The following is a 54,865-nucleotide window of genomic DNA, read 5'->3' as shown; positions in this document are numbered from 1 at the left end:
GGTGCGTCAACATTGAGCTGGATCTGGTCGTCCCAGTACGAGCGGTTGTCCGACTCGTAACGCGTGCGTCCCCCCTTCAGGCTCAGGGTTGGCCAGTGCTGGGACTTCGCCGTTTCAACGCCATACTGGGCCGAACGTTCCATGTTCTGCGCGGCCATTACCGCCGGTATTAACGAATAATCAATGCGGTTGAGCGAATCCGGCTCAACGGCAAGGTTTGCGGGTACCGGCGAATAATTATCCGCCTGCATTCCGGTTAATACCGCGAGCCTTGCGCGGGCGCTGTTCAACGCGGCGTTATACTGCGCCACCGTCGCCTGCATGCCGGCAATGCGCGTGCGGGTCTGGAGCTCATCGGAGGTGGAACTCACGCCCGCATCGGCGCGCAGTTTTGCCAGCTGCTCCACGTTTTTCAGTGCCTGAACGTTCTCTTTTGCCGCCTGTAACAGATCGGAATAACGTTTGACCTCCACGTAGCCGAGCGCCGTTTTTTCCGCCACGTCAGAAAGCGTGCTCATCAGCTGGTAGCGGTAGCTATCGCGCCGGGCGGAAGACTGGCTGATGCTGTTGTTGGTCTTGCCAAAATCGTATATCAGCTGGGTCAGGCTCAGCCCCCAGGCCGCAGAATTCTTCAGCGAACCGCTGGAATCGGTGGTCTGGCTATGCCCCGTACTTCCGTTTAAGGCTATTTGCGGCATCCAGCCGCTGCGCGCCTCGTCTATTTGCGCCTGACCAATACCTAACTGCGCGGCCTGCTGGCTTATTGACGGATCGCGATCGATAGCGAAAAGAATACTTTCTTTTAAGGTCATCGTTGCCAACGGGGCAATACCCACCGGGCCACTATTGGCGTAAGCCGTATTTATGGCTAATGAAATTAATGCCAGCGTTGCTATAAATTGTCTTAAAACAGGCTTGCGTAATATCGTCATTTTATCTCCCTGACTCTGAGTGACACTCAAGCAATTACCCAAAAAGAGGTACAGATAATTAGACAAATATCTTATTTAGCTTCCTCGCTGAATTTCAGGTAAAACTCCCCATACCCATTTCCGATGGAGATGAGATCCGCCTTTGTCTTATTAAATTTAAGAATTTACTTATTTCTTAAGTTGATTCGCAGCATAACAAAATGTGGTATAGGCCACTACACCCACAATGTTAATGAGGTGTTACATATAAGAAAAAACATGGGGTTTCTGGACAAAACTCTGAAAGTAGTCTTTCAGATGAAACATCAAAACCCCCTGTAATTTAAGGAAAATTCTTAATCATCTCTGCGCACATTTTTGCGTTAATTTCTGAGCGGGTCAGACACAAAGATTTTCAAAGAAGTGTCAATTTAAGTAATAGCCGCCATCTTGTTGAAACATAATCCCAATAAAAAATATTAATTCGAAATAACATGCTTTATTTTAATTAAATATCAGAATGTAAAACCAATCAGTGGTAGTGCCATGGTTACTTAATCCAAATTGTTGATTAAAACATAATAGTAACACTGTGGTTAACATTCAGAACGGCTTAATGATATCTGCTTAATATAATTTCAATAATCAAACATCTTCCTGGTTTACGATGCCCCTTCCCTCTGCGCCAAAATGCTGTATTATGCGAACTATTGCGACATTTTGCAGGATTACTGCCATGCACAAAACCGCACGTCAACGCTATGTCCTTGATATTCTCAGTGAACAAGGTCAAGCCAGCATCACCGAACTGGCAGATAAACTGCAGGTTTCAGCGGATACTATTCGTCGGGATCTAACCGATCTGGAACATCAGGGCCTTGCCCAGAAGAATCACGGCGGGGCTATTGCGCTAAATCTCTCGGCCATGAATCGTCAGGGCCGCAATACCCTGCTGCCGGAAACCAAGCAGCGCCTGGGGAAACAGGTTGCGCAGGCGGTTCCGCCGGGTTCCACCCTGTTTCTGGATGCCGGCAGTACGGTGATGGCCGTCGCCACTTTTCTACAGGGGCCTCACACCGTGATCACTACCTCGCTGGATATCGCCCAGCATTTTAGCGACCGGGAAGACATTGAGCTTATTCTGCTCGGCGGAAAATGGGACCAGAAGCAGCGCCTGTTTGCCGGCAGCGCCACGTTGTCCCTGCTGTCTCGCTATCGGGCAGATATCGCCATTCTCGGGGCGTGCGCCCTTCATGCCGAACTCGGTTTGAGTGCCGGTAAAGAAGCGGATGCCGAGGTGAAACGCGCGATGCTCGCCGCAAGCCATGCGCACTGGATTGTTGCCGATCACCTGAAGGTTAACCGCTGCGAGCCGTATCTGGTCTCCGGGCTAACCGATATTCATCAACTTTTTTTAGATCGTCCCTGGCCTGAGCTTGGGGACCCTGGCGCATTACGGGTCACGGTGTGCGCGCAATAACGTGGAGAAGGTCATGAGTCAAGTTCAAACAATCAACATTGCGCTGATCGGGTATGGTTTTGTCGGTAAAACCTTCCATGCCCCGCTGATCCAGTCCGTGGACGGGCTTAAGCTGGCGGTGGTCTCTTCTCGTGATGAAGAGAAGGTGAAGCGCGATCTTCCGGATGTGCAGGTGGTAGCCACGCCCGAGGAAGCCATTCAACATCCTGATGTCGACCTGGTGGTCATTGCCTCCCCTAACGCCACCCACGCGCCGCTGGCGACGCTGGCCCTGAACGCGGGAAAACACGTGGTCGTGGATAAGCCTTTCACCCTGGACATGCAGGAAGCCCGCGAACTGATTGCCCTGGCGGAAGAAAAGCAGCTTATGCTCTCCGTTTTCCACAACCGCCGCTGGGACAGCGATTTCCTCGGCATTAAGCAAATTATTGAGCAAGGCACGGTCGGCAAGGTTAAGCATCTGGAGTCGCATATTGACCGCTTCCGCCCGGAAGTGCGCGTGCGCTGGCGCGAGCAGAACGTGCCCGGCAGCGGCCTGTGGTTTGACCTGGGCCCTCACCTGATCGACCAGACGCTTCAGCTGTTTGGCCTGCCAGAGTCTGTCCAAGGGAATATCGCGACGCTGCGCGACGGCGCAGAGGTTAACGACTGGGCGCACGTGCTCCTCAATTACCCGGATCGTAAGGTGGTTCTGCACGCCAGCATGCTGGTCGCTGGCGGTACGGCGCGCTTTACCGTCCACGGGGACAAAGGCAGCGTGGTGAAAGCCAGAATCGACCAGCAGGAAGCGCAGCTGCTTGCTGGCGTGCTTCCCGGCAGCGACGCCTGGGGAAAAGACGACGACAGCATGGTGTTCTTTGGGGCTGACGGCGAACCGCAGACGATTGCCACCCCGAAGGGCGATCAGCGGCAGTACTACATTAACGTGCGGGATGCGGTGCTCGGGAAGATCGCCAATCCCGTTCATCCTGTCGAGGCGTTAGCGGTCATGGCCGTGCTGGAAGCGGCGGTGAAATCGTCAGAGACGGGGTCAACGCAGACGCTGGCGTTAACTGATGAAGAGCGTGCGCTGCTGGGTTAAAAACAATCCGGGTGGCGCAGCGCCACCCGGCAAGAGTTAAAGACTACTGACGCTTTTTCGGCATCATGCGCAAAAGGGTATTATCTTTCCAGAAATAGTGGTGCATCAGCGCCGCAAAGGCGTGCAGACCAATCACGAAATAGCCCAGGTTTGCCAGCGTAACGTGCCACTCCTTCAGCACATCCACCAGGTCAAAATTCCCCTCCGCCGCGTGAGGCATCGCCAGACCAAAGGCGAACCAGTCGTTTCCGCGGTTATACATCATCACGATGCCAATCAGCGGCAGCGCAATAAACAGCAGATAGACGATCAGATGCCCAAGGTGGGACATCCCGGTGATCATCGCTTTGGGCTTAGGCTGAATGGGCGGTGCGGGAAACTTGAGGCGGATCAGCAATCGCGCCACCATCAGCACCAGAACCGAGATCCCGCAGGAGACGTGGATCATATTAATAAGCGGGCGGTCGGTACGCGGGAAAAAGCCTCTGAATTCCATCGCGCAGTAGGCGACGACGATTAACAAAAACACCAGCCAGTGAATCGTGATTTGCAGGCTTGTATACTTAGTGCGCATGGGATTTCCTGAAAAAAAACAGTCACCGCGCCAACATAATCTCCTTTCCTTAAAAATTCATTAACTTTTCTGTATGGTTTTTCAAATACTTCCCCTCGCATGAAGCATCTTCAATTGCCGCCCTGTCCGTGATGGTCTAAGCCTGGATGAGTTCAAACTGTCGTATCGACACGTTCACAGGAGAACACCATGAGTAAAATTGGCATTAACGGATTTGGACGCATTGGACGCCTTGTGCTGCGCCGCCTTCTTGAAACCCAGGACAGCAATACCGTCGTCGCCATCAACGACCTCACCTCCCCGAAAGTCCTGGCCTACCTGCTCAGGCATGATTCCAACTACGGTGGCTTCCCCTGGAGCGTGGATTTCACCGAGGATGCGCTAATTGTCGACGGTAAAACCATTGCGGTGTACGCCGAAAAAGAGGCAAAGCACATTCCGTGGAAAGCCGCGGGCGTGGATATCGTCGTGGAGTGCACCGGCTTTTATACCTCTGAAGAGAAATCGCGGGCGCACCTGGACGCCGGCGCGAAGAAAGTGCTGATCTCGGCGCCCGCGGGTGAGATGAAGACCATCGTCTACAGCGTGAATGACGATACCATTGACGCCAGCGATACCATTATTTCCGTCGCGTCCTGCACCACCAACTGCCTCGCCCCGCTGGCAAAAGCCCTGAACGACGCGTTTGAAATTAAAGTGGGCACCATGACCACCATTCATGCCTACACCGGCACCCAGGCGCTGGTGGATGGCCCGCGCGGGAAAGATCTGCGCGCCTCGCGGGCGGCGGCTGAAAATATTATTCCGCATACCACCGGTGCGGCGAAAGCCATCGGCCTGGTGATCCCCGCGCTCAGCGGCAAACTGAAGGGCCACGCCCAGCGCGTGCCGGTGAAAACCGGATCGGTAACCGAGCTGGTCGCGATTCTGGGTAAAAAGGTGACGGTCGAGGAGATCAACGCCGCGCTGAAAAAGGCGACCCAGGGGAATAAATCGTTCGGGTATACCGATGACGAGATTGTCTCTTCAGATGTGATTGGCTCGCACTATGGCTCGGTATTCGACGCCACGCAGACGGAGGTCTCTGAAGCGGGAGATCTACAGCTGGTGAAAGCCGTAGCGTGGTATGACAACGAGTATGGTTTTGTGACCCAGCTGGTGCGCACGCTGGATAAGTTTGCGGCGCTGTGACTTCCCCCACTCACCCCTCACCCTAACCCTCTCCCCAAAGGGGCGAGGGGATTTTTCCGTGCCTAAATTATTTTACGTGCGCTCTTCAGGACCGGGTCCTGTTGTAACTGTCTCCATGCGGCGGTGACAGCCTCTGGGAACTCAACGTGGGCGATATAATCACGCCCGGCCGGGCCATAGCCGTTAACGTCATCATACAGCCGCGGCAGCTCCCCCAGAACCAGCGAAAGGTAGCGATCAACGGGCCACAGCCCGGCGTTGCCCCCGCTAAACTCCACGCCATCTTTTCCGTTTTGCAGCATCGGCGTAAACCCGGGATGGCTTATCCACTGCGGCGACGCGGGCTCGTCACGGCAAACGCGGGCAAAGGTTGCCATCGTGCGGCGCTGCATCGTCGGGTCCTGCACCACCAGCACGCGCCCGCTTGTCAGCTGACGCTCTTTCAGCATTTCCCAGCTAAAACGCGCGTTTTCACCGCAGTTGGTGGAGCGATCTTCAACCCACACGCGCGCCCCGGGGATCTGCCAGAACTCCCGCGCAACGTCGGCAAGAATGCTTGCTTCTGCCCGCCCCGCGACCGGTAGAGCGTGGTAACGCGGGTGATTGCGGATCGCTTCATATAAAAACGGGGTCGAATGGCCGATGCCGCCGCTGATCAAAAGCGGCACGTCATTCTGAGAGGCAATACGGCAGGCCGCGTCAATGGTCGGGATCGCCGCGTTGCCAGCCAGGATCACCGCATCAATCGCCGGAGCCTGACGGGTTGCGCTCAGGTCGTCCTGCGCCAGCCATGCGCCGACAGTATTGATGGCCGCCAGCGTGGCATCCGCCAGAAGGGGAAAATGGGGCTGAACCATGGTCAACTCCTCACGTTGTTGAATCGCCGAATTTATCGTTTTTCTGAAATAACCAGAAACATCCTAAAATCATCAGGTTGCACCTGCCTATTATGCTTTTGATTTCCAGCCATACAAAACATTGTATTGTACAGGCGTCATGAAAAAGCACCCAACGCTGCTAATTTAACCGTGATCTGACCAGTTTCAGACCGCCCGCGCTTGCCAAATACAACATCCAACCCTAAGTTGCTTAACAATTTCACAACCTTTTTCATCTTCACGGGTTGCACCTGAAGCGCGCCAGGTGGCACCTCATACATCATCAACGTGGCGGGGTTTCAGGTCATGACAGAACATGAAAGTACGACGACGGTATTACGAAAAAATAAGAAGGTATTAATCGCCAGCCTTACCGGGAGCGCCATTGAATGGTTTGACTATTTCCTCTACGGTACGGCGGCCGCGCTGGTCTTTAATAAGATCTTTTTCCCGATGGTCGATCCGGTGATCGGACTCATTCTCTCGTATCTCTCTTTCTCATTAACCTTTTTTATACGTCCCATTGGCGGGGTACTTTTCGCGCACATCGGCGACCGCATTGGTCGTAAAAAAACCCTTGTACTGACCCTCTCTTTGATGGGAGGTGCAACCGTTATGATTGGCCTGCTGCCCACGTATGAGATGATTGGCCTGTGGGCGCCCGCTCTGCTGATCCTGATGCGTATCATTCAGGGGATGGGCATAGGCGGTGAATGGGGCGGCGCGCTGCTGCTGGCCTACGAATACGCGCCCGAAAAACGCAAAGGGTTCTTCGGCAGCATTCCACAGGCGGGCGTGACCATCGGCATGCTGATGGCGACCTTTATCGTTTCGCTGATGACTATGTTCAGCGAGGAGGATTTTCTCTCCTGGGGCTGGCGTATCCCGTTCCTGCTGAGCTCGGTTCTGGTGTTGCTCGGCCTGTGGATCCGAAAAGATATCGATGAAACGCCTGATTTTCAGAAGGTCAAAGCGTCCGGCCAGGTGGCTAAGGCTCCCCTGCGCGATACGCTGAAGCATCACTGGCGTGAAGTGCTGATCGCCGCCGGCCTCAAGGTCGTGGAAACCGCGCCGTTCTATATTTTCTCTACGTTTGTGGTGAGCTATGCCACCAGCACGCTAACCTATCAAAAATCGCAGGCGCTGGAGGCCGTGACGCTGGGAGCCCTGGTGGCCACGATAATGATTCCGTTAATGGGGCTGCTCTCGGATAAAATTGGCCGTCAGCGCATGTATGCCACGAGCGTCTTTATCCTGGGCTTGTTTATCGTGCCATGGTTTATGTTGCTCAATACCGGTACAACCTGGGGCATTGTGCTCGCGACGGTCATCGCCTTTGGCGTACTGTGGGCGCCGGTCACCGCGGTACTCGGTACGCTGTGCTCTGAAATCTTTAGCGCAAACGTGCGTTACACCGGCATTACGCTCGGCTATCAGCTGGGTGCCGCGCTGGCCGGCGGTACCGCCCCGCTGATTGCCACCGGCCTGCTGGCAAAATATGACGGCGACTGGGTTCCGGTGGCCTGGTATCTTGCCGTCACGGTAGCCATCTCCTTAATCGCGATTTTCTGCGCCAGCCGCGTTAAGCGTGCAACTCTCGTCCAGGCGCAGCCCGAACGTCTCTGACCTTTCCCGGCCCGTCCCGCGGGCCGCTCTTTTTCCTTAAATTTTTCTTCTACATTTGATTAACATGCGCAAATCATATTCACTTGAATTATCATTTGCGGCAGACGTAGAATCCCTAGCCTGCTAATTATTCAATCATTTCTAAGGTAATGACGTTATGCGCCTGCCCGAACGCGACCCTTATGCTCCTCGCGAGTGGCAGCCACATGAGAAACCCGCCCTGCTGGGTTCGCCTTCCACCCCCGAGCACAGTACGCCAAAACGCGTCGCCTACGGCGTCGTTGGGCTGCTGGTGTGCCTGACGGGGGCACTGGGCAATGCGGTGGTCACCGCCAACCTGCAAAACCTGCAGGGGACCTTCGGGGCCTGGTCGACCGAAATCGCCTGGCTGCCCGCGGTCTATGTGATGACCAACATCTCCATCAACCTGCTGCTGGTCAAATTCCGTCAACAGTACGGCCTGCGCGCCTTCACGGAAGGTTTTCTGGTGCTGTACGTGCTGGTCACCTTTTTCCACCTGTTCGTTAACGACCTCAGCTCCGCGCTGATGGTGCGCGCCGCGCACGGGATGGTGGCCGCCGCGCTCAGCTCGCTGGGGATTTACTACCAGATACAGGCCTGGCCTGCGAAGCACCGCCTGAAGGCGCTCACCATCGGGATTACCGGATCGTCGCTCGCTATTCCGCTGGCGCGCCTGTTTTCCACTGAGCTTCTCCAGCTTGACGAGTGGCGCGGGCTCTATTTCTTTGAACTGGGGCTGGCGCTAATCTCCCTGGCCTGCGTAATCGCCTTAAAGCTGCCGCCGGGCGACCGGCGCAAGGTCTTTGAGAAGAAAGACTTTATCACCTTCTTTTTACTGGCCCCCGGGATGGCCCTGCTCTGCGCCGTGCTCTCGTTAGGCCGTCTTGAATGGTGGTTCGAGGCGCCGTGGATCGGCTGGTCGCTGGCGCTATCGCTGGTGCTGATTGTGGCTGCCATCGTGTTTGAACATAACCGCGACAACCCGCTGCTGAATACCCGCTGGCTGTCGAGCGGCAGCATCGTCCGCCTGGGGCTGATTATGCTGCTGATCCGCATCGTGCTGGCGGAGCAAAACACCGGCGTCATCGGCTGGCTACAGTACGTGGGGTTACAGAATGAGCAGATGACCCATCTGGCGTGGTCCATTTTCGCCGGGATCGTCTGCGGGATCGTCACCAGCTGTCTCACCATCAAGCCCACAAAGCTGGCGTGGCCGATCGTCACCTCTCTGGCGCTGATGATTGTGGCCTCCCTGCTGGACAGCCAGTCCAATAACCTGACCCGCCCGGATCAGCTGATGGTCAGCCAGTTCCTGCTGGGCTTCGGCAGCGCCTTCTTCCTGGCGCCCGCCATGCTGGCCGCCATTGGCGGGGTGATCGCCGACCCGCGAAACCTGGTCAGCTTCTCGGTCATGTTCGGCATGAGCCAGAACCTCGGCGGCCTGCTGGGGTCGGCGATTCTCGGCACCTTCCAGACCTGGCGCGAGAAGTACCACTCCAGCCTGATGGCGGATCAGCTCACCACGCTCAACCCGCTGGTCAACGAGCGAATTCAGCTTTATACCCAGATGTATAAAAGCCTGATTGGCGACAGTTCGCTGCTGGGAACGCAGGCCATTACCCAGCTACAGACGGTGACCACCCTTGAGGCAAACATTCTGGCCTATAACGATACTTATCTTCTGACGGCGAGCATCGCCGCCGCCACGCTGGTCTGGATTTTATGGCGCTTGCTGCGCCTGCGCATAACTGCCCGTATGGCGCTGAAGAACGCCACCGGCAACAGGTAATTGAAATATTTCTGGAGAGTTTATGAGTCAGCAGGATGCCGCCAAAGAGCAGGCCAACACCCGCAAAAATGTGCGCATTGTTTCCGTTTTCACCGCCGCCGCCATCGGTATTGTCGGCGTGCTGGTCATTCTTTACGCCTGGCAGCTGCCGCCGTTTACCCGCCACGCGCAGTTTACCGACAACGCCTACGTGCGCGGCCAGACGACGTTCATCAGCCCCCAGGTTAACGGCTATATCACCGAGGTGAAGGTTCAGGACTTTGTGCAGGTCAAAAAAGGCGACCTGCTGTTGCAGATCGACGACCGCATCTATCGTCAGCGCGTCCATCAGGCCGAGGCGCAGCTGGCGATGAAAATTGCCGCGCTGAATAACAACCTGCAGCAGCGTAAAAGCGCCGAAGCGACCATTGCCAAAAATGAAGCCGCGCTGAAAAATGCCCGCGCCCAGAGCCTGAAAACCCAGGCGGATTTAAAGCGCGTGAAGGATCTGACGGCGGACGGTTCGCTTTCCATTCGCGAGCGCGATGCCGCGCTGGCCAGCGCGGCCCAGGGCAGCGCGGATATCGACCAGGCGAAAGCCTCGCTTGAGATGTCGCGTCAGGATCTGCAGACGGTGATTGTGAACCGCGGCGCGCTGGAGGCGGATGTTGAAAACGCCAAAGCGGCGCTGGAGCTGGCGCAGATTGACCTGCAAAACACCCGCATTATCGCCCCGCGCGACGGCCAGCTCGGCCAGATTGCCGTGCGTCTCGGCGCGTACGTGACCGCCGGCACGCACCTCACTACCCTGGTGCCGCCGCAGCACTGGGTGATCGCCAACATCAAAGAGACCCAGCTGGCGGAGCTGCGCGTCGGTCAGCCGGTGAAGTTTACCGTCGATGCCCTGAACAACAAAGCGTATCAGGGCCGCGTGGAGAGCATCTCGCCGGCGACCGGGGTTGAATTCAGCGCTATCACGCCGGACAACGCCACCGGCAACTTTGTCAAAATCGCCCAGCGCATTCCGGTGCGTATTGAGGTGCTGGGTGAAGAAGACGCGTACAAACTGCTGCGTCCGGGTATGTCGGTCCAGGTGACGATTGATACGCGGAAGGCGAAGCCATGATCCTCCGCCCGATAGCCGCTCTGGTGCTGGCGGTAACGCTGGCCGGATGCCAGTCCGTCGACGTAAAGCCGGCGCAGCCGACGCTGCACATCCCTGCGCAGTGGCGAGCCGACTCGGGGCCAGCCAGCCCGGCGGAGCAGCTCTGGTGGCGCAACTTTCATGACAACCACCTGAACCGCTACGTGGATCGGGCGCTTAAAAACAACAGCGACGTGCTGATTGCCCGCGAGCGGATAAACGAATATCAGGCGCGGGTCTTTGCCGCCGACGGGAGCCTGTTTCCTTCGCTCGACGCGGGGGTAAGCGGAACGCGCGCCCGTTCGCAGTCTGCCGCCACCGGGCTACCGGTCTACGGTACGCTGTACAGAGGCAGCCTGACGGCGAGCTATGACGTTGATATCTGGGGCGTCAACCGCAGCACTTCTCGCGCAGCCGAGGCCTCGCTGGAGGCGCAAAAAGCCGCCGCCGCGGCCGCGGATCTCACCGTCGCCTCGTCCGTTGCCTCCGGGTACGTAACCCTGCTCTCGCTTGATGAACAGCTGCGCGTGACCGAATCCACGCTGAAATCGCGCGAGGAGGCGTTTAACCTTGCCAAACGCCAGCTTGAGACGGGCTACAGCTCGCGTCTGGAGCTGATGCAGTCGGATTCTGAGCTTCGCTCAACGCGGGCGCAGGTACCCGTGCTGCGGCATCAAATTGCGCAGCAGGAAAATGCCCTGAGCCTGCTGCTGGGAAGCAATCCCGGCGCGGTGGCGCGCAGCGAAAGCTTTGCGGCGCTGACGCCGCTGACGCTGCCGTCACAGCTGCCCTCCACGCTCCTGAATCGTCGGCCGGACATCGTGCAGGCCGAGCGACAGCTGATCGCGGCTGACGCCTCGCTTGCCGCGTCACGCGCCAGCCTGCTGCCGTCGATCAATCTGACCGCAAGCGGATCGATTCAGGATCGTACCCTTTCCGGCCTGCTGGACAACCCGCTCCAGCTCTGGAGCGCGGGCGGCAGCATTCTCGCCCCGCTGCTGAACCGCCAGGCCCTGAACGCGCAGATGGATATTTCCCAGTCCCAGCGTAACCAGGCGCTGTACGCGTATGAAAAAACCGTGCGTAACGCGTTTGCCGAAGTGAACAACAGCCTTGACGCCATTACGCGCTATCGGGAACAGCTGACGGAGCTGCTCGCCCAGCAGGATGTGGCTCGGGAGACGCTGCGCATTGCGCAGAACCGCTATCGCAACGGTTATTCATCCTATCTTGACGTGCTGGACGCGCAGCGCACGCTGTACTCGGTCCAGACCAGCGTGGTGCAGGTAAAAAATAACCTGCTGCTGGCGCAGATTGATTTGTATAAAGCGCTGGGCGGCGGGTGGAAGAACGCGTGAACCCACTTTGCGCGCTGAGGCCCTCACCCCAGCCCTCTCCCACAGGGAGAGGGAGAAAACCAGCTTCCGACCTTTAATCTCAGATCTGTATACGCGCAGTGAACAGTCCCCTCTCCCCTTTGGGGAGAGGGTTAGGGTGAGGGGTGTTAAGCCGAAATTTGCTCCATCGCCTGCAGAATACGCTTATCCGAAATCGGATACGGCGTACCGAGCTGCTGGGCAAAGAAGCTGACGCGCAGCTCCTCGATCATCCAGCGGATCGCCTGCACATCTTCATCCTCGCGACGTGCCGGCGGCAGCTTGTTCAGCCACTGCTGCCACGCCTGCTGCACGCTCTCCACTTTCAGCATCTGCGCGCGGTCGCGGTGCGGATCGATAGCCATTTTCTCCAGACGTTTTTCAATCGCCTGCAAATAACGCAGCGTATCGCCCAGCCGCTTAAAACCGTTGCCGGTCACAAAACCGCGGTACACCAGCCCCGCCATCTGCGCCTTCACGTCCGACAGCCCCAGCGCCATGGTCATATCCACGCGCCCCTTCAGGCGCTTGTTGATATTGAACACGGCGGTGAGGATCTGCTCGACCTGTTTGGCAATCTCGACCACGGTGTCGTTCAGCTCGGCGCGAACCTTGTCATGCAGCTTCGCAAAACCTTCTTCCGTCCAGACCGGACCGCCCGCCTCGTGGATCAGCTTGTCCACCCCGCATGAGATGCAGTCGTCAATCAGATCCAGCACCTTGCCGTACGGGTTAAAGTAGAGCCCCAGCTTGGCTTTGTTCGGCAGCTTCTCGTGCAGATACTTGATTGGCGACGGGATGTTGAGCAGCAGCAGGCGGCGCAGCCCGCGCCACATCATCTGCTGCTGTTCCTGCGGGTTATCAAAAAGCTTAATCGCCACGCTGTCGCGCTCGTCCACCAGCGCCGGCCAGGCTTTGACCTTATAGTTACCGCGCTTCTGCTCGTAGCTTTCCGGAAGCTGGCCGAAGCTCCAGATGTGCAGCCCGCTCTGCTCGATGCCGTCGTCCGCCACCGCAGAAAGCGTCTCCTGAACTTTGCCCTTCAGCGCCTCTTTCAGCTCGCTCAGCGAACGTCCTTCCAGCAGCTTTTTATTTTTATCATCCACCACGCGGAAGCTGATTTTCAGGTGATCGGGCACCTGATCCCAGTTCCAGTCTTCGCGGTCGATGGTGGTGCCGGTCATGCGGCGGAACTCACGCTCCAGCGCGTCCAGCAGCGGCAGCTCCAGCGGTGTGACGCGGCCTAAAAACGCTTCCGCGTAGTTTGGCGCAGGCACAAAGTTTCGGCGCACTGGTTTCGGCAGGGATTTGATCAGCGCAATCACCAGCTCGCGGCGCAGGCCGGGGATTTGCCACTCAAACCCGCCCTCGTCGACCTGGTTCAGCAGCGGCAGCGGAATGTGCACGGTCACGCCGTCCGCGTCGGTGCCCGGTTCAAACTGGTAGGTCAGACGCAGCTTGAGGTTGCCCTGATGCCAGAAGTTCGGGTAGTCGAGCTTGCTGACCGACTCCGCCCCCTCTTTAATCAGCATGCTCTTTTCAAAGTTGAGCAGGTCCGGCGTCGCTTTGCTGGCCTTCTTCCACCAGCTGTCGAAGTGGCGGGCGGAGATGACATCGTGGCTGATGCGCTGGTCGTAAAACTCAAACAGCGCCTCATCGTCCACCAGAATGTCGCGACGGCGGGACTTGTGCTCAAGCTCCTCGACCTCGGCGCGCAGCTTCAGGTTTTCACGGAAGAAGGCGTGACGCGTCTGCCAGTCCCCCTCCACCAGCGCGTGGCGGATAAACAGCTCGCGGCTGAGCGCCGGGTCAATCTGGCTGTAGTTGACCTTGCGCGCGGCGACCACCGGCAGGCCGTAAACGGTCACTTTCTCGGTTGCCATCACCGCGCCCTGCGCGCGCTCCCAGTGCGGTTCACTGTACGAGCGTTTCAGCAGGTGCTGAGCCACCGGCTCAACCCATTCCGGGTCGATACGCGCGGCAATTCGTCCCCACAGGCGGCTGGTTTCCACCAGCTCCGCGACCATGGTCCACTTCGGCGGCTTCTTGAACAAGCCGGAACCCGGGAAGATGGAGAAGCGGGCGTTACGCGCGCCGGTATATTCCTGCTTGTCCGCATCCTTCATCCCGATATGGGACAGCAGGCCGGTCAGCAGCGCGATGTGAATTTCGCGGTATTCTGCCGGTTCACTGTTCACCGGAATGCCCAGCTCTTTCACCACCTGGCGCAGCTGGGTGTAGATATCCTGCCATTCGCGCACGCGCAGGTAGTTGAGGAAATCCACGCGACACTGGCGGCGGAACTGGTTCGAGGAGAGCGCTTTCTGCTGCTCGCCGAGGTAGTTCCACAGGTTCACGAAGGCGAGGAAATCGGACTCTTTGTCGTGGAAGCGACGGTGCTTTTCGTCCGACGCCTGCTGTTTGTCCATCGGACGCTCGCGCGGGTCCTGAATGGAGAGCGCCGAGGTGATAATCATCGCCTCGCGCACGCAGCCGTGCTTTTGCGCTTCCAGCACCATGCGCGCCAGGCGCGGGTCGACCGGCAGCTGGCTGAGCTGGCGGCCCAGCGGCGTCAGCTTATAGATGCTCGCCTGCTCGTCGGTGGTAATGGCGCCGAGCTCTTCCAGCAGGCGCACGCCGTCCTGAATGTTGCGCTTATCCGGCGCTTCGACGAACGGGAACGCCGCAATGTCGCCCAGCCCCAGAGCGGTCATCTGCAGAATAACGGACGCCAGGTTGGTGCGAAGGATTTCCGGGTCGGTGAATTCCGGACGCGAGAGGAAATCGTCTTCGGAATAGAGACGAATACAGATCCCTTCCGACACGCGGCCGCAGCGGCCCTTACGCTGGTTAGCGGAAGCCTGAGAGACCGGCTCAATCGGCAGGCGCTGAACCTTGGTGCGGTAGCTGTAGCGGCTGATGCGCGCCGTGCCCGGGTCGATCACGTATTTGATGCCCGGCACGGTCAGCGAGGTTTCCGCCACGTTGGTCGCCAGCACGATGCGGCGCCCGCCGTGCGGCTGGAACACGCGGTTCTGCTCGCTGTTCGACAGACGCGCGTAAAGCGGCAGGATCTCGGTGTCGCGCAGGTCGCGCTTGCTGAGCGCGTCGGCGGTGTCGCGAATTTCGCGCTCGCCGCTCATGAAGATCAGGATGTCCCCCGCGCTCTCGTTGCCCAGCTCGTCGACGGCGTCGAAGATGGCCTGCAGCTGATCGCGCTCGGTATCGTCCGCCTCTTCCACAATCGGACGGTAGCGCACTTCAACCGGATAGGTTCGGCCAGAGACCTCGATGATTGGCGCATTGTTGAAATGCTTCGAGAAGCGCTCCGGGTCGATGGTCGCGGAGGTGATGATGATTTTCAGATCCGGGCGACGCGGCAGCAGCTCTTTCAGGTAGCCGAGCAGGAAGTCGATGTTCAGGCTGCGCTCGTGCGCTTCGTCAATGATGATGGTGTCGTACTGCATCAGCAGGCGGTCCTGCTGGATTTCCGCCAGCAGGATACCGTCCGTCATCAGCTTGACCATTGTGTTGTCGCTGACGTGGTCGCTGAAGCGCACCTTGTAGCCGATGCAGCCGCCCGGCTCCGTCTGCAGCTCTTCGGCAATACGGTTCGCCACGGTGCGCGCCGCCAGACGACGCGGCTGGGTGTGGCCAATCAGCCCTTTTAGCCCGCGCCCCAGCTCCATGCAGATTTTCGGTAGCTGGGTGGTTTTCCCCGAGCCGGTTTCCCCCGCGACAATCACCACCTGGTGGTCGCGTACGGCCTCAAGGATGTCCTGTTTCTTCTGGCTGACGGGCAGGTTTTCCGGGTAGGTAATTGCCGGGCGTGCGGCTTCGCGCAGCACAACCTTCCCTGCCGCCTGTTCAATCTCTTTCGCCATCTCCTGGAAAATGGCCTGTTGTGCATCAGGATTTTTAACCTTCTTCACGCCGTGCAGCCGGCGGGAAAACCGCTGTTTATCGCGCAGCATCAGGGAATCAAGCTGTTGCAGGAGCATCGGGAAGGTGATTTTTGGTTGTTCTGTCATAGCGTTAACGGGCAGTGCTCTGCCGGGTAAAATCTCTTTTTAATGATTGCTATAGAGTACCACATTGACGCTTTTAGCGCCTTATTCAAAAAATTCGAACATAGGCTTCGATATATTGCGCTATCTCTGTGGCAGGATTGTGAATAAAGTGTCAACAAGCAACGGGGCAACCCCCTTCAATCAAATGCAACAACAGGAATCACCCATGAGCAAAGTATTAGTTTTGAAATCCAGCATTCTGGCAGGGTACTCTCAGTCTGGTCAGCTGTCTGATTACTTCGTTGAGCAGTGGCGTGCACAGCATTCTGCCGACGAAATCACCGTGCGTGACCTGGCAGCAAACCCAATTCCTGTCCTGGACGGCGAGCTGGTTGGCGCGCTGCGCCCAAGCGATGCGCCGCTGTCCCCGCGTCAGCAGGAAGCCCTGGCCCTGTCCGACGAGCTGATTGCTGAGCTGCAGGCGCACGACGTTATCGTCATCAACGCCCCAATGTACAACTTCAACATTCCTACCCAGCTGAAGAACTACTTCGACCTGGTGGCGCGCGCTGGCGTAACCTTCCGCTACACCGAGAACGGCCCTGAAGGTCTGGTGAAAGGCAAGCGTGCGATCGTCCTGACCAGCCGTGGCGGTATTCATAAAGATACCCCAACTGACCTGGTTGCGCCGTACCTGAGCCTGTTCCTGGGCTTCATCGGCATCACCGACGTGAACTTCGTGTTCGCTGAAGGTATCGCTTACGGTCCGGAAGTGGCGACCAAAGCGCAGACCGACGCAAAAGCCGCGATCGACAGCCTGGTCGCAGCGTAAGATTTTGCCCTCTCACCGCCCGGTGGGAGGGTTTTTCTTTTCCCCGCATTTCGCTATCATCCGCACCCACTCTCCAGCCGGGCGGCCTGATGTCTGCGATTATCGATTCTTTTATTGCCCCACCGTGTCACGACGACATTGAGATCCTCTGGCAGGATGAACATCTGCTGCTGATTAATAAGCCTTCCGGCCTGCTCAGCCTCTCGGGCAAAAACCCGCAAAACTTCGATTCTGTCCATTATCGTCTGGTCCAGACGTTCCCCGGCTGCACGCTGGTACATCGTCTGGATTTCGGCACGTCAGGGCTGATGGTGGTTGCGCGCAATAAACCCATCAACGCGGCGCTCTGCCAGCAGTTTAGCAAGCGCAGCGTGGAGAAAGTTTACAGCGCCCTGCTTTGCGGACATCTGGAAAACGATGAGGGAGTCATAGACGCGCCCATTGCCAAAGACCCGGCGCTGTTCCCGCTGATGTCGATCTGCGCCGTCAACGGTAAACCCGCCCGCTCCCGCTATCGGGTGGTGGAACGGTTTTATCAGGGGACGGGGCTACCGTTAACGCGTGTGAAACTGATACCGGAGACCGGGCGAACCCACCAGCTGCGCATTCACTGCCAGCGGCTGGGGCACCCTATTCTGGGCTGCGATCTGTATGGCGGTCTTGAAGCGCCGGGGACCGAGGGAACGCCCCGGCTGATGCTGCATGCCAGCGAGCTGAATTTTATTCATCCCGTGAGCGGAGAGCCGGTTAACGCCCGCCACGCCGCCCCGTTCTGAACGCGGTTTACCACATCAAATCGTCAGGGATTTTGAAGTCCGCGTACGGATCGTCTTCGTCCTGCTCTTCCTGACTGAGCGCGCTGTTAAGCACGATGCTGTCGGCATCGCGCTGGGCAATTTTATCGGCCACCACCGCCGGAATGATCGCGTATTCACAGTCGCCGTTTGCATTGAGCACCAGGCGCGCAATGGCCAGACGGCCGTTGATCAGCTGGGTTTGCGTCTGCTTGTCGACCTCAATTTTTTTGATCAGATTGCCGTCGGTGAAGTTAAAGGTGATGTTGCCCTTCGCTACGGTGATGCGGTTCATCTCGATCAGCTGCTTCACCTGCGCTTTAAACTCTTTCGCGAGCACGGCCTGCTTCTGCTGCTCGCTCAGCAGCTTGTCGCGCTCGATCTGCGCCTTCTTGTTCTCTTCTACCGCTTCCCGAGCCTCACGAGCCTGAACGCGTGATTTCTTTGCCGTGCGCTGCACTTTCGCCGCTTTTTTGCTGCTGACCAGGCCCGCTTTCAGCATCTGCTCTTGTAAGGTGAGTTTTGTCATGATCGTTTCTAAACCGGTTGGAAATTTTGGGGATTATACCGACATTAAGCCCGTGCCGAAACATAAGTAAAACATAGGATAACTCACTTTAACTGTCTGATAATTTGGCTGCTGCCAAATAAAGCACACCGGAAACATCCATGATAACGATTAAAGCAGCCGACCTCCACGCGCCTGAATCCCAACGTCTCATTGATAATCTTTCATCTGAACTGGCGGCTATTACAGGAGATCGCGGTACGCGACATTTTAACGCCGACGCCATGATGGCCGAACGCACACTGTGGGTTGTCGCTAAGAATGATAATGGTGATGCCGTGGGATGTGGGGCATTGCGCCCGCTATCAGAACAGATTGCGGAGCTTAAGCGAATGTACTCCGACAGAAGCGAACCCGGTATTGGACAGGCTTTACTGGCTTTCCTTGAAGCCTCTGCGCAACGTTTAGGCTACGGTGAAATCTGGCTTGAAACACGAAAAGTGAACAGGCGCGCCGTGAACTTCTATGAGCGGAATGGCTACAGCGTTATAGACAACTACGGCCCCTACATCGGCAGGCAAGAAGCCGTCTGTTTCGCTAAAAAATTCATGATGACCTGACGCGGTCGGAAAATGTGATCAGCATCATGAACTTCGCTCATGTTGCATTGAAATTAAGTCACTTCCCCTGCGCCGCGGGCTCAGGCATAAATTATGCATTGGTAACTTCTTAGCAACATGAACTTAGGATGCATAACCACAATGAGCAAAGCTTTCACATATACCCTTAAGCGCAGTTGCTTCGATGAGAATTACAACCCGTCTGAAAATACGCGTACGACCACCAACTTTGCCAACCTGGCGCGTGGGGAAAAACGTCAGGAAAACCTGCGCAATACGCTGGTGATGATCAACAACCGCTTTAACGCCCTGGCGTGCTGGGATAACCCAACCGCCGATCGCTACGCGGTTGAGCTTGAAATCATCTCCGTCGACCTGAACATAGGCGCGGAAAAGCCGTTCCCGGCCATTGAGGTTTTGCAGACGTACATTGTCGACAAGAAAAATAACCAGCGCATCCCTGGCATTGTCGGGAATAACTTCTCTTCTTACGTGCGCGATTATGATTTCAGCGTTCTGCTGCTGGAGCACAACAAGAACCAGCAGCACTTCAGCGTTCCTGAAAAGTTTGGCGAACTGCACGGCAACATTTTCCGCCATTTTGTGAATTCGCCGGAATACAAAGAGAACTTCAGAAAGGGCCCGGTGATTTGCCTGAGCGTTTCCAGCAAAGACACCTACCGCCGCACCGGTAACCAGCACCCCGTTCTGGGCATTGAGTACGCGCCGGACGGCGAGTCGTTAACGGAACTGTACTTCGCCAAAATGGGCCTGAAGGTCCGCTACTTCATGCCGGAGAACAGCGTGGCGCCTTTCGCGTTCTTCTTTACCGGGGACTTGCTGAGCGATTACACCGATCTGGAGCTGATCGGCACCATCAGCACGATGGAGACGTTCCAGAAAATCTATCGCCCGGAAATTTACAACGCGAACTCGGCGGCGGGACTGTTTTATCGCCCGGATCTGAACCAGCAGGATCATTCATTAACCAAAATTGTTTATGACCGCGAAGAGCGAAGCCGGCTGGCGATTGAACAGGGTCGATTTACCGAAGAATATTTCATCAAGCCTTATAAACACATTCTCGAGCAGTGGTCTGATAACTACACGCTTTAATTCATCAAAAAAGGTCTTTTATTATGAAAACATTGCTCCCGACGTCTACGGCTGGCAGCCTGCCTAAGCCGACCTGGCTTGCGCAGCCTGAAACGCTCTGGTCTCCGTGGAAATTGCAGGATCAGGAACTGCTGGCGGGTAAACAGGATGCGCTGCGCCTGTCTCTGGACGAGCAGATCCGTGCGGGAATTGATATTGTCAGCGACGGGGAACAGACCCGCCAGCACTTCGTCACCACCTTTATTGAACACCTGAGCGGCGTCGATTTTGAGAACCGCCAGACCGTACGCATTCGTAACCGCTATGACGCCAGCGTGCCCACCGTGGTTTCTGCCGTTGCGCGTCAGAAGCCGGTATTCGTGGACGATGCAAAGTACCTGCGCCAGCTCACGGACAAGCCGATCAAATGGGCCCTGCCCGGGCCGATGACCATGATCGACACCCTTTACGACGCGCATTATAAAAGCCGCGAAAAGCTGGCCTGGGAATTCGCCAAAATCCTCAACCAGGAAGCGCGCGAATTAGAGGCCGCGGGCGTGGATATTATCCAGTTTGATGAGCCAGCGTTTAACGTCTTCTTCGACGAGGTCAACGACTGGGGCATCGCCGCGCTGGAACGCGCCATTGAGGGTCTGAAATGCGAAACCGCGGTACACATCTGCTACGGCTACGGCATCAAGGCCAATACCGACTGGAAAAAGACGCTCGGCTCAGAATGGCGCCAGTATGAAGAGGCCTTCCCTAAGCTGCAAACCTCTAATATCGACATCATCTCTCTGGAGTGCCACAACTCCCGCGTGCCGATGGATCTGCTGGAGCTGATTCGCGGTAAAAAGGTGATGGTTGGGGCGATTGACGTAGCCACCAACACCGTCGAAGCGCCAGAAGAGGTCGCCGACACCCTGCGTAAAGCGCTGCAGTTCGTTGATGCCGACAAGCTTTACCCGTCAACCAACTGCGGCATGGCTCCCCTCTCCCGTCAGGTGGCTAACGGCAAGCTGAAAGCGCTCAGCGCCGGCGCAGAAATTATCCGTAAAGAACTCGGCGCGTAATTGCCTTACGTTTGCCAGTACGGCGGCGAGCCGAAAAACGCCACGTAATAATCAATCACCGCCCTGACGTTCAGGGGCGGATGACGCGCGTGAGGATAGATCGCCGCAATATTGAGCGGCTCCGTATTGATAGCACACGCCATTTCCGGCATAAGGGCGACCAGCTCCCCCCGCTGCAGCCTGTCGCCAATCAGCCAGTCCGGAAACAGGACGATCCCCATTCCACCCAGCGCGGCAATGAGCAGCGACTCCGCATTATTGGACGTCATCAGCGGCGCGACGGGATAGTGCACCCAATTCTCCCCCTTGCGCCGTACGAGCCAGCGGTTAGGGCCAGACGAACCGCGATACACAAGGCATTTATGCTGGCTCAGCTCGGCCGGATCGGCCGGTACGCCGTGTTGACGCAGATACGCGGGCGACGCGGCAAGGTGGTAGCGCTGCTGCCCGAAGATGCGGGCGTGAAACGTCGAGTCCGTCAGCGTGCCGATGCGAAAGATGAGGTCGGCGGCATCCCGGTGCGGGTCGATAAAGTCATCGGTCAGCGTCAGCTCTATGGTTAACCGTGGATAACGCTCGGCCAGGCCTGCCAGGCCAGGCGCAACGTGCCTCTGTCCAAAAAATACCGGCCCGTTAATGCGGACCGTGCCGGAGGGTTCGGTCGAACGTTCATCCAGCTCCCGGCGCGCCTCTTCGAAGCTATCGACCATCGCCCGGGCATAGCGGATGAAAAGATGCCCGTTTTCCGTGGGGATCACCGCCCGGGTATTGCGGTAGAACAGCTGCTGGCCGAGCGCGTCCTCAAGCTGATGAATAATACGCGACACCTGCGAGGCGGAAATTCCCTCCCGTCGCGCAACGACGGAAAAGTTCTGCGTTTCATAGACGGCAATAAACAGCAGCAGTGAGCGAAGATTCATGCTTCCGGCATCTGACATTAATGCATTTCCTGCAAAGGTGTTTCCTGCATTATGGCATTTTTCTCACATGTCTACCGACGTAATCTTCTTCGCCTAAAAACGGAGGAAGCGTGATGCATTTTGTATTGATTTTACTGGTGATTGCCGGCGGGATGGGCCTTTCCGTCGAGGCGGGTTTGCTGGGGCCGTTAGGAGGAGAAGTGGGCGATTTATGGGCCACGTTCAGCATTTTCGGGGTCGGTGCCGCGCTGACCTTTCTGCTGATGCTGTTTTTCAGCCCGCGCAACAGCCCGTCGTTTTTCGCACAGCCCGGCTGGCAGCTGCTCGGCGGCGTGCTGGGTCCTGTTTATGTTGTCATTCTGACTATCGCCACCCCCGCCATCGGCATCGCTCTGACGATGATCGGCATTCTGGCAGGTCAGGTTTTTAAAAGCCTGATCATTGACCACTTTGGCCTGCTGGGTACGCCGCACAGGAAGATAAACGCAAGGCGCATCGTGGCGCTGGTTTTTATTATTGCCGCACTGGTACTGGTCGCAAAGGGGTAAACACATGACGCTGATGATGATAATTCTGGCAGTTTGCGGGGGCGCGACGCTGAGCGTACAGGCAGCGATTAACGGACAGCTCGGCAGCAGCGTGGGCGTTTTCAAGAGCGCGTTTCTGACGTTTTCCGTCGGCGCGCTGGTGACCGCCCTGCTCATTTTCTTCTTTGAGCCTAAGCAGACGGTCACGCTGCTGGACGTGCCGAAATGGCAGCTCCTCGGGGCGATGTTCGGCGTGCCCTACATTGTGATCATGGTGCTCGCCGTGCAGCGCATCGGCACCGCCGTCGCCACGGTGGCGGTGATATTCGGCCAGCTCGCCATGAGCATGCTGATAGATAACTTTGGCTGGTTGAACAATCCCGCTATTGCGTTTTCACCGAGCCGTCTGGGCGCGGTGGTTTGCCTGGGGATTGCCTTGTACTTCATTTACTCCAGCAGCAAAACCGGCGATGTTCGCGACTAATCTTCCGTGTTCCGGGTGAAGAATAGCGTCACCGTGGCGACGGTGACGCCAAATTTTTTCATCTCGGTTTTATTAAACAGATGCGTCTCATCCTGCAGGTACATCCAGTCGTCAAAGTTCAGCAGCCAGGTTTTGCCGTTGGCCTTCACGTTCATGCTGTAATGCCAGTTAAAGGCGTTGCCTGCGGCCTGCCCGGTGGCAACCCCTTCAATATCCCCTGCCGTTCCCTCGTAGCGGTCGTTCCCCACGCGGCGAATGTGCCAGACCCGCTGCTGCTTCTCGCCGTCGTCGTACACGAAGCGCTCGTTCAGCGTCAGCGTATCGCCGATAACGTCCCCGGCAATTTCGACGTGGAAACGGCGGATCTGCTTGCCGCTGCGATCCTGCACCATGCCCCACGCTTCGGTTTTGCCCTGGAAGTAGTGGAAGATATCAAGCCGCGGCTGCTGCTGGCGATACTCGGCCACCTCCGTGCTACAGCCCGCCAGCAGCATCGTGAATGCCAGCGCCAGCGTCAGGATTCGTTTCATTTTTGGCCTCCGATTAGCTGCTGACGCAGCTCAGGATATTGCGTGCGGGGATCGAGCCAGATGGCCAGAAAGCGGGTGCTGAACGCTTCCGACTGACGCGGCCCGAGCGGAATAAAGGATGTTTGCGCCGCCGACGCGCGGTACCAGAACTGCCCCTGCTTATTGTTGAGAACAAACGCCAGCTGTGCGCCCGGTCGGACATCCGGCCACAGGGACTGGAGCATCCTTAGCCAGGCTTCACTTTCCGGTTCCTGTTCCAGGATCCCCAGCGCCTGCCACTGGTCGCGGGTCGCCTCAACCAGTTCATCGCGATCTATGTCGCGCGCGTAGGTAATAATCAGCGCCTGATCCCGATCGTCCCGGCCGTAACGGCCATCCGGCGTGCGGAGCTGGGAGGTATAGACCGTAAACGGCCCCCAGGTCAGCGTGGCATCGCCCACCTTACGCCAGGCCAGCCAGTCGGCGGCCTGGGCGCCGGGAACAGCCAGCATCAGCCAAAGCAGCAGAACCGCAGCACTCATTTTTGTCTCCCCATCAGCAGGTGGAAAAACAGCATCAACACCAGCCAGCCCGGCGCCATCCAGCTGACGACGATAAAGGTCGGCTCCAGAAACGTGATGGCGCCCAGCCGCTCGCCAATCAGGTAGGCCACCGGGCCTCCCACGGCCGCCAGCAGGGTCAGCAGCCAGCCGGGTAACGTGGTGGTACGCGTAAGCTGCGTCCAGACCACGGCGAACATCAGCCACAACGCCACCATCCATAGCGGCATCAGAGCGTCGCCCGTGAAGGCAATCAGCCCCGTCAACGCCCAGAGCGCATCCAGCAGGCTGCCCGCCGCGGCCAGCCCAATGGCGTACAGACGGTATGCCGACGGCAATAACAGATACGCCAGGATCGCCAGCCCGAGCCAGATAATCAGGCCCTGTTCGCGAAACAGCACCACCAGCGCCCAGTAGAGATCGAACGCGACGGCCAGCAGAAAGACCTGAAGGTAGCGTCTCATACGCGCTCGGCGGTCAGCTGCACCACGCTGATGGTGCGGGCGTTAAACCCGGCTTCGCAGTAGCCGAAGTAGTACAGCCACATGCGGCGGAACCGTTCATCAAAGCCGAGCTTTTCAATCTCCTGCCAGGCGTGGACAAAGCGCTGCCGCCAGTGGGCCAGCGTCCGGGCGTAGTCCGGCCCCATGTCGAAAAGATTGCGCACCACGAAATCGGTGTGGCGCGTCATCAGCTCGTTCATCGCCGTAATGCTCGGCAGGAAGCCGCCCGGGAAAATGTAACGCTGGATAAAATCGACGCTTTTGCTGTAGTCGCGGTAGCGCTGGTCCTGAATGGTGATGGCCTGAATCGCCATCCGTCCACCGGGGCGCAGCCGCGCCTGGCAGGTACGGAAGAACGTGGGCAGATAGCGTTGCCCGACGGCCTCAATCATCTCTATCGAAACCAGCTTGTCGTACTGTCCGGTGAGGTCGCGATAGTCGCAGAGCAGTACCTCAACCCGATCCTGCAGCCCGGCGCGGGCGATGCGCTCGGTTGCCCAGATATATTGTTCCTGCGACAGCGTGGTGGTGGTCACCCGACAGCCGTAGTGACGGGCGGCGTATTCCGCCATCGCGCCCCAGCCGGTGCCAATTTCCAGCAGATGGTCACCCGCGTTTAGCGCCAGCTGGTCGCACAGGCGCGCCATTTTGGCCTGCTGCGCCACGGTAAGATCCTGCTCGTCAGCGGTAAACAGCGCGCTGGAATAGAGCAGCTCTTTATCCAGAAAATGGCTATAAAAGGTGTTACCCAGGTCGTAATGGGCGGCAATATTTTCACGCGCCTGGGCGCGAGAATTGCGCCGCGTCCAGTGGCGAAGCCGCTCCAGCGGGCGGCCGAACAGCCGGAACCCGTTCTCCAGACGACCAAGCACCTCACCGTTGAGGGCCAGGATTTGCAGAAGCGGCGTAAGCTGCGCGGTTTCCCATTCGCCATCCATCCAGGCTTCTGCGGCGGCGAGGCTACCGCCCGTTAAGACGCGCCAGTAGACGCCGGGCGTGAGGATCTGCACGTCGGCGTGCAGCGCGGAGGATGTCTCGCCAAAATGGAAGGTCTGCGCCCCTTCACGCAGGGTGAGCGAGCCGCCGCGAATGCCGCTTAACAGACGAAACAGCAGCCAACGCGCAATGCGGACGTTGCGCGGGATATCGGGTTCTAGCGCAAAGACGGGATCGGTCATGAGCGTTCACTCCTGCTGACGGGATGGTTATACAGCGGCACGCGCTTGAGCCACAGCCTCAGCGCCTGCCAGTAAATGGCGAAAACGGTTTTCAGGGTCATCAGCGGGATGCGCAGCAGCAGCGAGCGCAGCGCCGGGCGGGTCAGAGGCTCCCGGCGCAGCGCCAGCGTGGCGTCAAACACCTTCGCCTCCTGATGATTTTCAATGTGCATATGCAGCGTGTTGTCCGGGGTGTTGAAGCGCCAGTGGTAGATCATGTCCATCGGGTTGAAGGGGGAAACGTGAAACGCTTTCTCCGTAGGCTGGGCATTTTGCCCGTCGACCGCGTAATAGTGACGCTCGTTCCACGGCGTGTTGCGCACCTCCGCCAGCACCCAGCGAAGCGTATTTTCCGGGTCATAGCAGTAGTAAAAGTTGACCGGATTGAAATGGAACCCAAAATAGCGCAGCTGCGTCAGAAGCATGACCCGCCCTGCGGGACGTTCCCCGGTCAGGCTCTCCAGCCTGTTCAGCACCTTGTCTTTAAGCGGCGCGCCGAGCGGGTAGTCCGCGTCATGGAACGAGGCGGCGGCAAAGCGGTTGCGCCGCACGCCGACGGAGGCCAGCAGCGGCAGCTCATCGAGATCCAGCCAGGCCATAAAAACGTCGTAGCTGAATTCGTGGGTTTTCGGCTGAAGGCGGCGGTGGCGCAATACGCCGTGATAGAGGCAGCTGTTCATTTCAGTTCCCCTCCCCTGCGGCGATTTCATTGACCACGTCCAGCGCGCTGCGCACGCCGTCTTCATGAAAACCGTTGTACCAGTAAGCGCCGCAGTACCAGCTCCGGTGATGACCGTTGATCTCGCCGCGGCGCGCCTGGGCCCGCCAGCTTTGCGGGTTAAACAGCGGATGCTCATAGACAAAGCGTTGCAGGACGAAGCGTTCATCCACCGGCGCGTCCGGGTTCAGGGTGACGCAGAACAGCGGGCTGCCCGCAGGCAGATCCTGAAGAATGTTCATGTTGTAGGTGACGCAGGCGCTGGCCTGCTCCTGCGCGCTCAGGCGATAGTTCCAGCTCGCCCACGCGCGCTGCCGCACCGGCAGCCAGCGCGGATCGCTGTGCAAAACAACCTCGTTGCGCTGCCAGCCGATATCGCCCAGCACTTCGCGCTCCGCGGGCGTAGGATCCTCTAGCATCGCCAGGGCAGTGGCGGAGTGGCAGGCAAAAATCACCTGGTCGAAACGCTGGCTGCCGTTTTCGAGCTGTAGCGTAACGCCGCGCTCGTGGCGGCTCACGCGCTGCACCGGTGAATTAAGATGCAGTTTCAGACGGTCGCCCAGCTTGTCGAGCATGGCGCGGATATACTCCCGCGAGCCGCCCGGCACTACGTACCACTGCGGGCGCCGGGTGATATCCAGCAGGCCGTGATGGTGAAAGAAGCGCAGGAAGAGCGGCAGCGGGAAGCGCTTCATCTCCTGCAGCGACGACGACCAGATGGCGGCCCCCATCGGCAGAATGTAGTGGCGCGCAAAAAACGGCGTGAAGCCGTGCTGGTCCAGAAACGTCTGCAGCGTGGCGTTCGGGTCGACCTCCCCTTCAAGCGCCTGTTTCGCCAGGCGGTTAAAGCGGACGATGTCACCGAGCAGCCGCCAGAACGCCGGATTCACCAGGTTTCTGCGTTGGGCAAACAGCGACGTCAGGGTGTGGCCGTTGTACTCTAGCCCGGTCTCGGGGTTGTGCACCGAAAAGCTCATCTGCGTTTTTTGCCCGCTGATGCCAAGCTCGCTGAGCAGGCCCATAAAGCGCGGGTAGGTGCGGTCGTTGTAGACGATAAATCCGGTATCGATCGCGTATGTTCCCTGGGGCGTTGAGACGTCAACCGTCGCGGTATGGCCGCCGGGGGTGGCGCCCGCTTCAAACAGGGTTACCTGATGGTGCCCTGCCAGGCGCCAGGCGCAGGTCAGCCCGGCGATGCCGCTGCCGATAATTGCAATGTTCATGAGCGCACCATCCTGCGCAGCAGCGCGCGCTGCAGAAACGCGGGCAGCCCGGAGAGCAGCCGCAAAATAAGGCCGAACCCGGCGGGAAACGCGATATGCATTTTGCCTTTCGCCAGCCCGGTACGGATCGCCTTGACCGCCTCGTCGACGCTCACCCTGCCCGGCATGGCAAAATCGTTTTTGCGCGTCAGCGGGGTATCGACAAAGCCCGGAGAGACGACCGTCACGGCAATCCCCTTTGGCTCCCAGTCCAGGCGCAGACTGTCGGCAAACCAGCTCAGCGCCGCTTTGGACGCGCCGTAGGCCTCTGCCCGCGGAAAAGGAAGCCAGTGGGCCATCGAGCTCACCAGCACCACGCGGTTGCCGGCAACCAGCTGCGGCTGCAGCGCGGCCAGGCAGTTCACCGGCCCGAGAAAATTGGTGTTCATGACCCGCTCCACCAGCGCCGCATCCACCACGCCGCCGTCGAGATATTCGCAGGTACCGGCGCAGAGAATAACCAGATCGGCGTAAACGCCGCTCAGCGCCTGGCGACAGGCGTCCCTGTCTGTCATATCGAACAGGCGAACGGAGAGATTGGGGCAGGTCTGATGCAGCGCTTCAAGCCGCGCCGGATCGCGCCCGCAGGCAATCACGTGGTAGCCGTCAGCGGCAAAGGACTTCGCCAGCCCCGCGCCAATGCCCGAGCTTGCGCCGGTAATCAGCACCGTCTTCATGATTTGACCCTCCGCTTCACGCCGCGTACCGCCCAGCCCAGCAGAGGGAGGTGTTCGTAGATCATCTCTCCCGCATCGTAGAAGTCCCGCTGGCGCGTGATGAGATCGTTTTCGGTGTCCACCACCGAACATCCAGGCAGTTCAAGCGGCTCGCCTCCGGCAATGCGCGGATGCGACCAGTGCATTACCCAGGTGACAACGAACCGGTTCCCGCTGCACAGCGGCGGATCGATGGTAAAACGGCACTTCTCGACATTGGCCAGCAGATGGGTGAAATAGCGCTGAAGCGCGAAGATACCGTCGTGCTCGCCGAACGGATCGATAAGGGTGGCATTCGAATGGTAAAGCCCGACCAGCGCGGACGGCGGCTGGCTATCCAGTGCGGCGTAGTACTCAATAAACCGACTCACGACAGAGGGCAAAGTGCTCATGGGTCACATCCTGGCTGTAAACAACGTGGCGTAATCGCATAATTAAAACTTACACAATTAACGTTATTTGTCCAAGTTTGTGCAAATTTATTTTTTAATCCCTATAAATATCAATATGTTGATGACTCAATCCTTTGACGGTTTTGTAGGCCAGTTAAGGCGTAGCCGCCACTCGGCTTTCACTTTCAGGTTATCCTTAAGGCAAACATACCGGTTCTCTTCCAGGCTTATTCTTTTTAATTCATAAGGATGCCTGACATGAAACGCTTCTTTCTCTCGCTTTTCTCCAGCCCCGAATCCCTGCTCCAGGTAATGAGCCAGCAGGAAATTATTGAAGCCGTGGAAGATGGCGATCGCATCATTATCGACCAGGACGGGAACGCTTCTGTGAACTACAAAAGCAACGAGGTGCGGCAGGATTTTCTGCGTCACGTCAACACGCTGAAGAGGGCCTGATATGGGAACGGCGATATTTATGGTGCTGATGGTTTGCGGGTACTGGTACACCAGCCGGGACCTGTCGACGCGCTTTAAAATCAAGCGTTCCTTCGGCTGGGACGTCTATTTTCTCGTTGCGCTTTATGGCTGTATTTTCGTTCTGCAGGGCGTAATCGCCACGGGATTACTCTGGCTGCTGCTGTTCACCCTTTCCGCCGCCAACAACGCTTTCCATTTTGCCTCGCTGAAATATACCGACTGGCAAATCGACTTTATGAACTGGAGTTTTTTAGGCATTCAGGCTCCGGTGGTAGTGATGCTGGCGTTTGCTATCCTGTTTTGCCTCTACCGCTCTAACTGGGCAGGCAGCGCCAGGCTGGACGGAGAAAGCCGGAAAAAGCTCTACAAACGTCTTGCCCAGTCGAGCGGTATTGAACAGCTGCTGTACCAGTGTATGGAGCAAGGCGAGCTGGCGCAGGTGACGCTTCGGTCGCGGCGGATTTACATCGGCATGATCCACACCGCGACGCTGGAATATGAAAAAACGGCCAATATTGTGCTGATCCCGATGTTAAGCGGGTACAGGGACGAGAAGACGATGAATCTGCGCATCGAGAATAATTACAGCAAGTGGTATGCGGAGCATGACATCACGCTCGATTCAGAACCCCGCAGCGCCATGTCTTTCCGAAAGGTAATTTTGCTCAATCAGATTGAGAGCATCTCGTTGTTCGACCCCGCCAGCGCCAGCGCGCTGTCCCTGGCGCAGCGGGACGCCCCCCCTCTTTCTAAAGAGACATCCCCATAATCCTGAGTATGCTCTGCTGTGAGGGATTGCTAATAACCCGCGTTAACGAACGGCGAATGACAACAGTTTATGGCGTCATTCACCGTTTGGGTTTTTGAAAGAGGTTCCATCTGTAGCCAGGCTCGCATAATTCTCGCGTTTTTCTGCCCATTGCAGCATGGCATCGAGTGCCGGGCATAATGCCTGCCCCCATTCGGTGAGTCGATATTCCACTTTTGGTGGTACCTGAGGATAGACCATCCGCGAAACGATACCGTCGGACTCAAGCTGTCGAAGCTGCTGCGCCAGCATCTTCTGGGAAATACCGGGGATCAGTTTTTCGAAATCAGAGTAGCGCTGCACTTTTCCGTCAAAAAGATGAAAAAGAATAATTAATTTCCAGCGGCCTTCGAGCAGCCGTAATACTTGCTCCACGCCGCTTGCGGCAGATTCCGGGCTATATAACTTACTCATAATTTAGTAACTCACTTTTTCGTGTGTACTTGTCAATTTCTCAGTCTATGTTGAATATACCCGTACTGTAAATAACGGGAGTTATTGGTCATGTCATTAGATATTAATTTCGCAGGCAAGCGCGTGCTTGTTACCGCTGGCACAAAAGGGCTGGGAAGAGCAGTCGTCGGGCTTTTAAAACAACTTGGTGCAACGGTATTTACCGCGGCGCGCCATGAGCCGGAGGTCAATATCGCAGATACATTTGTAGCCGCTGACCTTACGACAATTGCAGGATGTGACCTGGTCGCATCAGCCGTTCAGGAACAGATGGGAGGAGTCGACGTGATTATTCATGTGGCAGGCGGTTCCACCTCACCCGGCGGCGGTTTTGCTGCGCTGGGAGAAGAAGCGTGGCAGCAGGAGCTCAATCTTAATTTGCTGCCCGCCGTTCGCCTGGATCGCGCCCTGCTGCCCGGAATGCTTGCTCAGGGAAACGGTGTAATTATTCACGTGACCTCTATTCAGCGCGAACTGCCGTTACCGGAATCAACCACCGCGTATGCAGCGGCTAAATCGGCACTTTCGACCTACAGTAAAAGCCTTTCAAAAGAAGTGTCGCCGAAGGGGGTTCGGGTTGTGCGCGTCGCACCCGGCTGGATCGAAACCGAGGCCGCGGTGGCCCTGGCGGAGAGGCTGGCTACGCAGGCAGGCACAGACTACGAAGGCGGCAAGCAGATCATTATGAATTCGCTGGGTGGAATACCGCTGGGACGCCCTGCCAGGCCGATTGAAGTGGCTAACCTCATCGTCTTCCTCGCGTCATCGCATGCTGCGAGTATTACCGGTACTGAATTTGTCATTGATGGCGGCACCATCCCGACGGTGTAACGCGGGTGCTTAATCGGCCCCGGATGAGGGCTGATTAAGCACAGAGTCATGTCATTGGCCCGTCAGCTTTTCTAAGCCCGTTTTCAACGCGTTTATTACTGCTTCTGTATCCATTCCCATTTGGGCATGGATAATAGCCCCGTCGATAAGCATCATAATGTCGTTACAGGTCTTTTCATCCGCTATATCGGCGAGCATTTCGATTTTATTCTTTGTTTCTGTTTTATGGTCCCGGCATATCGCTTTTATTTCATTTTCAATCTCTTCGGATTTTGCCTCGGCGCTGGCGTTAATAAACGCGCAGCCGTGAAAATCGGGTGAAATAAACCATTCGTGAAGCGTTGCAGATATCGCATCAGAAGGTGATTCGCCTTCGTCCAGATGTCGACGTAACGTAGCTTCAAACCAGCTAATCCATATTTCATGCCGATAGTGCAAATAGGCGAGAATAAGCAAACTTTTACTCGGAAAGTGACGATAAAAAGTCACCTTGGTGACTTTTGACACCTTAATCAGCGTATCCACCCCCGTCGCCCTGAAGCCTGTGGAATAAAAAAGATCGTGCGCCGTAAGTAATATTTTATCCCTGACGCTGACTTTCGGTTCGTTACTTGCGGATTGTGTTTTCATTTTTTCGACGGCCTCAAAACGGATATTGACAGCGTTATTTTTCAGGCATAGATTACATCAGGTAGACAGATCTGTCTACTTCATATAACGCTGAGGTTATCGCTATGAACACACGTCCTCCATTACCGCCCTTTACTCGCGAAAGCGCCATCGAAAAAGTCAGACTGGCCGAAGACGGCTGGAACAGCCGCGACCCGGCAAAAGTCGCGCTGGCCTATACGCTGGATACCCAGTGGCGCAACCGCGCGGAGTTCGCCACCAACCGCGAGGAAGCCCAGGCGTTTCTGGCGCGGAAATGGAAAAAGGAGCTGGATTACCGCCTGATTAAAGAGCTCTGGGCGTTTACGGATAACCGGATCGCGGTGCGCTATGCCTATGAATGGCATGATGATTCCGGCAACTGGTTCCGCTCCTACGGCAATGAAAACTGGGAGTTTGAGCCGGACGGGCTGATGAAGCGCCGCTTTGCCTGCGTAAACGATATGCCGATAAAAGAATCTGAACGTCTGTTCCACTGGCCGCTGGGCAGACGCCCGGACGATCACCCTTCTCTGAGCGAATTGGGGCTATGACGTTCCGGTTCCGATCTGGGAAACAACGGGTGCAGCCCCCTGCCTAAACGCGTAAACTACCATGAGTAGATAACAGAACCGAGGAAAGCATGGTCGTTAAGCGCTTAAGAAAAGAGGATCGCCGCGTGCAGTTGCTGGAAGTGGCGCGCGGAATCGTTCGTCAGCAAGGCACGGAGGCGCTGACGCTGGGCTACCTGGCGGAGCGGGCCAACGTGACGAAGCCTATTCCCTACGATCACTTTGGCGATCGCGAAGGGCTGCTGATGGCGCTCTACCAGGACTATAGCGACCGGCAGCTGGCGAAGTTCAGGGAGACGCTGGCGGTAGACAGCAAAACCCTGGACAAGACGATCCGCTTTTTCAGCGCCGCCTATATCGACTGCGCCATTACCGCCGGACCGGAAACCGGTCCGATTGCGGCGGCGCTGTCCGGCTCCCGCGCGTTGCAGACGTTCCGCGAGGCGTGCGTGGCTGAATGTGCCGACTGCCTGCGTACCGCGCTGTCCCCGTTCGTCGTGCTGAAAGGCGTTCAGGGAGAAGCGGCGCTGACGGCCATCATCGGTGCGGCGGACGCGCTCAGCACCGCCGCGGGTAACGGCGTGCTGGCCCGCAATGTTGCGGAAGATACGCTCAGCGGCGCGATGTCCGGCGTGCTGGAGACCTACGCGAATAGCACAAAATGATCGTTGGGTGCGGATTGACAGCTAAGTTACCAATAGTAATATAGATGACGGTTCTCACCCACTTCGAGGTCGCTATGTCTGCAACACACGCTATTAATAACGCGCTGATCGTGACGGCTCATCCTGTCGACACGTCGTTATCCCATACGCTGGCCGCCCGCATTGCCGGTAAATTACGCGAGCAAGGTACGCAGGTTGAGATCGCCGATCTTCATGCGGAAGGGTTCAATCCGGCGTTTTCTCGCCCCGATCTCGATTTATATCACGGCGATCCGGGCGCGCTTCCTGACGATATCCTGCACGAGCAGCAGCGCGTCGAGCGAGCGGATATGCTGGTGTTTGTCTTCCCCATTTACTGGTGGTCGGTCCCCGCGCTGTTGAAAGGCTGGTTCGATCGCGTTTTAACCCTGAACTGGGCGTATAAGGTGGCCGACGACGGTCGAATCGTTGGCAACTTACGGGACGTTCCCGTCCGCCTGATTGCCACCGGCGGCAGCGATCTCGCCGGATTCGACAAGCACGGCTATTCGACGGCAATTCAGACGCAGATAATCGAAGGGGTATTTGGCTTTTGCGGGTTGAAAAACGTTAAGCTCGATATTCTTTACCAGGCAGACACGGCTACGACTGAGCAGGTTGAAGATTTCCTGCAAAGCCTCGGCAGCATTAAATAATCCTGGCTATCCAGTCAGCAAAGGCGCGCACGGCTGGAGAAAGATATCGCTGGTGGGGATAGAGCAGCGTGACGGGCACCGACGGCGGCTGCCAGTCCGCCAGCACCTCCACCAGCCTTCCCTCGCGCAGATGCTCTGCGACAATATTCTCGGCCACCTGCACCAGCCCAAAACCCTCCAGACACATTTGAATATAGAGCCCCGTTTCATTGACGGCGGCGGCACCGTTCACCGGCACAGACAGCATTTCAGCACCCTGAGCAAAGCGCAATTCGTTCGCGCGTCGCGTCTGGCCGGAAAAATAGTGAACCGCCCGGTGCCCGCTAAGTGCATCCGGCGACGGCGGAATGCCGTATTCCCGGAGATAGCCCGGCGAGGCGCAGGTGACCCAGCGAAAGCGGCCCAGCGGACGGGCTACCAGCGTGGAGTTATTCAGTTCCCCCGTTCGAATGACACAGTCGACGCCCTCCTGCACCAGGTCAACCTGACGATCGCTGACGCCGATCATGAGGTAGATATCCGGATAAAGACGGTAAAAATCATTCAGCTGTGGCATCACGATGTGATGAGCAATCCCGGCTGGCATATCCACCCGCAGGCGACCCTGCGGTCTACTGACGGAATCGCTCAGGCTGGACTCCGCCTGGTCGATTAATGCAAGAATTTCCCGACACTGCGTCAGGTACTGTAAGCCTTCGGGCGTCAGGCTCACCCGCCGTGTCGTCCTGTTCAGCAGGCGCACCTGCAGGTATTTCTCCAGATTTTTAATGGTGCTGGTGACCGTTGAGGCAGGCAGGGAGAGGGTTTCAGCCGCACGCACGAAGCTGCCGGACTCCGCCACCCTTATAAAGATCTGCATAGCCTGGATACGATCCATTCGTTCTTCCACCTGTAGAATTCAATTATTCGCTGATTATGAATAAAGAAAACATATTACGCGCCTTTTTCACGCTAATCGAGTGTCGTAGCTTGTGGGCAGTAGTTAACAAGAGAGACGAAAAAATGACCGATTACGTAAGAAATATTGTGAATAATCAGAACACCCCTTCCCCGGAGACGCTGATTCGCGGCGCGACGATCCTCAGCATGGATGAAACCGTGGGCAATATCGAACGCGGCGACATCCTAATCAAAGGGACCACGATTGCGGCCGTCGGCGAAAAACTGGAGGCACAGGGAGCCACGGTTATTGATGCCACAAACATGATTGCCATGCCGGGGATGGTGGATACCCATCGCCACGCCTGGGAGGGGCAATTGCGTCGCATCAACCCTAACGCGGAATCGCTGGAGGACTACTGCAACGCCACGCATTTCTCTTTTGCGAAATACTACCGACCTGCCGATATGTACGTTGGCAACCTGCTCTCCGCGCTGGGCTGTATTGACGCCGGGATCACCACCGTCATTCATAACTCCCATAACAGCCGCAGCGCCGCCCATTCAGACGCCGCCGTCGAGGCGCTTCAGGATGCCGGGATCCGCGCTATTCACGCCTCTGGCGCGCCGGTATCCGGGGAATGGGACACTAAGAACTGGCCGGGAAACTGGCAGCGCCTGCAGGAAAAGTATTTTCGGAACAACCCGGACAGCCTTGTTTCACTGGCGGCGATGGCCCAGTTGGAACCTGAGATGTGGACCGAGGCGCGCAGGCTCGGGCTACCGATCGTCACTGAATTTTTCGACGGTGAAATGGCCTCACAGCTTGCGGAGCTGCATCAACGGGGGATGCTGGGCACGGACAATATCTTCAATCACTGCACGGCCCTGCCTGACGAAGGCTGGGCGATCCTGCGGGATGCGGGCGTGCGGGTGAACGTCTGCCCTCGTTCCGACGCGCACTACGGCATTGAGAACGGGATGTTTGCCATTCAGTCTGCCCTGCGTCACGGCATTCGGCCCGGCCTGAGCGTTGATAATGAAACCTCATATAGCGGCGACATGTTTATGGAGATGCGCGTGGCGTTTTACCTGCAGCGCGTCATGGGCATGCATCAACAATCCTGTTGCGGTAGCGCGCACTCCCTGAAAACGCTTCAGGCCGCCCAGCTTCTGAAGGCCGCCACCATCGATGGCGCGGCGTGCGCCGGGCTGCAGGAGAAAGTAGGAAGCCTGACGCCGGGCAAACAGGCCGACCTGATCCTGATTAACGCGGGCGATCTCAACCTCTACCCCTCCGGGAATGCTTTTGGCACGGTTGTGCATGCCGCTGAGCGCAGCAATATTGATACCGTGATGATTGGAGGACGCATCGTTAAGCAAGGCGGCAACGTGCTGGGCGTGGACAGCGCACGCCTTCGTGCAGCGATTGATGAATCACGCCAGCATCTTTTTACCGCCACTGGCTATGAGCCTGACATATTTGCGGACAGCTTCCTGCCGCTGCATCAGGCGCACTGAAGGTAATGAAACGGATGAGCATGGTTTATTACGTCATCGCCTTTGCCGCAGGCCTGGGTATTACGCTGCAAACGACCCTCAACAGCCAGCTGGCAAAGGGTCTGGCCGGTGATGCGGTAACGGCGGCCCTGTTTTCTTTTACCGCCGGGGCGGTGAGTCTTGGGATTTACGCATTGCTAAGGGGTGGATTAGCCACCTCGCTTTCGGCAATTCCGTCGCAACCGCTGTGGAGCCTGACGGGAGGATTCATCGGTGCCTGCGCGCTGTTCAGCTATGTCGTGCTGGCACCGAAAATTGGTTTTTCCGCCCTGCTCGGGCTGGCGATTGTCGGGCAGTTGCTCTCGTCGCAGGTGATTGACCACTTTGGTCTGCTGGGTACCCTGCGTCGTCCGGTTTCAGCGATGCGGTTGGGCGGAATGGTCATCATGCTCGTTGGGCTCGCCATCATGCTGTTTGGCGATCGCTTCACCGAACGTTTTTTGCAGTGAACGCTAACGGCACGCCTGTGTAGCCTGAAGAAGCGGGTCATCGCCCGGCACTTAAGCGCGCAATTACAGGGTAAAACCGCCGTCACCCACTTGCGCCTGGGCGTACCACGCCATCAACTCTTTTGTGCCGGGTTCGTTTTCAGCAGGCGACCACGGGGCGGTATCATGCTCGGGAACAGGCTGATACCCTCCGTGTTTTACCTCAAAAATGACGCCGCCTTTATCCAGAGACAGCACGGCATGCCAGGTACCGGCATCCATCTCCAGCACCTTGCACTCTTCGCCTAACACCACGCGCCGGGTTACGTTGCCGCTATCGTCGAAGTTCAATACAAGAAAGCGACCGCTCAGCGCCGTCAGCAGTTCAAACGTGTGCGGGTGGCGATGAGGGCGAACATAGGTACCGGGCTCCATGGCGATAGCCAGGCGCTGCACCGGGTCGCTCAGATCTGGGTGTAAATTACGATGCGCCCGTAAGCGAGGAGAATTAGCGGCCTGCTCGCTTTGCTGCTGCAGGTCACTGAAGGTAATTTGTTTCATATAAGCCTTTGAGGATGTGGCGATTAACGGCAAGCCGATTGCTGCACGACGTTATACCATTCTGAAAAGCCGGTGAGCTATGGCGTTTGTGAAACAAAACGCTGCAGTGTGTTGGGACCCAGAGCGTCACGTTGAGTAAAACTCACATTGACTGCCACTATTTATCGTTTTTCAAACATAACCGCATTGAAATACCATCCGTTCATCACTGGTATATTGCTGGCCAGAAATTTATAGCAAAATTCAAATAATAATATATGTGTATGGAGTACCTATGACACTCGATGTTTTATTTCATCTAATGAAAATGGCCTCACCTGAAAAAAACACCGCCGGTGAAAATATACATGCGCTCATCACGTTACTTTCGTCAGATAGCGATCGCGCTGAGGCGCTTTCGCCATTTATCCATCGACTCCATTTCCTGTCTTTCGCTCAACGCAATCCGGGTAACGCCGAAGAGTTGCTCTCGGCACACATTCCAAAAGACGATGCAACCCCACTCCTGCCTGACTTCGCGGACTGGCCTCGGGTGCGTTACACAGGGTCCGGGGAGGTCCAGACGCCGGAATCAGAAGAGTATTTCAGCAAAATGACTTCGGCTACCAATGTGATACGCGCGGCGCTGATCGACGCCGAGCGAGCAAAAGGAACGCCTGCGCTTTATATTCTGGATAAATTACTCAACCTGAACAGTGCCCTGCCGGAAAGATATAAGAAAATGGCAAATATTCCCTACGCCTAATACATTCAACAGACAGGATATTCCGCGAGAAATATCCTGCTTTTTATTTCATGCACGCTTTTCATTGTAATCAAGACAGACAATATTCAGAGAAGGAATAACCGGCGCGTTAAGGCTAAGCCACGCCAGCAGACGTTCAATACTCTGTCTTCTGAGCGAATTTTTCGGCCACACAAGATAGTAGCCGTCCCCCGTTGCTATCGCCTCCCTGAAGGGCAGCGCGAGCAGGCCGCTTTTTAGTGCTTCCAGCGTGAGCCGGAGATCGGCCATCGCCACGCCGTGACCGTGCATGGCGGCCAGGCTCCCCTGTTCGAGGGTATCGAACACAATTCCGCCGCTCATGTCGAGCCCGGGGAAAAGCCCTGTTCTTTTCAGCCAGCGCTTCCAGTCCCGCCTGTCCGGAGAGGGATGGATAAGATCGCACTCAGGAAGCTGGTGCCGGGCGGACTCAAGCAGTGACGGCGGACAAACCGGAATAAGCCATTCGCTGAAAAGCAGGCTGCTCTCCGTTGACTCGCCGAAAAAGCCATTGCCGAGGAGGATCGCGCAATCGTATGGCTCCCGGCTGAAGTCAACGGTGTCGAAGTCCATCCAGACGCTGGCGATTTCGATTTTCGGTTTCGCATGGTTCTCGCGAAAGGTTTTGAGAACGTTCAGGAGCCATCGCATCGTCAGGGTGCTGGGCGCTTTGAGGCGCAGAAGGTGATTTTCACTGCGGAATGCGCGACAGGCCCATTCAATGTTCGAGAAACTTTCGCTAAGCTGACCGGCCAGAATACGCCCGGCTTCGCTGACCTCCACTCTCGGCCCCTACCGCTTAAACAGCTCGCAGTCGAACCACATTTCAAGCGTCCGGACATGCCTGCTGACCGCCCCCGGAGTGATATTCAATGCTTCAGCGGCTTTGCTGAAGGAGTTCAGCCGCGCGGCAACTTCAAACGCGCGCAGCGCGTACAGTGGCGGTAAAGACATACTTTTCCTTTCAGTGAGGTGAGATCAGGGTGTTATTTTTATTATCGGCACTCAGCTACTTGTCACTCAGTTCTTCAGGCGGAAACGTCAACAGTGACTCCCTGAGAATGGATCCAAGCTGTACACGTTTAACATCCGGTACGTTTTTAAGCAGTGCACCCCTGCTTTTACAGATTGTTGAACCGGTCGTCATCGCCCCCGAGATCAGCAACAACGATTTATACAGCTCCGTGGGCGAAAGGCAATACGGATCCCCGTCGTGAGCGAGCAGGCGCGGTGAATGCGACAGCAGAATTGAGAGTCGTATTTCAGCCAGCCGTAAGGTAAATTCAGAATGGTTTTTGGTCATTACGGAGTGGATATGTCGCAGACGTTACCGGGAGTAGATGTTTTGTTTATCGCCGGGTTCGGGCCTGTTTCGCGCGATACAGAATCCAGCATCGCCTTTTATATCCAGACACTCGGCCTGCCGCTGAAGCCGATGGAGGGGAATAGTGATTATCTGCTCACTGAAGAGGGACAACTGGAAGGCGTGAAGCATTTCGCCGTCTGGCCGCTCGCGCAGGCGGCAACCTCCTGTTTTGGAAAAGAACAGTGGCCAGAAGAGCACCCGATACCGCAGGGATGGGTTGAGTACGAGGTGCAGGATCTGGAATCGGCTACACGAGTTCTGAGTGAAAAAGGCTATCGGTTGCTGGTGGCTAACCGTATGGAACCATGGGGGCAAACCGTCACTCGCCTGCTTAGCCCTGAAGGCTTGCTTACGGGGTTGACGATTACGCCCTGGTTGCGGGGGTAATATTTTTAGCAGGACCTGGATTCTATGTGGGGATGTCCGCTTTGAGCGAAGAGCGGACATTTCTGTGGAAATAAATTACAGCAGCCACCGACAATAAATACGGTAATTAAATTAGTAGCGATCTCTTCAGCTATTTAATAGTTTGCTATAAAGTTTTCTGTAAAATTCTACGACAACTATACAGCCATTACTGCCATTCCAGGTCATAGGGAATCCGTTATGCCAATTTCTATCAAAGCCACGAAAAACACCAGTACAGGCATCAGGGGAGTTCAGCGATATGGTGAAATGTATCGGTGGCGTGTTGATGCTGTGAGGTTCAGAAGCCTAACAGGACAAGATCCAACACCGCTATTCATTGCACGTCTTAATGAGCGTGAATCCGGATGTGTAGACTCTGCTAGTTTTCATACGATTGAGGATGCAGGAGATGACCTTTGTAAGTTCTTAAAAGCTATGACTGGAAATTCATTTGTGTACTAATGCCCTTACTCGAAATTACTCATTACTCTTTTCATAACGTCCACCTTTGGCACAAAGCGGACATCATGAATTCCTCAAGTACCAGAATAATGACTGATTCCAATACCAAACCCCTACCCCCCTAAAGCCTCCACAATCGCCCTCTCCATTTTCTCTGGCGTCGTCATCGGTGCAAAACGCTTGAGGGGTTTACCGTCGCGTCCGATCAGAAACTTAGTAAAGTTCCACTTAATCCGCCCACCCAGCACGCCGGGCAATTCGTTTTTAAGATAGCGAAACAGCGGGTGCGCTGCGCTGCCGTTAACCTCGACCTTCTCGAACATGGGGAAGCTCACGCCGTAGTTAATGTGGCAGGTCTTTGAGATTTCATCGGCGTCGCCGGGTTCCTGTTTACCGAACTGGTTGCAGGGGAAACCCAGCACCACTAACCCTTGTTCGGCGTATTTCTTGTATAGCGCTTCGAGACCCGCATACTGGGGCGTAAAGCCGCACTGGCTGGCGGTATTGACGACCAGAACCACCTTCCCAGCATAGTCGTCCATTGTGATAAGACGACCATCCAGGCTGGTGGCGGTAAGTTGATGAAAGCGAGTCATGCTGAAATCCTCAAAGCAGGCAGAATAGTCACCGTGACCACCCACGCGGCGGCCTCCGTACAGAAAGTTTACATTCACACAGGCTAAGTGTGATACATTCCCGCCGCGCCAATGACCATCACACTCGCTATCAGGTATGCAGAACATCATTAAAAAAATTTGCTGGCTTCTGCTTACCATCCCACTACTCAGCGGTTGTGGCACGCTTTCGCAAATGTCCTCCCCGGAAGGTACCCAGGAACTCCTCACCCATGAATCGCTGGATGGCGACGTTGACAGCGTGGTGCGTCACTACATGGCGCAAAAATCCGTTCCAGGAATGACGGTCGCGGTGATCCATAATCACGGCTCACCGCAGTTTTATACCTGGGGCGTTACCGATGCGGTCAATCGTTACCCGGTCAGGCCAGATACCCTGTTCGCACTCGGCTCGCTCAGCAAAGGGATCACGGCGGAAGTGGTGGCCTGTCTGGTCAGTGAGGGGCAACTGAACTGGAACGACAGCCTGGCAACATTGCTACCGGCGGGAACGCCGCTGAGCAAAGATGCACAAAAAATCACCCTGCTGGAGCTGGTAACCCACACCTCCGGCCTTCCGCGCCAGAATATGGATGTTCCGATGCTCGGAAAATTCATCCGCTACTTAAGCACGGGTGATAACTTCTACGGTGATCTGGACAGCGATAACGTGCTGAACTATCTCGCCAGCTGGCGCGCGCCGAAGGATAAAACGCCGCAATACTCCAATACCGGCTACGCCCTGATTGGCTATATCCTGAAGCACAAAACCGGGGAAGATATTCAGAGTTTAGCCTCGCGCTATATTTTCCGTCCGCTGCACATGGCTAACAGCAGCTTTACGCCACAGAAGCTCAAAGGATACCCGCAGCGGGCGCTCGGCCACGCGGGCGATCAGCCAAAATTTATCCCGCGCGGGCAGCTGACGCCGGACTGGCATTTTTCCAACAACATGGTGGCGGCAGCGAGCTTATACAGCAACGCCGAAGATCTGGCGGCCTATGCCCGCTATCACGTCTCTACGACCCACAATTCCTTGCTGGACAGCGTCTTTGACGAAGTCAGAAATACCGATATTCAACGCCCCGACGGGGTGCAGGGCATTGCCTGGACCACCGACTTTATCGGTCTGGAAAAAATCACCTATCAGGTCGGCTATATCGGCGGCTACTCCAGCTTTATCGGCTATGACAAAGAAAAAGGTAATGCGGTGGTGGTGCTGCAAAATACCTTTAACTGGAGCAACTATATTGGCATCGCGCTATTGATGGATATGGCGAAAAAAGACGGCCTTACCCCTACACCGCCGACTTCGGCCTTAAATTCTCATCAAACGTCAGCCGTTTCCGGTCAGGCTCAGCCTCGCGCAGCGGCTCAACCTGATGCATAGTTAGCTTGCAGCGCTCCACCAGCACCTGATACTCCCGCGTGCCCTGCCGCTTCCACGCCAGCTCCTGCTCGCTCAGCTCGCGAATCGCTTTGGCCGGGCTGCCGATAATCAAGTAGTTGGCAGGCATCTCCGCTTTCGCTTTAACGAACGCCGCCGCGCCGACGATGCTGTTTTCACCGATGACCGCCCCGTCCATCACCACCGCGTTCATGCCCACCAGCGCGTTACGGCGGATGATGCAGCCGTGCAGGATGGCGCTGTGGCCGATATGCCCGTCCTCTTCCACCACCGTGTCCTGCTCAGGGAAGCCGTGCATCACGCAGTTATCCTGAATGTTTGCCCCGTCTTTCACCACGATGCGGCCAAAATCGCCGCGCAGGCTGGCGTTAGGACCAACATAAACGCCTTTACCCAAGATCACGTCGCCAATCAGCACCGCCGTTGGGTGAACATAGCTCTCGTCAGGCACCACCGGCGTCAGACCGTCAATTTGATAAACTGGCATCTTCACTCCTTATGCGCTTGTAAGGCCACCAAAGCGTTGATAGTAGAGCGTGCCGGGTACGGGCAGCTCGCCCACGGAGGTTTCACCCTTCTCGCTGACAAACGCCAGCGCCCCCGGCGCGACACGCTGATAGATATTAATGCAGAGCTGACGGGCGCTTTGTCCCGCCCAGTGCGCGGGCAGTAACTCCTCCGGCAGCAGCGGATCTTTCAGCACCACGCGACGATAAAAATGAATCAGCAGCAGCTGGATCTGGAAGCAGCGCTCCGGCGTCAGCTCCTCCGGCGCGGCCTCCTTCAGCAGCGGCAGCAGCGGGCGAAACGAGTTGATAAAGGACTCGTACATTGCATTTTGCTCGGTTAGCTGCCAGCACTCTTCCACCCGCGAACGCAGCGCCGCGCGGGAGAGCGCCAGCGGCGAGTGGGCTTCAAAGAAAATCACGTTTTCCGCCACGCCGGCGTCGTGAAGCAGGGACTGCACGTCCGCCAGATGCTGCGACGGTGAGGCCATCAGGCTCGGCGCCAGCGTGCCAAACCCCTGCCAGATCAACTGTTTTTTGACGTCGGCAAGGGTGGTTTTATCCAGCCCTTCGGAGAGCAGCAACAGCCATTTGCCGTCCCAGGCGGGCAGCTCTGCGCGATAGATCTTATTCTCCGCGCGACGCGTCAGGCGCAGCCCTTTGTCGCTCAGGCGGTAAAAGCTGCGTCGCCCGATGCGGGAAACGTCCAGCCAGCCCTCTTTGTTGAGGCGAAACAGCGCGGTGCGCACGAAGCGCTCGCCAAATCCCATGCCTTCCAGTAAGGCTGCCAGGCTGCCGAGCCAAATTTCGCCGCCGCGGTGTGAAAGTGCGTCACCGTATAGCGAGGAGATAAGCGACGTTCCGCTGACGGGAACCGAGCTGACCGCGTGCTGGATAAAGGCGTCGAGTTTATTCATGTGATTCATTCTGTTGTTATTTTTGTCCTGGATGAATCATAGCATAGGATTCTGGGATAGCCCCTCACCCTAACCCTCTCCCAAAGGGAGAGGGAACTTTTACACCCTCTCCCTTTGGGAGAGGGCTGGGGTGAGGGAAACTCAACCGTTGGCCGCAATTTTACGCAAATCAAACACCCGGCAGGCTTTCCCCTCCGAGCGCGGAATGCTGCCGCAGTTCACAATCATCACGTCGGTGGAAATCCCCACCATCGACTTAATGCGGTGGCGCAGCTGGTGGCACACCTGGCAACGCTGCTCGTGCGTCAGCGTTAAGCTGCTCTCTTTCAGCTCCACCTTCACGGAAAGTGAATCAAGATGCCCGCGACGGTTCACCTCCAGCTGGTAGTGCGGAGAAAGGTGTTCGAACTTCACGATCTCCTCTTCAAGCTGCGACGGGAAGACGTTGACGCCGCGGATGATCAGCATATCGTCGCTGCGGCCGCTGATGCGGTCCATGCGCCGCATGCTGCGCGCGGTGGCCGGGAGCAGGCGCGTCAGGTCGCGGGTGCGGTAGCGGATCACCGGCAGCGCCTCTTTGGTCAGCGTGGTGAACAGCAGTTCGCCCTGCTCGCCGTCGTCCAGCGGCGTGCCGTCGTTCGGGTTGACGATCTCCGGGTAGAAATGATCTTCCCAGATGGTCGGGCCGTCGGCGGTTTCGATACACTCCATCGCCACGCCCGGCCCCATCACCTCGGAGAGGCCATAAATATCCAGCGCCGTAATGCCTAAGCGTTTTTCGATTTCGCGACGCATGGCCTGCGTCCACGGCTCGGCGCCGAAAACGCCCACGCGCAGGGAGCAGCCGCTGGCGTCGCCGCCCATCTGGCGCTCCAGCTCCTCAATCAGGTTGAGGCAGTAGGATGGCGTCACCATGATCATGTCCGGCTGGAAATCACGGATCAGCTGCGCCTGTTTCTCCGTCTGGCCGCCGGACATCGGGATCACCGTCGCGCCTAAACGCTCGGCGCCGTAGTGCGCCCCCAGCCCGCCGGTAAACAGGCCGTAGCCATACGCCACGTGAATTTTGTCCTTCGCGCTGCCGCCCGCGGCGCGCAGGGAGCGGGCCACCAGATTGGCCCAGTTGTCGATGTCGCCCTGCGTGTAGCCGACAACGGTCGGTTTGCCGGTGGTGCCGGATGACGCGTGAATGCGCACCACCTGCTCCATCGGCACGGCAAAGGTATCGAAAGGATAGTTATCCCGCAGGTCCTGCTTGGTGGTGCACGGAAATTTGCGGATATCCGCTAGCTCTTTGAAATCGTCAGGGTGAACGCCCGCGGCGTCAAACTTGCGTTTGTACATCGGCACGTTGTTATAGGCGTGGTGCAGCGTCCATTTCAGACGCGCGGTCTGCAGCGCCTGCAGTTCATCAAGGGAGGCCGTTTCAATCGGATCAAGCTTTGTTGTATTTGTCATTGTAGGGTGCTCACATTGTAATTTGATCAAACGCGCTCAAGGATCACGGCAATGCCCTGACCCACACCGATGCACATCGTACACAGCGCGTAGCGCCCGCCGCGTCGGTGCAGTTCATTACTCGCGGCCAGCGCCAGCCTGGCGCCGCTCATGCCCAGCGGGTGGCCCAGCGCAATCGCGCCACCGTTCGGGTTGACGTGCGCGGCATCACCCGGCAGGCCCAGCTGACGCAGCACGCCCAGCGCCTGCGCGGCGAACGCTTCGTTAAGCTCGATCACGTCCATATCGTTAATGCTGAGTCCGGCGCGCTCCAGCACCTTGCGCGTGGCGGGTACCGGGCCGAGCCCCATCAGACGTGGCTCCACGCCCGCCGTCGCCATCGCTACGATCCGCGTGCGCGGGACTAACCCCTGCGCCAGCGCCATCTGCTCGCTGGCGACGATCAGCGCCGCCGCGCCGTCGTTGACCCCGGAGGCATTTCCCGCCGTAATCACCCCGTTCTTACGAAACGGCGTTTTTAGCCCGGCAAGCTGCTCAAGCGTGGTGTCCGCGCGGGGATGTTCATCTTCGCTGAACTCGGTGACCGCCCCTTTTTTGCCCGGCACCCGCACCGGCACAATCTCCTGCGCCAGAATGCCGTTCTGCTGCGCCTGCGCGGTACGCTGCTGGCTGCGCAGCGCGAACGCGTCCTGATCGGCACGGCTGATATTTAACAATTCAGCTACATTCTCTGCCGTTTCCGGCATACTGTCAGTTCCGAATTGCTGATGCATGAGCGGATTCACAAATCGCCAGCCGATGGTGGTATCAAAGATCTCCGCCTGACGCTGGAACGCGGCGGTGGCTTTGCCCATCACAAACGGCGCGCGGGACATCGACTCCACGCCGCCCGCGATCAGCAGGTCGCCGTCGCCCGCCTTAATGGCGCGTGCGGCAAAACCAATCGCGTCCAGCCCCGACCCGCACAGGCGGTTAATGGTGGTTCCGGACACCGTCTGCGGCAGCCCGGCGAGCAGCGACGACATGCGCGCCACGTTGCGGTTATCTTCCCCCGCCTGGTTGGCGCAGCCGAAGATCACGTCATCAATCCGCTCCAGATCGAGCTGCGGATAGCGGGCTAGCAGCGCGCGCAGCGGCACGGCGCCGAGATCGTCGGTCCGAACGGCGGAAAGTGCCCCGCCGTAGCGCCCCACCGGGGTTCGAACGCCATCACAAATAAATGCGTCACGCATCAGGCCTCTCCTGTCACATTGCCGCCGATGCGGTGAGATTTTCCGCGAAAAAGAGCGACGGTTTTCTGTTGCTGGTTCTGAATTTCAATGTCGTACACGCCGGTCAGCTTGCCCTGATGCTTCACCCGCGCGGTGGCGGTGAGCGTATCCCCGGCAAAGCCCGGACGCAGAAAATCAATCGAGCAGCCGGAGGCCACCGCCGCCAGCCCCTGGCTGTTGCAGGCGTAGGCAAAGGCGGTGTCTGCCAGAGAAAACAGCTGTCCGCCGTGGCAGGTTTTATGGCCGTTGAGCATCTGCGGGGTGATGGTCATGGACACCACCGCGTAGCCTTCATCCATGTCGACAATGTCCATCCCCATCGCCTGCGCGCAGGCGTCCCGTTCATACATGGCGCGGGCGTTATGCCAGGCGTTATGACTCATAGCTACTCTCCAGAAGCGCGCGCTGGCGCAGCAGGGAACAGGGGCGATAGCGCTCTTCGCCGTAATGACGCTGCAGGTTCTCCAGCAGCGTCAGCAGGCGCTGCCAGCCCAGACGCTCGCCCCAGGCGATTGGCCCGCTCGGGTAGTTGACGCCGAGGTGCATGGCGGTATCGATGTCCTTCTCGCTGGCGACTCCTTTTTGCAGGGCATCCAGCGCTTCGTTGGCAATCATCGCCACCGTGCGCCAGACCAGCAGGCCGGGATAATCGGCAATCTGCACCACCCGGTGCCCCTGCTGCTGCAGGTAGCGGATGGCTTTTTGCGTCGCGGTATGCGGGTTGCTGGCGGCTGCGGCAATCACCGCCACGTCGCGCTCGATGCGGTCCACCACCACCACCGGGCCGTTAAGCCGCAGCGCCAGAGCCTGCGCGGTTTCGCCCTGCGTTTCGATCAGGTACACATCATCAATTTCGGTGACGCCGTCACGTCTTTTTTCCACCCGCATCGGGCTGTAGCTGTCGTTCACAGCCTGCACCCACTGCACGGCGGGTTTGTCACCCTGCCAGTCGTAAACGCCCTTCCCGCTCTTTTTGCCCAGCCTTCCCGCCAGCACCAGCTCCTGCTGCACCAGCGAGGGCAGAAAACGACGCTCCTGCCAGAAGGCGTTAAATACCGAGCAGGTCACCGCAAAGTTGACGTCCTGACCGATCATGTCGGTCAGCTCCAGCGGCCCCATCGGGAAACCGCCGCCTTCACGCAGGGCGGCGTCAATTACCTCCGGCGCAGCCACCTGCTCTTCCAGCGCGCGCCAGGCCTCGGAATAGAACGGACGCGCGACGCGGTTGACGATGAACCCCGGCGTTGACTGGCAGCGCACGGGCTGTTTGCCCCAGTTCAGCGCCAGCTCGCACAGCGCGTCGGCCACTTCCGGAGAGGTCGCCAGCCCGCTCACCACCTCCACCAGCTTCATTACCGGCGCCGGGTTAAAGAAGTGCAGCCCGGCGACGCGCTCCGGATGGTGGATGTCCGCGGCAATCGCCGTGACGGAGATGGAAGAGGTATTGCTGGTCAGCACCGTCTGAGGCGGGCAGATTTCTGCCAGCTGCGCAAAAAGCGTCTTTTTCACCTCCAGCCGCTCAGAGGCCGCTTCAATCACCAGATCGGCGGCGGAGAGCGCGGTGATATCCGTAACCGGAAGCAGCCGGGCGAGGATCTGGCTCCCGGCATCGGCGGAGAGTTTTCCGCGCGTCACCCGGGAGGCCAGACGCTGGCGGATCCCGTCGATGGCGCGGGATACCGCATCGCTGGAGATGTCGTAGAGCAGCACCTGATGCCCGTGGCTGGCCGCCACTTCGGCAATCCCGGCGCCCATCGTGCCGCTGCCAATCACGGCGACAGTCCGTATGTTCAGCATCTTATTTCCCCGTAAAGTTCGGCGCGCGCTTCGCGAGGAAGGCGCTGACGCCCTCGCGGTAGTCGTCGCTGCGCCCGGCCAGGCGCTGATAGTCGCGCTCCAGGTCAAGCTGCGCGTCCAGGGTGTTGGTTTCCGCGGCGTTGATCGCCTGCTTGATCAGCCCCAGCCCGAAGGTCGGTTGAGAAGCAAAATGCAGCGCCATCTGCTGCGCGGTGGCGGAGAGCTGGTCGTCGTCCACCACCTGCCAGATCATCCCCCACGCCTGCGCCTGTTCGGCGCTGAGCTTGTCGCCGAGCAGCGCCAGCCCCATGGCGCGGGCGCGTCCCGCCACGCGCGGCAGCAGCCAGGTACCGCCGCAGTCCGGCACCAGGCCGAGCTTGCTGAAGGCCATCACAAAGTTGGCGGAACGGGCGGCAATCACCATGTCGCACCCGAGCGCCAGCGTGGCACCGGCACCCGCCGCCACGCCGTTAACGGCACAAATGACCGGTTTCGGAAGCTTTGCCAGGCGGCGCACCAGCGGGTTATAGAAGGTTTCTACAGACATTCCCAGATCCGGCGCCGGGCCGTTGGGGTCGACGTTGCGGTCGTTCAGATCCTGACCGGCGCAGAAGCCGCGTCCCGCCCCGGTGAGCAGCAGGCAGCGAACGGCGTCATCGCGCTCGGCCTGCTTCAGGCACTCGGCAAGCTGCTGGTGCATCACGTCGTTAAAGCTGTTCAGACGCTCCGGACGGTTCAGCGTAATGGTCATTACGCCCTGTTCTACGTGACTGAGAATAAATTCCACAATTAGCGTCCTTTAAAGTCGGGGGTGCGTTTTTGTAAGAAGGCGTCGATCCCTTCCCGGCGGTCTTCGGTGGCGGAAAGCAGCGTAAACAGCTGGCGCTCCTGCGCGAGCCCGGCCTGGAGCGGCACTTCCTGAGACTGGCGCAGCGCCTGCTTCGCCGCCTGCAGCGCCAGCGGCGAGTGGCGCGCCATCAGCGCCGCCTGCTTCAGGGCATACTCCAGCGTCAGCGCTGCGGGGAAAACGTCGCTCACCAGCCCGGCATTCAGCGCCTGCTGCGCGGAGAGGCTCTCGCCGGTCAGCACCATTTTGCTGGCAAGGGATTTACCCACGCTGCGGATAAGACGCTGGGTGCCGCCCGCGCCGGGCATAATGCCCAGCGTGATTTCCGGCAGTCCGAAACGGGCGTTGTCGCCCGCAATGACCACGTCGCACAGCAGCGCCAGCTCGCAGCCTGCGCCCAGCGCGAAGCCGTTAACGGCGGCGATCAGCGGTTTGTTAAACGCGTTAATGCGTCCCCACAGCTGCGGGCGGATATCGTTCAGGGTGGCGGGCAGGTCTTTCTCCGCCATTTCGTTGAGATCGGCCCCGGCGGCAAAGCAGCGCTCGCTGCCGTAAATTACGCAGACGGCGATGTCGGCATCCACGGCGGCAGCCTCAAGCTGCTCGGCAAGCTGCGCCAGCAGCGCATTGTTGAGGGCGTTGCGCGCCGCCGGACGGTTCAGCGTCAGCTGCAGCACGCGGTCATGACGGGTAACAATCAGTTCGCTCATGCCATCCCCTTCGCGTCAAAGTCGACAATCACGTCGGCGGTCAACGGCAGCGACTGACAGCTCAGCACGTATCCGGCGGCCAGCTCGTCCGGCTCCAGGCTGTAGTTGGTTGCCATGTCCACCTTGCCGCGCAGCACTTTGCATTTGCAGGTGGCGCACACGCCGCCCTTGCAGGCGTAAGGAAGATCCGCCCCCTGGCGCAGGGCGGCATCAAGAATGCTTTCGTCGTCCGCCGTCAGGGTGATTTCACGGTCGCGCCCGTCCTGGCGCACGGTCACTTTTTGACCTTCCGCCTGTACGTGCACCGCACGCTTCACGGTGATTCCTGAGGTGTTAAAGCGCTCAAGGTGAATGGATTTTTCCGGCATCCCCAGCGCCCTCAGCGTCGCTTCGGCGTCGTCCATCATCGCCGACGGGCCGCAGATAAACGCCTCGTCGTACTGGCGGAAGTTGATCAGGGTTTTCGCCAGCGCCTGCAGCTTTTCCCCGTCGATGCGGCCAAAGAGCAGATCGCTGTCCAGCCGCTCCTGGCTGAAGATGGAGAGCAACTGTAAACGCTGCGGGTATTTGTCCTTCAGGTCCGCCAGCGCCCGGCGGAACATCATGCTCTGGCTGCTGCGGTTGCCGTAGATCAGGGTGAAATGGCTGTTGGATTCGGTCGAAAGCGTGGCGGAGATAATTGCCAGCATCGGGGTGATCCCGGAGCCTGCGGCAATCGCCAGGTAGTGGCCTTCACGGTCAGCCTGCGGCTGGTAGCCAAACTGCCCCTGAGGAACCATCACCTCCAGCGCCATGCCCGCTTTGATCTCATCCCGGGCATAGCGGGAAAAGCGCCCGCCGTCGATGGCTTTGACCGCCACGCTGATCTCACCCGGCGCGGTGCTGCGGCAGATGGAGTAGCAGCGGCGCAGCTCGTCCTTACCCAGCGTCGTTTTCAGGGTCAGGTGCTGGCCGGGACGGAAGCGGTAGGCCTCCTGCAGCGCCTGCGGCACCGCGAAGGTGATGGTCACCGCGTCGCGGGTTTCAGGCTCCACTTTTGCCACTGTTAATGAATGAAACGTTGTCATGGCAGCCTCAAATACATTTGAAATAGTCGAAGGGCTCGCGGCAGGTATTGCAGCGGTAGAGCGCTTTGCAGGCCGTCGAACCGAATTCACTGATAAGGGAGGTGTCGGTGCTGGCGCAGCGCGGGCAGCTCACCTCCGCCGGGGCGTGCGCGTGGCAGCTATGGCCCACGGGCGGGCTGATGCCGTACGCCCGCAGGCGCTCGCGCGCGTCGGCGGTCATCCAGTCGGTGGTCCAGGCGGGTTCAAGCTGGAGCACAATGTGCACCGGGGTAAAGCCGCGCCTGGTCATCGCGTCGCGGATCGCCCCCAGCAGGTGCTCCGTTGCCGGACAGCCCGAGTAGGTTGGCGTGAAGCCAATCACCCAGCCTTCCCCCTGCGCCTTCACGCTGCGCACCATGCCTAAATCGGTGATGGTTAACACCGGCACTTCCGGATCGGGGATCTGGCTTAACAGCGACCAGATCTCTGGTATTTGCGCGGGCGCGATGTCGACGAGGCGTTGCATAGCGTTCTCCTTTACCACTGCTGACCGGGATACGCGCGCTGGAGATACTGCATTTCCGCCAGCATCGGGCCCAGATGTTCGGTATGGAGCCCCTTTTTGCCTCCGGTGCGGTACGCCACCTCTGCGGGAACCTGCAGGCAGGCTTCTTTCAGACCAGCAAACACTTCGCTTTCCCACGGCTGGCGCAGGAGGCGCGGGTCAACCGCCACGCCGGCGTCAGTCAGCTCAAGCTCGACGGCATCGGCGTCAAACAGCTCCGCCGTAAACCGCCACAGGCTGTCGATGGCCTGCTGCATTTTTTGCGCGGACGTGTCGGTCCCGTCGCCCAGCCGCGCCAGCCAGCCGCGGCTGAAGCGCAGGTGGTAGCGCGCCTCTTTAATCGCTTTGGCGGCAATGGCGGCCAGCTGGCCGTCGCTGCTCTGAGTCAGACGTTCGTACAGCGCCACGTTCCAGGCGTCCATCAGGTACTGGCGGGCAATGGTGTCGGCGAAGCTGCCGTTCGGCTGCTCCACCAGCAGGACGTTGCGGAACTGGCGTTCGTCGCGGCCAAACGCCAGCGTGTCTTCATCGCCCTGGCCTTCTGATTGCGCGGCATAGGCCAGGAAATTGCGCGCCTGCCCCAGCAGGTCGAGGCCGATATTGGCGAGCGCGAGGTCAATTTCCAGCTCCGGCGCGTGGCCGCACCAGGCGCCGAGACGCTGGGAGAGCACCAGACCGTTGTCGCCCAGACGCAGGGCATAGGCAGTCACTGAGTTCATTCTTTGCCTCACATATGCTCGATGCCGTCAGGGATGGTGTAGAACGTCGGATGGCGGTAAACCTTGCTTTCCGCCGGGTCGAAGAACTCGCCGCTCTCTTCCGGCTGGGAGGCAACAATCTCGCTCGCCTTCACCACCCAGATAGAGCACCCTTCGCTGCGGCGGGTGTAGGCATCGCGCGCATTTTCCAGCGCCATGCGATCGTCGGCGGCATGCAGGCTGCCCACGTGACGGTGCGATAACCCCTGTTTGCTGCGTACGAACACTTCGTACAGCGGCCAGTAGACATTGCTCATGGTTATTTCCTCTTATGCGGCCTGACGGGTACGTTGTTTTTCGGCGTGCGCCAGCGCGGCTTCCCGCACCCACGATCCGTCGTCCCAGGCCTTGCGTTTCGCGGCCAGACGTTCGTGGTTACAGATGCCGCGCCCGTTAATGACCTCGTCAAACTCCTGCCAGTCGATCTCGCCGAAGCGGTAGTGGCCGCTCTCTTCATCAAAACGCAGGTCCGGATCCGGCACCGTCATGCCGAGCATCTCCACCTGCGGCACCGTGTTGTCGACAAAGCGCTGGCGCAGCTCGTCGTTACCGAAGCGTTTAATTTTCCAGGCCAGGCTGCGGGCACTGTTCGGCGAGTTGTCGTCGTTCGGCCCGAACATCATCAGCGCCGGCCACCAGAAGCGGTTGATGGCGTCCTGCAGCATCTGACGCTGCGCTTCACTGCCCTGCGCCAGCGCCATGCAGGCCTCAAAGCCCTGACGCTGGTGGAAGCTCTCTTCTTTACAGATTTTCACCATCGCGCGGGCATACGGGCCGTAGGAGGTACGGCACAGCGCCACCTGGTTAACGATGGCGGCGCCGTCCACCAGCCAGCCAATCACGCCAATGTCGGCCCAGCTCAGGGTCGGGTAGTTAAAGATGGAGGAGTATTTCATCTTGCCGTCGAGCATCTTCTGGTAGATGTCTTCCCGCGCGCAGCCCAGCGTTTCCGCCGCGCTGTAGAGGTAGAGCCCGTGCCCGGCTTCGTCCTGCACTTTCGCCAGCAGAATGGCTTTACGGCGCAGCGTCGGCGCGCGGGCTATCCAGTTCCCTTCCGGCAGCATGCCGACAATTTCGGAGTGCGCGTGCTGACCAATCTGGCGGATCAGCGTTTTACGGTAGGCGTCCGGCATCCAGTCCTGAGGCTCAATCGCCGTCTCCTGCGCTATGCGCTGCTCAAACCGTTGTTCTTGCGTCACGTCATCACCTTTATGATTCGTTAGTGTGCGAATTAAAGAGAAATGTTGAATCACTTTGTTTTTTAAAAGTTACACAAAGGTTAAATATAACCCCAAGAATTGTTTCCCGGTTTTGTGATGCTGCTCGCAAGGCTTTTACTTCAGGCCTTTTACAAAGCGCCTTCACGCGAGGCGATTCGTCCAGCCAGATCACAACGTTAACAATTCATTAAAAACACAGCTTGATTTTTATGATTCACGATCAAACTATTAATAGTGAAATCACGAAACATTTGGAGATAAGCGATGCAGCAGTTAGCCAGCTTCTTGTCCGGTACCTGGCAGTCTGGCCGGGGCCGCGAACGCGCGATTCATCACGCCATCAGCGGCGAAGCACTCTGGGAAGTGACCAGCGAAGGGCTGGACATGGCGGCCGCCCGTCGCTATGCCATTGAGCATGGGGGCGAAGCATTGCGCGCCATGACCTTTATCGAACGTGCCGCCATGCTGAAAGCGGTGGCGAAACACCTGCTCGGCGAAAAAGAGACGTTTTATGCCCTGTCCGCCCAGACGGGCGCGACCAAGGCGGACAGCTGGGTCGATATTGAGGGCGGCATCGGCACCCTCTTCACTTACGCCAGCCTGGGCAGCCGCGAGCTGCCGGACGACACGCTGTGGCCGGAAGATGAGCTTATCCCCCTCTCGAAAGAAGGCGGCTTTGCGGCGCGCCACGTCCTGACCTCGAAGTCCGGCGTAGCGGTGCATATCAACGCCTTTAACTTCCCCTGCTGGGGGATGCTGGAAAAACTCGCGCCGACCTGGCTTGCCGGGATGCCCGCCATCATCAAGCCCGCCACCGCTACCGCGCAGGTGACGCAGGCGATGGTCAAATCCATCATGGACAGCGGACTGGTGCCGGACGGCGCCATTAGCCTGATTTGCGGCAGCGCGGGCGATCTGCTCGACCAGCTCGACGGCCAGGACGTGGTGACCTTTACCGGCTCAGCCAGCACCGGGCAAAGCCTGCGCGTGCACCCGAATATTGTGGCGAATTCGATACCGTTCACTATGGAAGCCGACTCCCTGAACTGCTGCGTGCTGGGTGAAGACGTCACGCCGGAGCAGCCGGAGTTTGCCCTGTTCATTCGGGAGGTGGTCCGCGAAATGACCGCCAAGGCCGGGCAGAAATGTACCGCCATTCGCCGGATTATCGTCCCGCAAAGCCAGGTTGATGCCGTCAGCCAGGCGCTGATTGCCCGTCTGGAAAAGGTCGTCGTTGGCGACCCGGCGCAGGAAGGGGTGAAGATGGGGGCGCTGGTCAACGCCGAGCAGCGCGCGGACGTGCAGGAGAAAGTGGACCGGCTGGTCGCCGCAGGCTGCCAGATCCGTCTGGGCGGCAAAGCGGATCTGCAGGCCGCGGGGGCGTTCTTCCCGCCAACCCTGCT

60 protein-coding genes and 1 pseudogene (2 of these 61 running past the window's edge) are annotated in these 54,865 nt (G+C 58.0%); 27 read left to right on the top strand and 34 right to left on the bottom strand.

Translation table 11 applies throughout. From position 1 onward, the window contains the following. On the bottom strand, positions 1–932 hold the 5' portion of the coding sequence (locus tag USG84_RS05050) for a TolC family outer membrane protein (RefSeq protein WP_253541927.1). 406 nt of this gene lie to the left of the window's left edge; only the first 932 of its 1,338 coding nucleotides appear in the window; its start codon is at positions 930–932; the stop codon falls past the left edge of the window. 715 nt (positions 933–1,647) lie between these two features. On the opposite strand from USG84_RS05050, the gene USG84_RS05045 reads away from it, so the two are divergent. Next, complete coding sequence (locus USG84_RS05045) at positions 1,648–2,391, top strand: DeoR/GlpR family DNA-binding transcription regulator (RefSeq protein WP_151413808.1); 744 nt, start codon at positions 1,648–1,650, stop codon at positions 2,389–2,391. 13 nt (positions 2,392–2,404) lie between these two features. Then, on the top strand, positions 2,405–3,472 hold the full coding sequence (locus USG84_RS05040) for an oxidoreductase (protein WP_151413809.1): 1,068 nt from the start codon (positions 2,405–2,407) through the stop codon (positions 3,470–3,472). Positions 3,473–3,515: 43 nt separating this feature from the next. Here USG84_RS05040 and cybB read toward each other — a convergent pair whose 3' ends face one another. Then, a complete protein-coding gene (gene cybB, locus USG84_RS05035) occupies positions 3,516–4,046 on the bottom strand; it encodes a cytochrome b561 (RefSeq protein ID WP_151413810.1) in 531 nt (176 codons plus the stop codon). A gap of 189 nt (positions 4,047–4,235) precedes the next feature. Here cybB and gap point away from each other — a divergent pair, with 189 nt between their 5' ends. After that, a complete protein-coding gene (gene gap / locus USG84_RS05030; protein ID WP_028013079.1) occupies positions 4,236–5,237 on the top strand; it encodes a type I glyceraldehyde-3-phosphate dehydrogenase in 1,002 nt (333 codons plus the stop codon). Between the two features lie 62 nt (positions 5,238–5,299). On the opposite strand, the gene USG84_RS05025 is transcribed toward gap, so the two are convergent. Together USG84_RS05025 and USG84_RS05020 are read right to left on the bottom strand one after the other, a co-directional pair. Next, positions 5,300–6,094 (bottom strand): YdcF family protein, encoded by a 795-nt coding sequence (locus tag USG84_RS05025; protein ID WP_253541924.1) that lies wholly within the window; start codon positions 6,092–6,094, stop codon positions 5,300–5,302. Between the two features lie 137 nt (positions 6,095–6,231). After that, positions 6,232–6,357, bottom strand: coding sequence for a hypothetical protein (locus USG84_RS05020; RefSeq protein WP_316330458.1), 126 nt, complete (start codon positions 6,355–6,357; stop codon positions 6,232–6,234). 64 nt (positions 6,358–6,421) lie between these two features. Between USG84_RS05020 and USG84_RS05015 the strand changes: the two genes are divergently transcribed. The 4 genes from USG84_RS05015 to USG84_RS05000 all read left to right on the top strand — a co-directional run bounded on the left by USG84_RS05015 (position 6,422) and on the right by USG84_RS05000 (position 12,032). Further along, the gene (locus USG84_RS05015) at positions 6,422–7,741 is read left to right on the top strand and encodes an MFS transporter (RefSeq protein WP_151413811.1); all 1,320 of its coding nucleotides are present in this window, start codon (positions 6,422–6,424) and stop codon (positions 7,739–7,741) included. A 157-nt stretch (positions 7,742–7,898) separates the two neighbouring features. Further along, positions 7,899–9,551 (top strand): MFS transporter, encoded by a 1,653-nt coding sequence (locus tag USG84_RS05010; protein ID WP_253541921.1) that lies wholly within the window; start codon positions 7,899–7,901, stop codon positions 9,549–9,551. 22 nt (positions 9,552–9,573) lie between these two features. After that, a complete protein-coding gene (locus USG84_RS05005) occupies positions 9,574–10,656 on the top strand; it encodes an HlyD family secretion protein (protein WP_253541918.1) in 1,083 nt (360 codons plus the stop codon). Further along, positions 10,653–12,032, top strand: coding sequence for an efflux transporter outer membrane subunit (locus USG84_RS05000; RefSeq protein WP_151413812.1), 1,380 nt, complete (start codon positions 10,653–10,655; stop codon positions 12,030–12,032). Before USG84_RS05005 ends, USG84_RS05000 begins: the two co-directional genes overlap by 4 nt. A gap of 146 nt (positions 12,033–12,178) precedes the next feature. Here the strand turns inward: USG84_RS05000 and hrpA are convergent, their stop codons facing one another. Beyond that, positions 12,179–16,081, bottom strand: coding sequence for an ATP-dependent RNA helicase HrpA (gene hrpA / locus USG84_RS04995; protein ID WP_320738188.1), 3,903 nt, complete (start codon positions 16,079–16,081; stop codon positions 12,179–12,181). Positions 16,082–16,286: 205 nt separating this feature from the next. Between hrpA and azoR the strand changes: the two genes are divergently transcribed. Further along, a complete protein-coding gene (gene azoR, locus USG84_RS04990; protein ID WP_151413813.1) occupies positions 16,287–16,892 on the top strand; it encodes an FMN-dependent NADH-azoreductase in 606 nt (201 codons plus the stop codon). An 89-nt stretch (positions 16,893–16,981) separates the two neighbouring features. After that, positions 16,982–17,668: an RluA family pseudouridine synthase gene (locus USG84_RS04985; protein ID WP_253541884.1), complete on the top strand. Its 687-nt coding sequence runs from the start codon at positions 16,982–16,984 to the stop codon at positions 17,666–17,668. A gap of 7 nt (positions 17,669–17,675) precedes the next feature. On the opposite strand, the gene USG84_RS04980 is transcribed toward USG84_RS04985, so the two are convergent. Then, entirely contained in the window at positions 17,676–18,215 is a 540-nt protein-coding gene (locus USG84_RS04980; protein ID WP_028013071.1) for a DUF2058 domain-containing protein, read from the bottom strand. 140 nt (positions 18,216–18,355) lie between these two features. Between USG84_RS04980 and USG84_RS04975 the strand changes: the two genes are divergently transcribed. The 3 genes from USG84_RS04975 to USG84_RS04965 all read left to right on the top strand — a co-directional run bounded on the left by USG84_RS04975 (position 18,356) and on the right by USG84_RS04965 (position 20,982). After that, positions 18,356–18,814, top strand: coding sequence for a GNAT family N-acetyltransferase (locus tag USG84_RS04975; protein ID WP_151413814.1), 459 nt, complete (start codon positions 18,356–18,358; stop codon positions 18,812–18,814). Between the two features lie 141 nt (positions 18,815–18,955). Further along, the gene (locus tag USG84_RS04970) at positions 18,956–19,930 is read left to right on the top strand and encodes a DUF1852 domain-containing protein (RefSeq protein ID WP_151413815.1); all 975 of its coding nucleotides are present in this window, start codon (positions 18,956–18,958) and stop codon (positions 19,928–19,930) included. Positions 19,931–19,953: 23 nt separating this feature from the next. Then, complete coding sequence (locus USG84_RS04965) at positions 19,954–20,982, top strand: methionine synthase (protein WP_061098288.1); 1,029 nt, start codon at positions 19,954–19,956, stop codon at positions 20,980–20,982. A 5-nt stretch (positions 20,983–20,987) separates the two neighbouring features. Here USG84_RS04965 and USG84_RS04960 read toward each other — a convergent pair whose 3' ends face one another. Further along, on the bottom strand, positions 20,988–21,920 hold the full coding sequence (locus USG84_RS04960; protein WP_151413816.1) for a LysR family transcriptional regulator: 933 nt from the start codon (positions 21,918–21,920) through the stop codon (positions 20,988–20,990). Between the two features lie 95 nt (positions 21,921–22,015). Between USG84_RS04960 and USG84_RS04955 the strand changes: the two genes are divergently transcribed. Both USG84_RS04955 and USG84_RS04950 read left to right on the top strand, forming a co-directional pair. After that, positions 22,016–22,450: a DMT family transporter gene (locus USG84_RS04955; RefSeq protein WP_061098290.1), complete on the top strand. Its 435-nt coding sequence runs from the start codon at positions 22,016–22,018 to the stop codon at positions 22,448–22,450. Between the two features lie 4 nt (positions 22,451–22,454). Continuing rightward, positions 22,455–22,913 carry a DMT family transporter gene (locus tag USG84_RS04950; RefSeq protein WP_061098291.1) on the top strand — a complete coding sequence of 153 codons (459 nt, stop codon included), beginning with the start codon at positions 22,455–22,457 and terminating at the stop codon, positions 22,911–22,913. Here the strand turns inward: USG84_RS04950 and USG84_RS04945 are convergent. Genes USG84_RS04945 through USG84_RS04910 form a run of 8 tightly spaced genes read right to left on the bottom strand, consistent with a single transcriptional unit; the run spans position 22,910 to position 28,790 of the window. Continuing rightward, positions 22,910–23,443, bottom strand: a complete 534-nt coding sequence (locus USG84_RS04945; protein ID WP_253541882.1) for a DUF3833 domain-containing protein — start codon at positions 23,441–23,443, stop codon at positions 22,910–22,912. The genes USG84_RS04950 and USG84_RS04945 overlap by 4 nt on opposite strands. Further along, positions 23,440–23,964: a hypothetical protein gene (locus USG84_RS04940; protein ID WP_151413817.1), complete on the bottom strand. Its 525-nt coding sequence runs from the start codon at positions 23,962–23,964 to the stop codon at positions 23,440–23,442. The genes USG84_RS04945 and USG84_RS04940 overlap by 4 nt, the downstream gene beginning before the upstream one ends. Then, positions 23,961–24,446, bottom strand: a complete 486-nt coding sequence (locus USG84_RS04935; RefSeq protein ID WP_151413818.1) for a DUF2878 domain-containing protein — start codon at positions 24,444–24,446, stop codon at positions 23,961–23,963. Before USG84_RS04935 ends, USG84_RS04940 begins: the two co-directional genes overlap by 4 nt. Then, the gene (locus USG84_RS04930; protein WP_253541880.1) at positions 24,443–25,663 is read right to left on the bottom strand and encodes a class I SAM-dependent methyltransferase; all 1,221 of its coding nucleotides are present in this window, start codon (positions 25,661–25,663) and stop codon (positions 24,443–24,445) included. The genes USG84_RS04935 and USG84_RS04930 overlap by 4 nt, the downstream gene beginning before the upstream one ends. Next, positions 25,660–26,382: a DUF1365 domain-containing protein gene (locus USG84_RS04925; RefSeq protein ID WP_151413819.1), complete on the bottom strand. Its 723-nt coding sequence runs from the start codon at positions 26,380–26,382 to the stop codon at positions 25,660–25,662. Before USG84_RS04925 ends, USG84_RS04930 begins: the two co-directional genes overlap by 4 nt. A gap of 1 nt (position 26,383) precedes the next feature. Next, positions 26,384–27,643 (bottom strand): NAD(P)/FAD-dependent oxidoreductase, encoded by a 1,260-nt coding sequence (locus USG84_RS04920; protein WP_253541877.1) that lies wholly within the window; start codon positions 27,641–27,643, stop codon positions 26,384–26,386. After that, complete coding sequence (locus USG84_RS04915) at positions 27,640–28,359, bottom strand: SDR family NAD(P)-dependent oxidoreductase (protein WP_253541874.1); 720 nt, start codon at positions 28,357–28,359, stop codon at positions 27,640–27,642. Before USG84_RS04915 ends, USG84_RS04920 begins: the two co-directional genes overlap by 4 nt. Further along, positions 28,356–28,790 (bottom strand): nuclear transport factor 2 family protein, encoded by a 435-nt coding sequence (locus tag USG84_RS04910; RefSeq protein ID WP_061098299.1) that lies wholly within the window; start codon positions 28,788–28,790, stop codon positions 28,356–28,358. The genes USG84_RS04915 and USG84_RS04910 overlap by 4 nt, the downstream gene beginning before the upstream one ends. A gap of 258 nt (positions 28,791–29,048) precedes the next feature. Between USG84_RS04910 and USG84_RS04905 the strand changes: the two genes are divergently transcribed. Both USG84_RS04905 and USG84_RS04900 read left to right on the top strand, forming a co-directional pair. After that, entirely contained in the window at positions 29,049–29,246 is a 198-nt protein-coding gene (locus USG84_RS04905) for a hypothetical protein (RefSeq protein ID WP_024908361.1), read from the top strand. 1 nt (position 29,247) lies between these two features. Then, positions 29,248–30,036: a hypothetical protein gene (locus USG84_RS04900; RefSeq protein WP_061098300.1), complete on the top strand. Its 789-nt coding sequence runs from the start codon at positions 29,248–29,250 to the stop codon at positions 30,034–30,036. 75 nt (positions 30,037–30,111) lie between these two features. Here USG84_RS04900 and USG84_RS04895 read toward each other — a convergent pair whose 3' ends face one another. Beyond that, complete coding sequence (locus tag USG84_RS04895; protein ID WP_151413820.1) at positions 30,112–30,489, bottom strand: winged helix-turn-helix transcriptional regulator; 378 nt, start codon at positions 30,487–30,489, stop codon at positions 30,112–30,114. Between the two features lie 90 nt (positions 30,490–30,579). Between USG84_RS04895 and USG84_RS04890 the strand changes: the two genes are divergently transcribed. Beyond that, positions 30,580–31,359: an SDR family oxidoreductase gene (locus USG84_RS04890; protein WP_151413821.1), complete on the top strand. Its 780-nt coding sequence runs from the start codon at positions 30,580–30,582 to the stop codon at positions 31,357–31,359. 51 nt (positions 31,360–31,410) lie between these two features. Here USG84_RS04890 and USG84_RS04885 read toward each other — a convergent pair whose 3' ends face one another. Next, entirely contained in the window at positions 31,411–31,989 is a 579-nt protein-coding gene (locus USG84_RS04885; RefSeq protein ID WP_151413822.1) for a TetR/AcrR family transcriptional regulator, read from the bottom strand. A 104-nt stretch (positions 31,990–32,093) separates the two neighbouring features. Between USG84_RS04885 and USG84_RS04880 the strand changes: the two genes are divergently transcribed. The 3 genes from USG84_RS04880 (at position 32,094) to USG84_RS04870 (ending at position 33,918) form a co-directional block, all read left to right on the top strand. After that, the gene (locus USG84_RS04880) at positions 32,094–32,561 is read left to right on the top strand and encodes a DUF1348 family protein (protein WP_061098304.1); all 468 of its coding nucleotides are present in this window, start codon (positions 32,094–32,096) and stop codon (positions 32,559–32,561) included. An 89-nt stretch (positions 32,562–32,650) separates the two neighbouring features. Beyond that, entirely contained in the window at positions 32,651–33,244 is a 594-nt protein-coding gene (locus USG84_RS04875; protein WP_061098305.1) for a TetR/AcrR family transcriptional regulator, read from the top strand. A 74-nt stretch (positions 33,245–33,318) separates the two neighbouring features. Continuing rightward, the gene (locus tag USG84_RS04870) at positions 33,319–33,918 is read left to right on the top strand and encodes an NAD(P)H-dependent oxidoreductase (protein ID WP_151413823.1); all 600 of its coding nucleotides are present in this window, start codon (positions 33,319–33,321) and stop codon (positions 33,916–33,918) included. Here USG84_RS04870 and USG84_RS04865 read toward each other — a convergent pair. Continuing rightward, positions 33,911–34,795 (bottom strand): LysR family transcriptional regulator, encoded by an 885-nt coding sequence (locus USG84_RS04865; RefSeq protein WP_253541872.1) that lies wholly within the window; start codon positions 34,793–34,795, stop codon positions 33,911–33,913. The genes USG84_RS04870 and USG84_RS04865 overlap by 8 nt on opposite strands. 125 nt (positions 34,796–34,920) lie before the next feature. Here USG84_RS04865 and USG84_RS04860 point away from each other — a divergent pair, with 125 nt between their 5' ends. Together USG84_RS04860 and USG84_RS04855 are read left to right on the top strand one after the other, a co-directional pair. After that, positions 34,921–36,318, top strand: coding sequence for an amidohydrolase family protein (locus tag USG84_RS04860; RefSeq protein WP_320738187.1), 1,398 nt, complete (start codon positions 34,921–34,923; stop codon positions 36,316–36,318). Positions 36,319–36,332: 14 nt separating this feature from the next. Beyond that, positions 36,333–36,806 (top strand): DMT family transporter, encoded by a 474-nt coding sequence (locus tag USG84_RS04855; RefSeq protein ID WP_253541868.1) that lies wholly within the window; start codon positions 36,333–36,335, stop codon positions 36,804–36,806. A 63-nt stretch (positions 36,807–36,869) separates the two neighbouring features. Here USG84_RS04855 and USG84_RS04850 read toward each other — a convergent pair whose 3' ends face one another. Beyond that, a complete protein-coding gene (locus USG84_RS04850) occupies positions 36,870–37,346 on the bottom strand; it encodes a WbuC family cupin fold metalloprotein (RefSeq protein ID WP_061098307.1) in 477 nt (158 codons plus the stop codon). A gap of 274 nt (positions 37,347–37,620) precedes the next feature. On the opposite strand from USG84_RS04850, the gene USG84_RS04845 reads away from it, so the two are divergent. Next, a complete protein-coding gene (locus tag USG84_RS04845; protein ID WP_151413824.1) occupies positions 37,621–38,091 on the top strand; it encodes a hypothetical protein in 471 nt (156 codons plus the stop codon). 48 nt (positions 38,092–38,139) lie between these two features. Here the strand turns inward: USG84_RS04845 and USG84_RS04840 are convergent. Beyond that, positions 38,140–39,063, bottom strand: a pseudogene (locus USG84_RS04840) (LysR substrate-binding domain-containing protein). A 361-nt stretch (positions 39,064–39,424) separates the two neighbouring features. Between USG84_RS04840 and USG84_RS04835 the strand changes: the two are divergent. Then, entirely contained in the window at positions 39,425–39,862 is a 438-nt protein-coding gene (locus USG84_RS04835; protein WP_151413825.1) for a VOC family protein, read from the top strand. A 219-nt stretch (positions 39,863–40,081) separates the two neighbouring features. After that, complete coding sequence (locus USG84_RS04830; RefSeq protein ID WP_253541866.1) at positions 40,082–40,345, top strand: hypothetical protein; 264 nt, start codon at positions 40,082–40,084, stop codon at positions 40,343–40,345. Between the two features lie 113 nt (positions 40,346–40,458). On the opposite strand, the gene USG84_RS04825 is transcribed toward USG84_RS04830, so the two are convergent. After that, positions 40,459–40,941, bottom strand: coding sequence for a glutathione peroxidase (locus USG84_RS04825; protein WP_151413826.1), 483 nt, complete (start codon positions 40,939–40,941; stop codon positions 40,459–40,461). A gap of 136 nt (positions 40,942–41,077) precedes the next feature. Between USG84_RS04825 and USG84_RS04820 the strand changes: the two genes are divergently transcribed. After that, positions 41,078–42,349 carry a serine hydrolase domain-containing protein gene (locus USG84_RS04820; RefSeq protein ID WP_320738186.1) on the top strand — a complete coding sequence of 424 codons (1,272 nt, stop codon included), beginning with the start codon at positions 41,078–41,080 and terminating at the stop codon, positions 42,347–42,349. Here the strand turns inward: USG84_RS04820 and paaY are convergent. From paaY to paaA, 13 genes are all read right to left on the bottom strand, one after another. Next, the gene (gene paaY, locus USG84_RS04815) at positions 42,258–42,854 is read right to left on the bottom strand and encodes a phenylacetic acid degradation protein PaaY (RefSeq protein WP_151413827.1); all 597 of its coding nucleotides are present in this window, start codon (positions 42,852–42,854) and stop codon (positions 42,258–42,260) included. The genes USG84_RS04820 and paaY overlap by 92 nt on opposite strands. Before the next feature lie 9 nt (positions 42,855–42,863). After that, positions 42,864–43,799: a phenylacetic acid degradation operon negative regulatory protein PaaX gene (gene paaX / locus USG84_RS04810; protein ID WP_021241337.1), complete on the bottom strand. Its 936-nt coding sequence runs from the start codon at positions 43,797–43,799 to the stop codon at positions 42,864–42,866. Between the two features lie 132 nt (positions 43,800–43,931). Beyond that, positions 43,932–45,248 carry a phenylacetate--CoA ligase PaaK gene (paaK, locus tag USG84_RS04805; RefSeq protein WP_320726501.1) on the bottom strand — a complete coding sequence of 439 codons (1,317 nt, stop codon included), beginning with the start codon at positions 45,246–45,248 and terminating at the stop codon, positions 43,932–43,934. A 26-nt stretch (positions 45,249–45,274) separates the two neighbouring features. Next, on the bottom strand, positions 45,275–46,480 hold the full coding sequence (gene pcaF / locus USG84_RS04800) for a 3-oxoadipyl-CoA thiolase (RefSeq protein WP_320738185.1): 1,206 nt from the start codon (positions 46,478–46,480) through the stop codon (positions 45,275–45,277). After that, on the bottom strand, positions 46,480–46,902 hold the full coding sequence (paaI, locus tag USG84_RS04795) for a hydroxyphenylacetyl-CoA thioesterase PaaI (protein WP_151413828.1): 423 nt from the start codon (positions 46,900–46,902) through the stop codon (positions 46,480–46,482). Before paaI ends, pcaF begins: the two co-directional genes overlap by 1 nt. Next, positions 46,892–48,316, bottom strand: coding sequence for a 3-hydroxyacyl-CoA dehydrogenase PaaH (gene paaH, locus USG84_RS04790; RefSeq protein ID WP_320738184.1), 1,425 nt, complete (start codon positions 48,314–48,316; stop codon positions 46,892–46,894). The genes paaI and paaH overlap by 11 nt, the downstream gene beginning before the upstream one ends. Before the next feature lies 1 nt (position 48,317). Then, positions 48,318–49,106 carry a 2-(1,2-epoxy-1,2-dihydrophenyl)acetyl-CoA isomerase PaaG gene (gene paaG, locus USG84_RS04785; protein WP_154643313.1) on the bottom strand — a complete coding sequence of 263 codons (789 nt, stop codon included), beginning with the start codon at positions 49,104–49,106 and terminating at the stop codon, positions 48,318–48,320. After that, positions 49,106–49,873, bottom strand: a complete 768-nt coding sequence (paaF, locus tag USG84_RS04780) for a 2,3-dehydroadipyl-CoA hydratase PaaF (RefSeq protein ID WP_320738183.1) — start codon at positions 49,871–49,873, stop codon at positions 49,106–49,108. Before paaF ends, paaG begins: the two co-directional genes overlap by 1 nt. Next, on the bottom strand, positions 49,870–50,940 hold the full coding sequence (paaE, locus tag USG84_RS04775; protein ID WP_320738182.1) for a 1,2-phenylacetyl-CoA epoxidase subunit PaaE: 1,071 nt from the start codon (positions 50,938–50,940) through the stop codon (positions 49,870–49,872). The genes paaF and paaE overlap by 4 nt, the downstream gene beginning before the upstream one ends. Before the next feature lie 7 nt (positions 50,941–50,947). Further along, positions 50,948–51,445: a 1,2-phenylacetyl-CoA epoxidase subunit PaaD gene (paaD, locus tag USG84_RS04770; protein ID WP_151413829.1), complete on the bottom strand. Its 498-nt coding sequence runs from the start codon at positions 51,443–51,445 to the stop codon at positions 50,948–50,950. 11 nt (positions 51,446–51,456) lie between these two features. Continuing rightward, entirely contained in the window at positions 51,457–52,203 is a 747-nt protein-coding gene (gene paaC / locus USG84_RS04765) for a 1,2-phenylacetyl-CoA epoxidase subunit PaaC (RefSeq protein ID WP_151413830.1), read from the bottom strand. A gap of 8 nt (positions 52,204–52,211) precedes the next feature. Beyond that, positions 52,212–52,499, bottom strand: coding sequence for a 1,2-phenylacetyl-CoA epoxidase subunit PaaB (gene paaB, locus USG84_RS04760; RefSeq protein ID WP_003857353.1), 288 nt, complete (start codon positions 52,497–52,499; stop codon positions 52,212–52,214). A gap of 12 nt (positions 52,500–52,511) precedes the next feature. Next, on the bottom strand, positions 52,512–53,441 hold the full coding sequence (gene paaA / locus USG84_RS04755; RefSeq protein ID WP_320738181.1) for a 1,2-phenylacetyl-CoA epoxidase subunit PaaA: 930 nt from the start codon (positions 53,439–53,441) through the stop codon (positions 52,512–52,514). 285 nt (positions 53,442–53,726) lie between these two features. On the opposite strand from paaA, the gene paaZ reads away from it, so the two are divergent. Further along, positions 53,727–54,865: the 5' portion of a phenylacetic acid degradation bifunctional protein PaaZ gene (gene paaZ, locus USG84_RS04750; protein WP_320738180.1), read on the top strand. Its footprint extends 904 nt past the window's final position; only the first 1,139 of its 2,043 coding nucleotides appear in the window; it begins with the start codon at positions 53,727–53,729; its stop codon lies beyond the right edge, outside the window.

The sequence above is a fragment of the Enterobacter sp. 168J2 genome (assembly GCF_034107265.1).
GTDB lineage: Bacteria > Pseudomonadota > Gammaproteobacteria > Enterobacterales > Enterobacteriaceae > Enterobacter > Enterobacter nematophilus.
This window is presented reverse-complemented; position numbering and strand designations above follow the sequence as displayed.

Bases quoted from the DNA above. Each gene is read 5' to 3' on its own strand.
- USG84_RS04850 (WP_061098307.1), bottom strand. From the start codon at position 37,346: ATGAAACAAATTACCTTCAGTGACCTGCAGCAGCAAAGCGAGCAGGCC.
- USG84_RS04825 (WP_151413826.1), bottom strand. From the start codon at position 40,941: ATGACTCGCTTTCATCAACTTACCGCCACCAGCCTGGATGGTCGTCTT.
- USG84_RS04935 (WP_151413818.1), bottom strand. From the start codon at position 24,446: ATGAGACGCTACCTTCAGGTCTTTCTGCTGGCCGTCGCGTTCGATCTC.
- USG84_RS05005 (WP_253541918.1), top strand. From the start codon at position 9,574: ATGAGTCAGCAGGATGCCGCCAAAGAGCAGGCCAACACCCGCAAAAAT.
- cybB (WP_151413810.1), bottom strand. From the start codon at position 4,046: ATGCGCACTAAGTATACAAGCCTGCAAATCACGATTCACTGGCTGGTG.
- paaX (WP_021241337.1), bottom strand. From the start codon at position 43,799: ATGAATCACATGAATAAACTCGACGCCTTTATCCAGCACGCGGTCAGC.
- USG84_RS05040 (WP_151413809.1), top strand. From the start codon at position 2,405: ATGAGTCAAGTTCAAACAATCAACATTGCGCTGATCGGGTATGGTTTT.
- USG84_RS04860 (WP_320738187.1), top strand. From the start codon at position 34,921: ATGACCGATTACGTAAGAAATATTGTGAATAATCAGAACACCCCTTCC.
- paaC (WP_151413830.1), bottom strand. From the start codon at position 52,203: ATGAACTCAGTGACTGCCTATGCCCTGCGTCTGGGCGACAACGGTCTG.
- USG84_RS04830 (WP_253541866.1), top strand. From the start codon at position 40,082: ATGCCAATTTCTATCAAAGCCACGAAAAACACCAGTACAGGCATCAGG.
- USG84_RS05000 (WP_151413812.1), top strand. From the start codon at position 10,653: ATGATCCTCCGCCCGATAGCCGCTCTGGTGCTGGCGGTAACGCTGGCC.
- USG84_RS04895 (WP_151413820.1), bottom strand. From the start codon at position 30,489: ATGAGTAAGTTATATAGCCCGGAATCTGCCGCAAGCGGCGTGGAGCAA.
- hrpA (WP_320738188.1), bottom strand. From the start codon at position 16,081: ATGACAGAACAACCAAAAATCACCTTCCCGATGCTCCTGCAACAGCTT.
- USG84_RS04945 (WP_253541882.1), bottom strand. From the start codon at position 23,443: ATGAAACGAATCCTGACGCTGGCGCTGGCATTCACGATGCTGCTGGCG.
- USG84_RS04875 (WP_061098305.1), top strand. From the start codon at position 32,651: ATGGTCGTTAAGCGCTTAAGAAAAGAGGATCGCCGCGTGCAGTTGCTG.
- USG84_RS04870 (WP_151413823.1), top strand. From the start codon at position 33,319: ATGTCTGCAACACACGCTATTAATAACGCGCTGATCGTGACGGCTCAT.
- USG84_RS04890 (WP_151413821.1), top strand. From the start codon at position 30,580: ATGTCATTAGATATTAATTTCGCAGGCAAGCGCGTGCTTGTTACCGCT.
- USG84_RS05025 (WP_253541924.1), bottom strand. From the start codon at position 6,094: ATGGTTCAGCCCCATTTTCCCCTTCTGGCGGATGCCACGCTGGCGGCC.
- paaH (WP_320738184.1), bottom strand. From the start codon at position 48,316: ATGCTGAACATACGGACTGTCGCCGTGATTGGCAGCGGCACGATGGGC.
- USG84_RS05010 (WP_253541921.1), top strand. From the start codon at position 7,899: ATGCGCCTGCCCGAACGCGACCCTTATGCTCCTCGCGAGTGGCAGCCA.
- azoR (WP_151413813.1), top strand. From the start codon at position 16,287: ATGAGCAAAGTATTAGTTTTGAAATCCAGCATTCTGGCAGGGTACTCT.
- USG84_RS04915 (WP_253541874.1), bottom strand. From the start codon at position 28,359: ATGAAGACGGTGCTGATTACCGGCGCAAGCTCGGGCATTGGCGCGGGG.
- paaY (WP_151413827.1), bottom strand. From the start codon at position 42,854: ATGCCAGTTTATCAAATTGACGGTCTGACGCCGGTGGTGCCTGACGAG.
- USG84_RS04900 (WP_061098300.1), top strand. From the start codon at position 29,248: ATGGGAACGGCGATATTTATGGTGCTGATGGTTTGCGGGTACTGGTAC.
- USG84_RS04980 (WP_028013071.1), bottom strand. From the start codon at position 18,215: ATGACAAAACTCACCTTACAAGAGCAGATGCTGAAAGCGGGCCTGGTC.
- USG84_RS04975 (WP_151413814.1), top strand. From the start codon at position 18,356: ATGATAACGATTAAAGCAGCCGACCTCCACGCGCCTGAATCCCAACGT.
- USG84_RS04940 (WP_151413817.1), bottom strand. From the start codon at position 23,964: ATGAGTGCTGCGGTTCTGCTGCTTTGGCTGATGCTGGCTGTTCCCGGC.
- USG84_RS04960 (WP_151413816.1), bottom strand. From the start codon at position 21,920: ATGTCAGATGCCGGAAGCATGAATCTTCGCTCACTGCTGCTGTTTATT.
- paaE (WP_320738182.1), bottom strand. From the start codon at position 50,940: ATGACAACGTTTCATTCATTAACAGTGGCAAAAGTGGAGCCTGAAACC.
- USG84_RS04880 (WP_061098304.1), top strand. From the start codon at position 32,094: ATGAACACACGTCCTCCATTACCGCCCTTTACTCGCGAAAGCGCCATC.
- USG84_RS04970 (WP_151413815.1), top strand. From the start codon at position 18,956: ATGAGCAAAGCTTTCACATATACCCTTAAGCGCAGTTGCTTCGATGAG.
- USG84_RS04955 (WP_061098290.1), top strand. From the start codon at position 22,016: ATGCATTTTGTATTGATTTTACTGGTGATTGCCGGCGGGATGGGCCTT.
- gap (WP_028013079.1), top strand. From the start codon at position 4,236: ATGAGTAAAATTGGCATTAACGGATTTGGACGCATTGGACGCCTTGTG.
- USG84_RS04865 (WP_253541872.1), bottom strand. From the start codon at position 34,795: ATGGATCGTATCCAGGCTATGCAGATCTTTATAAGGGTGGCGGAGTCC.
- USG84_RS04985 (WP_253541884.1), top strand. From the start codon at position 16,982: ATGTCTGCGATTATCGATTCTTTTATTGCCCCACCGTGTCACGACGAC.
- USG84_RS04950 (WP_061098291.1), top strand. From the start codon at position 22,455: ATGACGCTGATGATGATAATTCTGGCAGTTTGCGGGGGCGCGACGCTG.
- paaI (WP_151413828.1), bottom strand. From the start codon at position 46,902: ATGAGTCATAACGCCTGGCATAACGCCCGCGCCATGTATGAACGGGAC.
- pcaF (WP_320738185.1), bottom strand. From the start codon at position 46,480: ATGCGTGACGCATTTATTTGTGATGGCGTTCGAACCCCGGTGGGGCGC.
- USG84_RS04920 (WP_253541877.1), bottom strand. From the start codon at position 27,643: ATGAACATTGCAATTATCGGCAGCGGCATCGCCGGGCTGACCTGCGCC.
- paaF (WP_320738183.1), bottom strand. From the start codon at position 49,873: ATGAGCGAACTGATTGTTACCCGTCATGACCGCGTGCTGCAGCTGACG.
- USG84_RS04845 (WP_151413824.1), top strand. From the start codon at position 37,621: ATGACACTCGATGTTTTATTTCATCTAATGAAAATGGCCTCACCTGAA.
- USG84_RS04835 (WP_151413825.1), top strand. From the start codon at position 39,425: ATGTCGCAGACGTTACCGGGAGTAGATGTTTTGTTTATCGCCGGGTTC.
- USG84_RS04885 (WP_151413822.1), bottom strand. From the start codon at position 31,989: ATGAAAACACAATCCGCAAGTAACGAACCGAAAGTCAGCGTCAGGGAT.
- paaK (WP_320726501.1), bottom strand. From the start codon at position 45,248: ATGACAAATACAACAAAGCTTGATCCGATTGAAACGGCCTCCCTTGAT.
- USG84_RS05015 (WP_151413811.1), top strand. From the start codon at position 6,422: ATGACAGAACATGAAAGTACGACGACGGTATTACGAAAAAATAAGAAG.
- USG84_RS04905 (WP_024908361.1), top strand. From the start codon at position 29,049: ATGAAACGCTTCTTTCTCTCGCTTTTCTCCAGCCCCGAATCCCTGCTC.
- USG84_RS04925 (WP_151413819.1), bottom strand. From the start codon at position 26,382: ATGAACAGCTGCCTCTATCACGGCGTATTGCGCCACCGCCGCCTTCAG.
- USG84_RS04910 (WP_061098299.1), bottom strand. From the start codon at position 28,790: ATGAGCACTTTGCCCTCTGTCGTGAGTCGGTTTATTGAGTACTACGCC.
- USG84_RS04930 (WP_253541880.1), bottom strand. From the start codon at position 25,663: ATGACCGATCCCGTCTTTGCGCTAGAACCCGATATCCCGCGCAACGTC.
- USG84_RS05045 (WP_151413808.1), top strand. From the start codon at position 1,648: ATGCACAAAACCGCACGTCAACGCTATGTCCTTGATATTCTCAGTGAA.
- paaD (WP_151413829.1), bottom strand. From the start codon at position 51,445: ATGCAACGCCTCGTCGACATCGCGCCCGCGCAAATACCAGAGATCTGG.
- paaB (WP_003857353.1), bottom strand. From the start codon at position 52,499: ATGAGCAATGTCTACTGGCCGCTGTACGAAGTGTTCGTACGCAGCAAA.
- USG84_RS04855 (WP_253541868.1), top strand. From the start codon at position 36,333: ATGAGCATGGTTTATTACGTCATCGCCTTTGCCGCAGGCCTGGGTATT.
- USG84_RS04820 (WP_320738186.1), top strand. From the start codon at position 41,078: ATGCAGAACATCATTAAAAAAATTTGCTGGCTTCTGCTTACCATCCCA.
- USG84_RS04965 (WP_061098288.1), top strand. From the start codon at position 19,954: ATGAAAACATTGCTCCCGACGTCTACGGCTGGCAGCCTGCCTAAGCCG.